The 45,057-nt window shown below is 45.3% G+C and carries 37 protein-coding genes; 24 read left to right on the top strand and 13 right to left on the bottom strand.

Annotated features, from left to right (window positions below):
* Positions 1-708: 708 nt before the first annotated feature.
* The 7 genes from GYMC52_RS18120 to GYMC52_RS18095 all read right to left on the bottom strand — a co-directional run bounded on the left by GYMC52_RS18120 (position 709) and on the right by GYMC52_RS18095 (position 4,618).
* A complete protein-coding gene (locus GYMC52_RS18120) occupies positions 709-1,278 on the bottom strand; it encodes a site-specific integrase (protein ID WP_012820772.1) in 570 nt (189 codons plus the stop codon).
* A 181-nt stretch (positions 1,279-1,459) separates the two neighbouring features.
* Entirely contained in the window at positions 1,460-1,930 is a 471-nt protein-coding gene (locus GYMC52_RS18115; RefSeq protein ID WP_012820773.1) for a M15 family metallopeptidase, read from the bottom strand.
* Between the two features lie 19 nt (positions 1,931-1,949).
* Entirely contained in the window at positions 1,950-2,081 is a 132-nt protein-coding gene (locus GYMC52_RS19090; RefSeq protein ID WP_414629275.1) for a YvrJ family protein, read from the bottom strand.
* Between the two features lie 78 nt (positions 2,082-2,159).
* Positions 2,160-2,372, bottom strand: coding sequence for a DUF2922 domain-containing protein (locus GYMC52_RS18110; protein ID WP_012820775.1), 213 nt, complete (start codon positions 2,370-2,372; stop codon positions 2,160-2,162).
* Between the two features lie 17 nt (positions 2,373-2,389).
* Positions 2,390-2,611, bottom strand: coding sequence for a DUF1659 domain-containing protein (locus tag GYMC52_RS18105; protein WP_012820776.1), 222 nt, complete (start codon positions 2,609-2,611; stop codon positions 2,390-2,392).
* Positions 2,612-2,752: 141 nt separating this feature from the next.
* Positions 2,753-3,283, bottom strand: coding sequence for a competence protein ComK (locus GYMC52_RS18100; RefSeq protein ID WP_012820777.1), 531 nt, complete (start codon positions 3,281-3,283; stop codon positions 2,753-2,755).
* 147 nt (positions 3,284-3,430) lie between these two features.
* A complete protein-coding gene (locus GYMC52_RS18095; protein ID WP_012820647.1) occupies positions 3,431-4,618 on the bottom strand; it encodes an IS701 family transposase in 1,188 nt (395 codons plus the stop codon).
* A gap of 360 nt (positions 4,619-4,978) precedes the next feature.
* Here GYMC52_RS18095 and GYMC52_RS19085 point away from each other — a divergent pair, with 360 nt between their 5' ends.
* From GYMC52_RS19085 to GYMC52_RS20400, 9 genes are all read left to right on the top strand, one after another.
* Complete coding sequence (locus GYMC52_RS19085; protein ID WP_012820778.1) at positions 4,979-5,386, top strand: ribbon-helix-helix domain-containing protein; 408 nt, start codon at positions 4,979-4,981, stop codon at positions 5,384-5,386.
* Between the two features lie 190 nt (positions 5,387-5,576).
* Positions 5,577-7,496, top strand: coding sequence for a sigma-54-dependent Fis family transcriptional regulator (locus GYMC52_RS18085; RefSeq protein ID WP_012820779.1), 1,920 nt, complete (start codon positions 5,577-5,579; stop codon positions 7,494-7,496).
* 314 nt (positions 7,497-7,810) lie between these two features.
* Complete coding sequence (locus GYMC52_RS18080) at positions 7,811-8,689, top strand: IS982 family transposase (protein ID WP_012820780.1); 879 nt, start codon at positions 7,811-7,813, stop codon at positions 8,687-8,689.
* Between the two features lie 196 nt (positions 8,690-8,885).
* Positions 8,886-9,512, top strand: a complete 627-nt coding sequence (locus GYMC52_RS18075; RefSeq protein WP_012820781.1) for an isochorismatase family protein — start codon at positions 8,886-8,888, stop codon at positions 9,510-9,512.
* A 26-nt stretch (positions 9,513-9,538) separates the two neighbouring features.
* Complete coding sequence (locus GYMC52_RS18070) at positions 9,539-11,587, top strand: hydantoinase/oxoprolinase family protein (protein ID WP_012820782.1); 2,049 nt, start codon at positions 9,539-9,541, stop codon at positions 11,585-11,587.
* 2 nt (positions 11,588-11,589) lie between these two features.
* Positions 11,590-13,383, top strand: a complete 1,794-nt coding sequence (locus tag GYMC52_RS18065; RefSeq protein WP_012820783.1) for a hydantoinase B/oxoprolinase family protein — start codon at positions 11,590-11,592, stop codon at positions 13,381-13,383.
* 224 nt (positions 13,384-13,607) lie between these two features.
* The gene (locus tag GYMC52_RS18060) at positions 13,608-14,807 is read left to right on the top strand and encodes a CaiB/BaiF CoA transferase family protein (RefSeq protein WP_012820746.1); all 1,200 of its coding nucleotides are present in this window, start codon (positions 13,608-13,610) and stop codon (positions 14,805-14,807) included.
* Positions 14,808-14,842: 35 nt separating this feature from the next.
* A complete protein-coding gene (locus tag GYMC52_RS18055) occupies positions 14,843-15,721 on the top strand; it encodes a hydroxymethylglutaryl-CoA lyase (protein WP_041469704.1) in 879 nt (292 codons plus the stop codon).
* Between the two features lie 81 nt (positions 15,722-15,802).
* Positions 15,803-16,132 carry an MFS transporter gene (locus GYMC52_RS20400; RefSeq protein ID WP_144319760.1) on the top strand — a complete coding sequence of 110 codons (330 nt, stop codon included), beginning with the start codon at positions 15,803-15,805 and terminating at the stop codon, positions 16,130-16,132.
* Between the two features lie 394 nt (positions 16,133-16,526).
* Here the strand turns inward: GYMC52_RS20400 and GYMC52_RS18045 are convergent, their stop codons facing one another.
* Positions 16,527-17,714: an IS701 family transposase gene (locus GYMC52_RS18045; RefSeq protein WP_012820748.1), complete on the bottom strand. Its 1,188-nt coding sequence runs from the start codon at positions 17,712-17,714 to the stop codon at positions 16,527-16,529.
* 728 nt (positions 17,715-18,442) lie between these two features.
* On the opposite strand from GYMC52_RS18045, the gene leuC reads away from it, so the two are divergent.
* The 6 genes from leuC (at position 18,443) to GYMC52_RS18015 (ending at position 24,947) form a co-directional block, all read left to right on the top strand.
* Entirely contained in the window at positions 18,443-19,876 is a 1,434-nt protein-coding gene (gene leuC, locus GYMC52_RS18040; RefSeq protein ID WP_012820749.1) for a 3-isopropylmalate dehydratase large subunit, read from the top strand.
* Positions 19,873-20,484, top strand: coding sequence for a 3-isopropylmalate dehydratase small subunit (gene leuD / locus GYMC52_RS18035; protein ID WP_012820750.1), 612 nt, complete (start codon positions 19,873-19,875; stop codon positions 20,482-20,484). Before leuC ends, leuD begins: the two co-directional genes overlap by 4 nt.
* Positions 20,485-20,746: 262 nt before the next feature.
* On the top strand, positions 20,747-22,414 hold the full coding sequence (locus GYMC52_RS18030) for an IS1634 family transposase (protein WP_013524889.1): 1,668 nt from the start codon (positions 20,747-20,749) through the stop codon (positions 22,412-22,414).
* A gap of 256 nt (positions 22,415-22,670) precedes the next feature.
* Entirely contained in the window at positions 22,671-23,468 is a 798-nt protein-coding gene (locus GYMC52_RS18025) for a ParA family protein (RefSeq protein WP_012820752.1), read from the top strand.
* Positions 23,452-23,745, top strand: coding sequence for a hypothetical protein (locus tag GYMC52_RS18020; RefSeq protein ID WP_012820753.1), 294 nt, complete (start codon positions 23,452-23,454; stop codon positions 23,743-23,745). Before GYMC52_RS18025 ends, GYMC52_RS18020 begins: the two co-directional genes overlap by 17 nt.
* A gap of 89 nt (positions 23,746-23,834) precedes the next feature.
* A complete protein-coding gene (locus GYMC52_RS18015; RefSeq protein WP_012820754.1) occupies positions 23,835-24,947 on the top strand; it encodes a DNA cytosine methyltransferase in 1,113 nt (370 codons plus the stop codon).
* A gap of 158 nt (positions 24,948-25,105) precedes the next feature.
* Here GYMC52_RS18015 and GYMC52_RS18010 read toward each other — a convergent pair whose 3' ends face one another.
* The 3 genes from GYMC52_RS18010 to GYMC52_RS18000 all read right to left on the bottom strand — a co-directional run bounded on the left by GYMC52_RS18010 (position 25,106) and on the right by GYMC52_RS18000 (position 27,735).
* Positions 25,106-26,737: an AlwI family type II restriction endonuclease gene (locus GYMC52_RS18010; protein ID WP_012820755.1), complete on the bottom strand. Its 1,632-nt coding sequence runs from the start codon at positions 26,735-26,737 to the stop codon at positions 25,106-25,108.
* Positions 26,730-27,134, bottom strand: a complete 405-nt coding sequence (locus tag GYMC52_RS18005; protein WP_012820756.1) for a hypothetical protein — start codon at positions 27,132-27,134, stop codon at positions 26,730-26,732. Before GYMC52_RS18005 ends, GYMC52_RS18010 begins: the two co-directional genes overlap by 8 nt.
* A 184-nt stretch (positions 27,135-27,318) precedes the next feature.
* Positions 27,319-27,735 (bottom strand): very short patch repair endonuclease, encoded by a 417-nt coding sequence (locus GYMC52_RS18000; protein WP_041469699.1) that lies wholly within the window; start codon positions 27,733-27,735, stop codon positions 27,319-27,321.
* Between the two features lie 1,007 nt (positions 27,736-28,742).
* On the opposite strand from GYMC52_RS18000, the gene GYMC52_RS17990 reads away from it, so the two are divergent.
* From GYMC52_RS17990 to GYMC52_RS17950, 9 genes are all read left to right on the top strand, one after another.
* Positions 28,743-30,062, top strand: a complete 1,320-nt coding sequence (locus GYMC52_RS17990; RefSeq protein ID WP_013524888.1) for a hypothetical protein — start codon at positions 28,743-28,745, stop codon at positions 30,060-30,062.
* Positions 30,063-31,092: 1,030 nt separating this feature from the next.
* On the top strand, positions 31,093-31,938 hold the full coding sequence (locus tag GYMC52_RS17985) for a ComEC/Rec2 family competence protein (protein WP_012820760.1): 846 nt from the start codon (positions 31,093-31,095) through the stop codon (positions 31,936-31,938).
* 10 nt (positions 31,939-31,948) lie between these two features.
* Entirely contained in the window at positions 31,949-32,164 is a 216-nt protein-coding gene (locus tag GYMC52_RS17980; protein ID WP_012820761.1) for a DUF3006 domain-containing protein, read from the top strand.
* A gap of 1,458 nt (positions 32,165-33,622) precedes the next feature.
* Positions 33,623-35,026 carry a sigma-54 interaction domain-containing protein gene (locus GYMC52_RS17975; RefSeq protein ID WP_012820763.1) on the top strand — a complete coding sequence of 468 codons (1,404 nt, stop codon included), beginning with the start codon at positions 33,623-33,625 and terminating at the stop codon, positions 35,024-35,026.
* 227 nt (positions 35,027-35,253) lie between these two features.
* Positions 35,254-36,369: a DUF917 domain-containing protein gene (locus GYMC52_RS17970; protein WP_012820764.1), complete on the top strand. Its 1,116-nt coding sequence runs from the start codon at positions 35,254-35,256 to the stop codon at positions 36,367-36,369.
* Between the two features lie 3 nt (positions 36,370-36,372).
* Positions 36,373-37,764, top strand: coding sequence for a hydantoinase/oxoprolinase N-terminal domain-containing protein (locus tag GYMC52_RS17965; protein ID WP_012820765.1), 1,392 nt, complete (start codon positions 36,373-36,375; stop codon positions 37,762-37,764).
* A 75-nt stretch (positions 37,765-37,839) separates the two neighbouring features.
* A complete protein-coding gene (locus GYMC52_RS17960) occupies positions 37,840-39,156 on the top strand; it encodes a purine-cytosine permease family protein (protein WP_012820766.1) in 1,317 nt (438 codons plus the stop codon).
* Positions 39,157-39,172: 16 nt separating this feature from the next.
* Positions 39,173-40,270, top strand: a complete 1,098-nt coding sequence (locus GYMC52_RS17955) for a DUF917 domain-containing protein (RefSeq protein WP_012820767.1) — start codon at positions 39,173-39,175, stop codon at positions 40,268-40,270.
* A complete protein-coding gene (locus GYMC52_RS17950) occupies positions 40,267-41,826 on the top strand; it encodes a hydantoinase/oxoprolinase N-terminal domain-containing protein (RefSeq protein WP_012820768.1) in 1,560 nt (519 codons plus the stop codon). Before GYMC52_RS17955 ends, GYMC52_RS17950 begins: the two co-directional genes overlap by 4 nt.
* Positions 41,827-42,098: 272 nt before the next feature.
* Here the strand turns inward: GYMC52_RS17950 and GYMC52_RS17945 are convergent, their stop codons facing one another.
* Entirely contained in the window at positions 42,099-43,013 is a 915-nt protein-coding gene (locus GYMC52_RS17945) for a tyrosine-type recombinase/integrase (RefSeq protein ID WP_012820769.1), read from the bottom strand.
* 595 nt (positions 43,014-43,608) lie between these two features.
* Positions 43,609-44,760: a replication initiation protein gene (locus tag GYMC52_RS17940; protein WP_012820770.1), complete on the bottom strand. Its 1,152-nt coding sequence runs from the start codon at positions 44,758-44,760 to the stop codon at positions 43,609-43,611.
* Between the last annotated feature and the right edge of the window lie 297 nt (positions 44,761-45,057).

Raw genomic sequence — 45,057 nt, 5'->3', positions numbered from 1 at the left:
GCTGGAAACCTTGATAAATGAGGGATCTTGCTCCCTCCTAAAATATATAAAGATTTAAAAGATATAAATACTATAAAGTATACAAAAGCAACAAAAAGAGAGTCGCTGCCGCTTAACATACATGCATGGTTTAATAAATCTTGCTTTGCTGAAGAACAAAAATAAACAAAGCCTCCTAGGACTCGTACGCCCCGTCTGAGACGCTTTTTTTGCTAGGTTAATAGTTTTATACCTCCAAAGCGCCAAAACGCCAAAATAAGCCGTTTAACGACGTTTTACGGCAAGTTTTGATTTCCCCCCACGGCGGTGCTTTGATCGGCCTCTTGATCTTGCTTCGCACGGCCGCGGGCAACGGAAGGAAGGCGCTGGACCGCGAACAGCTTCTTCGAACGACGCGGAAATGGAAGCTTCTTGTGAACCACGAAACTTTTGTTTGTTGGAAGAAAAGATGAAATAAACGTTTATTTATTGTTTTAATTATTTTAATGTATACTCCATTATTTTTATCATCACTTATTCGTTTGATGATTCGTTGCTTCAAGCAACGGTGCCATGCATTGGCTTCCTCGACCACGCTCCGCACGGTTGCGGATGAATGGGCTCGCAGGCAGCTTCTTCGAACGAACCGAGCGCCGGGCTTCCCCAGGCTCCAGCCGGATGGCCCAAGGCCTGGAGGCGGCCAGCCGGGAAGACCGGCGCGGGCTTCGTTCACAGATCAAGCCCTGCAGTGACTTCATCGATTTGCTCCTGCGTAATGCCGATGTAGCGAAGTGTTTCGGCCTGGCTAGAATGGTTGAGAATTTTTTGGATCATGGCCAAGTCCGTTCCTTGTTTGTATGCGAAATAGCCGAATGTTTTGCGCAGGGAGTGGGTGCCGATGCGATCCACAATCCCAACTGCCTTGGCGGCCCGGTTCAGGATGTAGTGGGCATGCTGGCGGCTGATCGCTCCGCCTCCTTTTTGGCTGCGAAACAGCGGCTCATCGCCGCGGGAATGCGGCCTCTCCTGCGCTAAATACAGTTCGATCAGGCGGCGAGTTTTCCGGTTCAGCGCGACAACCCGAGTCTTTTTCGTCTTCTTTTCCGCGATCTCAATGCGTTCGACAACGCCTTTTTGATTCCTCACATCCCCGACCCTCAGAGCCAAAATATCGCTGATCCGCAATCCCGTATTGATCCCAATCGTAAAAAGGAGTTCGTCCCTCAATGACGAAGCACGCAAAATCTTTTTCATCGCTTCGATTTTTTCCCTATCTTTGATTGGCTGGACGGTATGCAAAATATGACACCCCCTTGTCCATGAGGGAGATGAGTAAGATTTTTGGACAAAAAGTGGGAGAGCAGCAAAGCGGCTTCGTGATGCTTCCTTCAACGTATTTAACATCAGACAAAAATCTGACACAACGTGCTTTTGTCAGATTTAAAAAAATCCCTTCCATTTTCGGAAGGGGCGAGACAGTTTATTTTTTAGCCATGACAGCGGTCGGCGGCCTTTTTCCTGCCCGCAGCTGTGCAAGCGAAAGGCCAAATGTATACTGAAAATGGGGATAATCTTTGAAGCTTTTCCAATCCCCGCCCCATTCAAGGCCAAGCGACTTTCCGATCTGACCGACGCGAAACCACCGGCGATCGAGGCTCCAGCTGGGGATCAATGTTCCCTTGAAAACATTGCAAACACAAATATCAAACGCCAAGCCGAAATTATGATAGCTGTATCCTCCACGGGCGTTCGTGACGATCCGACCAGGTTTCGTGCGACCCAATGCATACAGACGATTCTGTTCCTCGATGGTTCGAAACCCTTGCGTAATGATGATATAAATCCCTTCTTCATAAGCCTTCCGAATCAACGCTCTAGCTTTATCCGCCACCAACGGATGCAGCCCGGACAGCCTTTTCTCTGCCCGGAAAAGCAACTCCACCAGCTCCACTTCAAATTCCCTCCCATCATCAATTTTGCGGACTACGGCTCAATGCGATGGTTAGATCCTGAATGGATTTGGTCAACTGATCCAGCTTTGTCTCCATCCGATGCAGAAGGTATATAGAAACAAGAATCGGAAAGGAAACTTCGCTGATCATCGAAAACAAATCCATTGCTTTCCCCCCTTCAATGCTCAAAAACGGAAGGCGAAAAACCTTCCGTCCACGATAGATAAGCTATGGCAACTGGATGTCTTGCGTCTCGCGGTCAATGATGCGGGCGCTCTTCGGGCTCACCAGCTCCCCATTGCCGCTCATAAAAACATTTGCCGCCACGAGCTGGTTCATGACCGTTTTCACTTGCACCGGATCAACCGGCTCTTTAGGATAGCGGATCAAAATCCGAGCCGGCCCCGCTTGAGCGTTAAACATCAGCTCCAAAGTCTTCATTGCTCATCCTCCTCCCATCATGCATTGATAATATGGCTGGTTAACGTCGTGCGCACGTACCGCAGGCTGCCACTCGACAAGCTGGCGATGGCGGTGGCGGCATCGTACAGAGATTGAACGCTTGAGTCGCTCTTTACTCTGAAGGTTTGCGAGCGAATGATGTCCTTTCCGTCGCTGTCCTTTCCGGCGTAGAAGTCCAAAACAAGAGTGCGGCCCGACACCATTTCGGAAGCGGCCATTTTCTTACCTCCTTTCAATTTGGCAACATCATAGCACCCAAGGACGGCAATAGACAAAATCGCTTTCAAAGCAAAAAAAGAGAAAAGCGGCCTAAAACGATGCCGCTCCCTCGGGATTTTTACGATAAATAGCTCATTCTACTATAAAATAGCTGTTTCGCACACAACACCACCATTAATCCATTGTCTACGGTGCGGTTCATGAATCTCTTCATAGCACATCTCAATCCACCGGGCATTTTTTAGCTGATCCAGGCAAAATTTGCGTGAATGGAATACTGGAACTTGATGCCCAAAGAAGAGATGAACCGTTGTAAGCCTTGGCGACTGTTGCTGGAATTGCTCAATTTCCCTTGAGACGAACCAACCTACGCGGCTTTGGTGGCCGATCGACTCCCGAACATTAAACGGGATGATCGTAAAACCGTAAGACAATACAATCGGAACCAACTGCTTTTTCCCCACCAGCTCCCCATACCGATGGCGATTGATCGACATGCTTGTGCCAAAGAAAGCCAGAAGCCGTTTCAAAAATAAGCTGGACTGCACGTCGAGTAATTTTGTTTCCCCATTCTTAAAAAGTAGCTTAACTGAATCCCCTCTGTTCTGGACGTTGACAGGTAAAAACGCTTGGCCGGCAGTCGCAAATTGTTTTACTTCTTTCCAGTCCAATTCCCCATCCCCTTTTACAAATTTAACTTTGTTTTGGGAAATTGAGCTCTTAGTGCGAATTTTGTCGAAAATGTATTCTTTTTAACTGTAGATGAGCATTTTTCATTACAATAATTTCCATGATTAGAGAGACAAACAGGGTACCCCTTACGCGATACGGAGCTGTTTTTTGATCACATCAATGGGAATATCTTGCTTCGCAGCGTCATAAATGAACTCGACGACGCTGTGGTCTTTCCGCGACCGAAGAAGCTCCAGCCCGGCGGAGAGGTTTTGTCGGGATTCGGCGATGCTATACACGCAGGAGAGCAGCACCACCGCCCAATACCGTTTCACCGCCCGAATGTGGCGAACGCGGTATCCATCAAGCTTCAGTTGATCTTTCGCCTGCCGGAAAAAGCACTCGATCGTCCAACGCTGAGCATAGTAACGCAAGATGTCTTCGTCCCCGAGCTCCCGATCGGTGCTCAAGACGACATGGAGATGTTCCGGCGCCATCGGCTGATCCGCCTTCCAAGCCAGCAGCACCACCGCGTCATCGAGGCCATGGATCGCCCCCTCATAGCGATACACGCGATAACGCTCCTGACCCACCGTGACGAGGCGGGTGTCTTCGGACTCGACATAGCGGGCGAACTGCTTGGCTTGGATGGCGATGCCTTTCGGGTAGAGAATCCGGTTCGTCTTGAGCATGGCGATGACATGGAATCCCTGTTTCAAGCAGGCTTCAATGAGCTTTTTGGACGGATACCACGAATCCATGAGCACATACACCGGCTGAGCCCGCTTCACTTTGAGCGAAGAAAGCATCTCGATGGCCAGGTCGATCTTGCTTTTTCCCGCTTTCTTGTCATACAGGCGGAACGCAAACGGAAACGCTTGTGTCAAGGTGTGCACCATCAGCCAAACGAGCGAATGCCCCCAAACCGATTGATGATCTTTGTGAGAGAAATGCCAACCACACCCTTGAATGGCGTGCGTTGCCCGTGACGAAGGCTTCGTTTTTTGGCAAATCGTATCATCAATCGAGACAAAAAGAGGCTGATTCTTTCGCTCGACCAGGCGCTCGATTCGGCGGAGGATCCACTCTTGAAGCTTCCCAAGCAGCCTTTCCTCATCCCAAGGGCTTTTCGTGAAAAAGTGACTGAGCGTCGTTCGATGATTCGGATGAAAGCTCCAGTGATGAATATCGGTCAATGTTCCCGAGAATCCCTTGGTGGTCAAGGCATCGACGATATGAATGAGATGCTTGATGACCGGTTTGGAAAGCTGCAGCGTCAACCCCAAAGTGAAGAAAAACTTGTGGATTCCTTGGTGATGTGCTAATCTATTCATGAGACATGAACCTCCTTGTGTGAATGGGTTTTGTGCACATCTATTTTACCCAAGGAGTCCGGTTCATGTCTCCTTTTTTGTTTGGTTGTCAATTTATGTTAGTGAATTTGCTCATCTACAGTTTTTAAGTCTAATATACTCCTATATGGTAAAAAAATCAAAATTTTAAAATCTTAATTTTAAACTGTAAAAAGCGGTATTTTTTATCCAGAAAACATAAAATTGACCGGTTTTCAGCTTGATAACCAAAGTTAATGATAGGTAATTAATTATTTTACGTCAGACGAAAAACTTTTAAATAGAACAGGAATATATTACAATAAAATTAAATAGTGTCAGACGAAAAACGAGGTGATTACCATGAGGGAAGGAAGATGCTACAACCAAAAGGATTTTCAAGTCCTCATCCTTCAAGAATTTAGCCGTTGTCGCCCCCAATCCCCAGAGGAAACAGCAAAGCTCCAGAGAGAATATCTAAAGCTTATGGACGATGCCCCTCGTATGTGGGAGGAATTTGTCGAGAAGCACAAAAACATTTACGAGCGGCTTGGTTATCTTGATGTCATTATCCATGATGACTTGCGTGTCGAGCGCAAAAAACTCTCGCGCGGCCGCCCTAAAGAGGAAAAATCGAAATCCCACCGCATTACCATCCGCCTCGATGACGAGCTGTACGAACTCCTCCAAAAATACTGTCGGGCAAAAAATGTGTCGGAATCGGAGGCTATTCGAGAATTGATTATGGAATTGAAGAAACGGAGATATTGATTATCAATATCTGAGTCATTAAGGTGTTTCCAAATTAAGGTGCTGGGGACACCTATTTTACATAATTTTCAAAAAGGGATATAAGAGAAAAAATAGAAGTTGTCTTTGAAGTATAAGCAAAAATTATGCGATCAATTCACTTATTAACCTGACAAGAAAGGAGGAGTAAATTATCAAGGCCAGGATAGCTGTGTTTACATATAGCAAACTCACAAGGATTCTTCAAGAAGTTTTAGCTGAAAAACAATGGCCGGCCGAGTTTATACTTCATGAAGTTTTAATTGAGGAAGCGATAAAAAAAGCACATGAAATCGAAAAAACTAATTCAGCTGATGTAATTGTTGCCTCAGGAGCTAATGCAACCGCGATTGAAGAACAGGGATTAAGTATCCCTGTAGTCCGAATTAAAGTAACAGGTTTTGATCTAGTGAATGCACTATGGCTTGCTAAGCGCATGAATAGACAAGCAGTAGTTATGTCTTATCAGGAACCAATTCCGCAGTTGGAACAGTTTCGTGATTTGTTTCGTGTAGATTTGATGCAGGAGGCTTACGATGGAGTTCACGATGCACAAGAGAAGTTATTACGCATATTAGGAAGTGGGAAATCTGTGATTATTGGTGCAAGCTTAGTTAATGAACTTACGGAGCGAATGGGTGGACATAGTATTTTCATTTACTCTAGATCTTCTATTCGCCTAGCTTTGGAAACAGCTGTAGAGCTTGCAGATCAACGAAGGTCCGAAATTGAAAAAAGACAAAAGATACAAGCTATGATGCGTGCTGTTCATGAAGGGATTTTATATGTGGATACTAACGGACTTCTAATGGAGATTAATCCTGTTGCCGAAAAGTTGCTAGGCGTGTCTGCCCAGGATGTTATCGGGAAATCCATAGACAAAGTTGCTCCTGAGATTAAACTTGATGATGTGTTTAAGAGAGGGAAACCACTGCTCAATGTAGCGCAGAAGACAAAACAAGGTATGCTTTTAGTTAACCGAATTCCTGTAGTCCATCAAGGAGAACTAATTGGAGCTGTGGCAACAATTCAGGATGCGCAAGCCGTACAGAAAGCGGAGAAAGCCATCCGGCATCGGGTATATAGTAAAGGGCTTTTAGCCAAGGCAACATTCGAACATATTATCGGAAAAAACTCTACCTTTATGAAGTTAATCGACAAGGCGCAGCACTATGCCCAAACGGATGCTACAATCTTGATTCGTGGTGAGACTGGAACGGGAAAAGAGTTATTTGCACAGAGTATTCATAACGCAAGCAATAGGAATCGCCATCCTTTTGTAGCAGTGAATTGTGCGGCTCTACCTGAATCAATTTTAGAAAGTGAACTATTTGGATATGAAGAGGGAGCGTTCACAGGAGCACGTAAGGGTGGAAAACAGGGATTGTTTGAGCTAGCTCACAGGGGAACCATTTTTCTGGATGAGATAGGTGAAATGTCCTTACCCTTGCAATCCCGTCTTCTTCGAGTTTTACAGGAAAAAGAGGTAATGCGTCTTGGAAGTGACATGGTAATTCCTATCGATGTAAGAATAATAGCAGCCACCAATCGTGACTTAAAATCGATGGTAAAAGACGGGTTGTTTAGGCAGGATTTGTACTATAGACTTAATGTACTCTCAATTGAGCTACCACCTCTTAGAGAACGATTAGATGATTTACCCGACTTATTTCGTTTCTTTTTAAAGAATTACAAATTAGATAAACAACTGATAGAGAAAGTCTTGTCTATTATGTTACCAGTACTGTGTCACCATAACTGGCCGGGAAATATAAGAGAACTTGAAAATATTGCGGAGCGAGTTTCTGTTCTATTAAAAGCGCATGTCACTATGGACGAGGTATTGGCCGAAGTGAAGAAGGAGCTATTTGGGAGTCATATCGAAATTCTGGATTCAACTGATTTGACTAAAGAAGTTGAAAACTGGGAGCGACAACGTATTTTACAGGTATTAAGAGAAGTGCGAGGAAGCAAAACCAAGGCAGCGGCTCTTCTAGGGATTAGTCGGACCACCTTATGGAGAAAGATTAAGGATTACGGAATTGATAGATATGATGACGAGGAAAAATCTAATAATTTGTTTCAAAAATGAAACACAGGATGTTTCAAAACGTTCCAAAACAAAAACTAGATGATCAGAATATTGAGTTAGAGCAACCCTGTTTGTTGAGTATATTTTCTAAACATTATATAAATTCAAAATGTTATTTTGAGTTGGCATAAATTTTGCATATTTTTAAGTGAGTTAAGTTTAAAAGGGGGAAAAAGGAATCATGGTCAACACTTATAGAAAAAAGAAGTACCCGTGGTGCTAGATAAAACTCAGACAAGCATAAAAATAGCCCTTGCTGGCGGATCTCCAGTAGAATGAAAGTGTCACCCAACATTCGAAAGGAGAGATCCCCCATGCAAGAGCACTTTCATTTTACTACAGATCCAGCCAAACTTCAAAAACAATATGCCGCTATTTTCTGTTTTGTTTCTGCTCAACTGTCGTTGATTCAAATGTATCTTCATCGCCGCAACCGTCACTTGGTCAAGCAAAAAGACGAAGTGGTCATGGCGGTTCACCTTTTGGGGAAGCTGCTGGGCTTTTCTTCTGAACGAGCCTGGCATCGCTTTGTCACGGGAAATTTGTTCACAAACGGCTCGTTTCTTGAACGCTCCCGATACAACCGCCGCTGCCGAGCGCTTGGCTTCGCGGTCAAATGGATTCGTCATGAACTAGCCAAACGTGGCCAACACCATGCTTATGCCGTTGTCGACAGTTTGCCTCTTCCGTTGTGCCATCCCGCGAGAATGCAGCGCGTCAAGCGATTTCGAGGGATCGCGGATATGGGGTATTGTGCTTCCAAAAAGCAATGGTACTACGGTTTCAAGCTGCATCTTCAAGTGACCAATCAAGGGCTGGCCATGGGCTATGTCGTGACGGAAGCGTCCTGCCACGACGTCAAAGCGGCTGAAACGGTGATGACTCAAATCCCTCATCCCTACAACTTTGGAGACAAAGGGTGCATCAGCCGCGCTCTTCGAGAAAAGCTGTATGAAGAACACCAAGCCGCGTTCTGGACACCGTCTCGACACAATCAAAAGCACGGCCCATCCAAGGCATGGGAAGAATGGATCAGGAAAAAACGCAAAGTCATCGAGACGGTGTTTTCGATTCTCGTGGACCAATACCGGATCACCGACATTCGGGCGAATTCCATTGCCGGGTTTGAAGTGGCACTCGATGGCATCTTGGTGGCTTATTCCCTGGTCACACTAGGGCTGGTTGAGCGCTGACGCTCAACTAGCACCACGGGTTATCATGTTTATTGCCTTTCTCTGTACTTTCTTATTCCTAATTTGGCAGGAACGTGTGGAAAAGAAAATAGGGAAATCCAAAAGTGGGGTTTCCTAACTTTTGAGAAGGGGAGTTTAAAGCGGTATGAGAAAAATTAACACAAAGACACTTTTTAGTATGTGAAGGATGGTGTATATGGATCAGGAGCTTGAACGGATATATAAAAATGCTGGCTTCACAGGGACATTATCAATCGGAAAAAAAGTTGGGGTACTGGTGATTGACTTCCAAATTGGTTTTACTGATCCTTCGCAATCCCCCCTAGCAAGTGATTTTTCATCTGAATTAATGAAAACTGTCCATATTTTAAGAAAAGCCAGAGAGAAGAAAGTACCCATTTTCTTTGTAGGTGTTGGTTACAGAAATATTAGGGAGGGGGGGGTTTTTATAAAGAAAGTACCTTCGTTACAACAATTCATGTTAGGGTCTCCATTAGTGGAGTTAGATCCGAGATTAGAAAGAAGGTTAGAGGAACCATTCCTTATAAAAAAATATGCCTCAGCTTTTGCCGGCACTTCGCTTGCTTCACTACTCGTGTCTGAAGGGATAGATACATTATTCATTACAGGGGTAACAACTAGTGGATGTGTACGTGCAAGCGTAGTCGATGCTATTCAACATGGTTTCATACCTTTTGTAGTCAGTGACGCGGTGGGGGACAGAGCTAGAGTACCACATGAAAGTAATCTATTTGATATAGCATCTAAGTATGGGGAGATCACTAATACCGATAATGTTTTATATTATCTATCTAAAATCTAGAACAATTATTAAGGGGGTAATGCAGAATGTATAGGGTAGCGGTCGACGTGGGAGGTACCTTTACTGATGTTGTTTTACAAAACGAAGAGACAGGTGAGATTTTTGTTACAAAGGTTCCTTCTACACCATCTGACCAATCAATCGGATTAATGGATGGAATACTTAAAATCTGTAGAGAAGCAGGTGTTAGTTTATCTGATATTAGGACGATTATACATGGTACAACAGTGGCTACTAATGCAGTTTTAGAAGGAAAAGGTGCAAAGGTTGGATTAATAACAACTCATGGATTTGAACAAATTCTACATGTTGCCCGTTCTTGGACTCCTGCTCCTGTTAGCGCATGGATTGGATTTATTAAGCCTGATCCACTTGCAGATCTGACTAATACCCGTGGAGCATTAGAACGGATTAGTGCACAGGGTGAAATAATACGTGAACTCGATGAAGATCATATTCGGCGTCAAATTCAGGAATTGTATGAAAAAAGTGTTGAAAGCTTAACGATTAGTTTAATTAATTCCTATGCGAACCCAGTACATGAACAACGAATTAGGGAAATTGCGACAGAAATAAACCCAGATATTCCCGTTTCTATATCTTATGAAATCTTACCGGAGTTTAGGGAATATGAAAGAACGCTAACAACCGTTATGAATTCTTATGTTCGACCGCCAATGCAAAAATATTTGAGAAACATTGAAAATAAGTTAAAGGAAAATCATATGCGTAGCCGTGTTGGTATTGTACGTTCAGATGGAGGACTAATGAGCATTTCGGCAGCTGCTACGCGTCCCGTACACACAATGTTATCCGGACCTTCCGGTGGAGTAACTGCATCAGCTATGATCGGTATACAGGCTGGATTTAGAAATGTAATATCTTTCGATATGGGGGGGACATCAACGGATGTAGCGTTGACATATGACGGTAAACCTAGGGTTTCAAGAGAAACCAAGGTTGGAACCTTTCCAGTAAAAGCCCCTTCACTCGAAGTTGTCAGCATCGGGGCTGGGGGGGGATCGATTGCGCATGTTCCCCCAACTGGCGCGTTGCGCGTTGGACCAAAAAGTGCCGGAGCTGATCCCGGGCCCGCTTGTTATGGTCGTGGTGGCGAAGAGCCAACGGTAACGGATGCAAATGTAGTTTTAGGATACCTCCCTTCAAGTTTAGTTGGTGGAGAAATGAAACTTGATGTGGAGGCAGCATTTAAGGCAGTTGGTAAGATTGCAGAACGCCTAGGTATAGATGTGTATCGTGCAGCCAAGGGTATATATGACATTGTTAATGAGAATATGTACGGTGCAATTCGAGTTGTATCAGTTGAAAAAGGTTATGATCCACGTGATTTCGCATTGATTGCACTGGGAGGGGCAGGTCCTTTACATGCGAATGCGTTAGGGCGTTTATCTGGTTCATTCCCTGTTATTATTCCACCAACTCCTGGAGTCTTATCTGCATTAGGTTTCTTACAATCGGATATTCGTAATGAATACTCCAAGACCTTTATTCGTACTTTAAGTCAAATCGATGTGCGCTCACTAATAAGAGAGTTAAACGAACTAGGAAAAGAAGCTGAAGAATGGCTGATTCAAGAGTCAGTACCCAAGGATCAACAGACAGTTTCCTTCGAAGTAGATGTACGTTACTTTCGACAAGGTTATGAAATTTCAATTCAGGTTGATAAACAGACCTTAATACAAAATGGTCTTGGACTGCTGAAGAGTCAATTTGATAAAATTCACGAGAAAATCTACGGCTTTAAGATGGATATTGAACTTGAGATTGTTAACCTGAGAGCAGTTGCTATAGGAAAAGTTACTTCTCCATCGTTGCCTTCCAGTAGCCCTGGTAATGAGGATGCGTCGCACGCCTTAATAGATAAGGAACACAAGGCATTTTTTGATGGCGAATTTTTACCTACACCGTTATATGATCGTGCGCTGTTAAAACCCAATAATAGAATTCCGGGACCAGCGATCGTTATCCAAAAAGATAGTACAACATTAGTTTTGCCGGGTTATGTGGCGGTAGTTGATAACCATATGAACCTTTTGATTAAAGAGGAGGTTTAAAAATGGAGAAAATTGATTCTATCACAGTGGATATTATTGAAAATGCATTAAAAAATATCAAAGAAGAGATGGATGTAACGTTATTTCGGTCAGCCATGTCCCCAGTGATTAGGGAGCAACATGATTGTTTTCCTATGATCACTGATCCAGATGGAAAAATGGTTGTTGGAAATTTTGGTTCCCATGTACCTGAGGTGGTTGCCCAGTTTACTGATGGACTGCATGAGGGAGATGTTATCTTTTTGAGTGATCCTTATAGTTGTGGAGGATCCATTTCGCACATAAATGACTGGATGGTTATTATCCCTATCTTTTACCGTAGTCAATTGGTTGGGTATTCCTCTATGTTTGGGCATGTAATTGATGTTGGAGGACCAGTCCCAGCAAGCATGCCGGTAACAGCAACAACGATTTTTGCGGAAGGTGTACGTTTTCCACCTGTCAAACTGTTTGAAAAAGGGCAACTGAATGAATCCATTATAAAGATTTTGAAGGCAAATACACGGACACCTGTTGAAAACTATAGCGATTTAATGGCTATTGTCGCTGCTTGTAGAACTGCAGAAAAGAGGGTAAAGGAACTTTGTGAGCGTTTTGGTGTAGAAGTATATCTTCAAGGTTTAAGAGCTTTACTCGAACGTACTAATCGCATGATGAGAAATTTGATCCAAAACTTCCTTCCAACTGCACCTGTATCCTTTGAGGATTACATTGATGACGATGGATTAGGCAATGGTCCATTCAAAATGAAGCTTACTATATGGCGTGAGGGGGATCAAGCGTACTTTGATTGGACTGGGACTGATCCACAAGCGCCGGGACCAGTAAATTACTATCTTAGTGACAACATGTTCAAAATGTTCATTGGTGCTTTTCTAATCTCAGTATTCGATCCAGCGATTATGTTTAATGATGGGTTTTACGACTTATTGCATATTAAGACTCCTAAGGGTAGCTTACTTCGCCCCGATTTTCCTGCAGCGCTTGGTTGTCGTACACACGTGTTGAGTCGATTGTTTGACGTTTTAAGTGGCGCGCTATCATTAAATGCTCCACAAAACAGCCCGGCTGCTGGTTATGGAACGAGCCCATATTTCATTTATTCTGGGAAGGATGAGCATAACCGTGAGTTCCATTTAATGGAGGTTATGTACGGTGGTCTTCCAGGTAGACCATTTGCTGATGGATTGGATGGACATTCTTGGTGGCCGGCGTTTGTTAACATTCCTACTGAATATTTAGAAACCTATTACCCCTTAAGAGTAGAATACTATAGAACTGGAATTGACTCTGGAGGTGCGGGAAAATATCGAGGTGGTAACTGTAATGAAAAATTGTATACTTGCCTAGCTAAGGGAACAGTATCTATTCACGATGATCGTGCAAAGCTTCAGCCTTGGGGAATCAATGGAGGCGAACCGGGTTCTAACTCTTATAAGGTATTGATTCGTAAGGATGGTACGCGTATTCCCCTGCAATCAAAGGTTGATAATATATTAGTTGAACCTGGAGATCAAATCCTATTTGTTACTGCTGGTAGTGGTGGTTGGGGAGATCCATTAGAGCGTGATCCAGAAAAAGTACGCTTAGACGTGGTTAGAGGACTTGTAAGTCTAGAAAAAGCAGAGAAATCATACGGGGTTATAATTGATCCAAATACGCTAGAGTTAAATGAAAAAGAAACTGAATTTCTTAGAGAGGAAATGAGGAAGAAAAGAACTAAATTAGAACCCTTTAATTTCGGAAATCGAGAAGATTTTGTGAATAATAAAGACAAGGTAACAAAGGAAAGTTAAAAACACTAAAAATAACGTTACTACTTCTAAAAAACTGGTGAAAAACAATAATTTTCGCTCGATTGGTGTTTTTGGTTGCAAGGGAAGAGCTGATTTTAAAGGGTTCCTCATCTTGAAAAAAGCATGTTTAGGACCGATGTTTCAGTAAACTACCAGTCTTCTAAGAGTGTTTTCTATAAAAAACTACTAAATCATGCTTTAAGACATATATTGGGGGAATAAAAATGACTGAAAATCTACCTTTGAGTGGGGTTCGTGTATTAGAAGTGGGAACATTATTGGCTGGTCCTTTTTCGGGGCGGCTGTTAGGTGATTTTGGAGCGGAAATCATTAAGATAGAACCTCCAGATAAGCCTGATCCAATGCGACAATGGGGGCAACAAAAGGACGGCCATGGATTATGGTGGCCTATTCAATCGAGGAATAAAAAATCTATCACATTGAATTTACGTGAGAAACGTGGTCAAGAAATATTTCTAGAAATGGTAAAGAAATCTGATATTGTAATAGAAAATTTTCGCCCGGGAACGATGGAAAAATGGAATCTGTCGTATGAACGGTTGAGAGAAGCTAATAAACGAATAATTATGGTCCGGACATCTGGATTTGGACAGACAGGACCGTATAAAAAAAGAGCTGGTTTTGGAAGCATTGGTGAAGCCATGGGGGGACTTCGTTATGTTACCGGTTTTCCCGATCGACCACCCACACGTATAGGAATTAGTATTGGTGATACGCTAGCAGCTATGTTTGCAACCATTGGCGCTTTGATTGCCCTGCATGAGAGAGAGAAATCGGGCGAAGGGCAGGTCGTTGATACAGCTCTTTATGAGGCTGTGTTTGCTGTAATGGAAAGTATTGTTCCTGATTATTTGTTAGCAGGATATATACGTGAAAGAATGGGCAATATTTTGCCTAATGTGGCTCCGTCTAATATTTACCTCACAAAGGACAACACTTATGTTGTGATAGGGGCCAATGCGGACAATGTTTTCCGGCGTTTATGTGAAGCCATGGGTCGTGAAGAACTGGCTGATGATCCGAAGTTTAATAATCACCATGCTCGTGCTGAAAATATGCGTGAACTAGATTTTTTGATTGAAGAGTGGACTAAACAACATACAGCTGATGAGTGTCTAAGAATTTTGGAAGAAAAAGGAGTTCCATCTGGGAAAATTTATAGTGCTAAGGAAATTGTTAATGACCCACACTATCTTGCGCGTGAAATGATCGTAAATATCGAACATCCAGTATTTGGTGAATTCCCAATGCCAGGTATCGTCCCGAAGTTGAGTCGAACCCCTGGTAGTATTCGTCAACCTGGTGCGGAGATGATGGGTAAACATAATGAAGAGGTATATGGGAATCTTCTTGGTTACACTAAAGAAACTTTAGAGCTGTTAAGAAAAGAGAATATTATCTAGAAAAATAAAAAAGTTAAGAGGGGAACGGTGTGAAGATGATCCACATATGTGAGGTGGGGCCGCGTGATGGTTTGCAAAATGAAAAACGACATTTATCCGTTCAACAGAGAATAGAGCTAATTGAGAAATTAATGGATAGTGGCATCAAGAAGATCGAGGCGGTTTCTTTTGTTAACCCGAAAGTGGTACCTCAAATGAGTCATCCTGAAGAGGTGCTGGCAGGAATAAGCAGAAAGAAAGGTGTTGTAATTGCAGGTTTAGTGCTTAACTCAAAAGGACTTGAACGAGCATTGGATACAGAGTTAGATGTAATTCATTTTACCCTAGCTGTCTCTGATGCGTTTAATCAGAAAAATGCCAGAAGAACAGTAGAACAGTCAGTGGCAGAAATTGAGGATATGATTCGTACGGTAGCTGTACAAGGGAAGCCGTGTGCAGCTATACTAGGAACTGCATTTGGATGTCCATTTGAGGGATCTATATCGGAAGATAACGTTCTGAAAATTTCGGAAAGGTTTATTGAAGCGGGTTGTAGGAGTATTACGCTAGCTGATACAACGGGCTTAGCAAATCCTCTTCAGGTTAAAAGGTTAGTCAATAGGTTTTTTGAAACATTTGGTGAAACTGTTGAGTTAGGGCTGCACTTTCATAACACTAGAGGTTTAGGAATATCCAATGTTTTCGCAGGCTATGAGGCGGGTGTAAGACATTTTGATTCATCTATAGGAGGTACTGGGGGGTGTCCTTTCGCTCCTAAAGCAGTTGGTAATGTTTGTACGGAAGATATGGTCAATATGTTCCATTCAATGGGAATTGAAACGGGGATTAACTTAGAGCAACTTATTGATACAGCTCTTTGGTTAGAGCGACAACTTGAGCGTAGGTTAGATGGAATGATGATGAAATTAAAATAGCATCATGGGGAAGAAAATGCGGAAATAAAGGTCGGGGAAAAATATAGACAGCGGCCAAGAGTCCCGGCTGTTGCTTGGCGAATGCTAGGATGGCTACTTCTTACACAGATAATGGTGGATTTTGTAGGTCGCAGTTTAGCTCTATTGAGCCCTTTAATAGAGAATGATTTACATCTATCCAAAGTTCAAGTGGGTATGTTGATGTCGGCTCTGTTCCTTGGACAGTCACTAATTAGTCTCCCGAGCGGCTACTGGGTAGATCGGGTAGGATCACGATTTCTTTTGTTTGACATTATGTTTGAGTACCGGATTTGCCATAGCCGCTCTACTAAATTCTTTTTTGTGGTTATTGTTGTTTATCGTGATAGGTGGTCTAGGCTACGGTGCAATGCATCCTACCTCCAATCGTAGTGTTATCTATTGGTTTCTGCTGAAGTATCGTGGGACTGCGATGAAGCAAACGGGTGTGATTATAGGTTCTTCCCTAGCCTCCTTATTTTTGTTGTCCATTGCTTTGCATTGGGGATGGGGCGTCTTGCTTTAATATTGTCTTGCTTTGCATTGATGCTAATAGGTCTAATTGTATGTTGGATGTATCGTGACCCAGTATCAAAAGATATACGAGCTTCTATATATTTCTGTTCTTTTCTAACTTCGCTGTGGAAGATAACACGTAATAGAAAACTCTTATCTGTAAGCTTAGCTGCTTTTGGTTTAAGCGGTGCACAAATGTGTCTTACTACCTGTAGATGAGCATTTTTCATTACAATAATTTCCATGTATTAAGAGACAAACAGGGTACCCCTTAGGCGACATGGAGCTGTTTTTTGACAACATCAATGGGAATATCTTGCTTCGCCGCGTCGTAAATGAACTCAATCAGGCTGTGTCCTTTCCGAGTCCGAAGAAGGTTCAGCCCGGCAGAGATGTCTTGTTGGGATTCCGCTATGCTGTACACGCAAGCCAACAAAACGGTCACCCAATACCGTTTGACCGCCCGAATGTGACGAACACGGTACCCATCGAGCTTCAGCTGGTCTTTTACCTGCCGGAAAAAGCATTCGATCGACCAGCGTTGGGCATAGTAACGCAAGATGTCTTCGTCACTCAGCTCCCGATCGGTGCTCAAGACGCCATGAAGATGTTCGGGTGTCATCGGCTGATCAGCCTTCCAAGTAAGCAGCACCACCGCATCATCGAGACCATTGAGCGCGCCTTCGTAGCGATAGACACGATAGCGCTCGTTCCCCACCGTGACGAGGCGGGTGTCTCGCGGTTCGAGATAGCGGGCGAACTGCTTCGCTTGGACGGCGATGCCTTTCGGGTAGAGAATTCGGTTCGTCTTGAGCATCGCGATGACATGGAATCCCTTTTTCAGGCAGGCTTCGATGAGCTCTTTGGACGGATACCATGAATCCATGAGCACATACACCGGATGATCCGGCTTCACCTTGAGCGAAGAAAGCATCTCCATCGCTAGGTCGACTTTGCTTGTTCCCGCCGTCTTATCATAAAGACGAAACGCGAACGGGAATGCCTGAGTCATGGTGTGCACCATCAGCCAAACGAGCGAATGCCCCCAGACCGATTGATGATCTTTGTGAGAGAAATGCCAATCACACCCTTGAATGGCGTGTGTAGCCCGTGACGAAGGCTTCGTTTTTTGGCAAATGGTATCATCAATCGAAACAAAAAGGGGTTGATTCTCCCGTTTGGCGATTCGCTCGATGCGATGAAGGATCCATTGCTGGAGTTTGCGAAGCAACGTCTCTTCATCCCAAGGGCTTTTCGTGAAAAAATGGCTGAGCGTTGTTCGATGGTTGGGATGAAAACTCCAGTGATGGACATCGGTCAACGTTCCCGAAAATCCCTTGGTAGTCAAGGCATCCACCATATGAACGAGATGCTTGATGACCGGTTTCGAGAAATAAAGCGCCAACCCCAACGCCATGAAAAACTTGTGGATTCCTTGATGATGTGCTAATCTATTCATGAGACATGAACCTCCTTGTGAATGGTTGGTTAGCACATCTATTTTAACCAAGGAGTCGGGTTCATGTCTCCTTTTTTGTTTGGATGTAAATTTATGTTAGTGAATTTGCTCATCTACAGTACTTAATTTAGCTTTTTTTGCCCACGAACAACTAGGTTACAGCATTTATTTAGCGGGGTTACTGCTATTTGTCTCAGAAGTTGGTGGATCAATAGGAAGGGTGCTTTGGGGAATAATTAGTTGATCGTATTTTTAGTGGTAAAAGGTTAATTGTTTTGCTCCTAATTACGTTAATAACAGCAGCATGTAGCATTATTATCTCCGTACTGCCAAAAGGAGTGCCCTTTTTGGAGTTGTTCTTCCGCTGATATCTATTTTCGGATTTAGTGCCGTTGGTTTCAATGGAATATGGATGAATGCCGCTGTCGAAACAGTCCCAAAACAATGGGACGGATTGACAAGCGGATTTAGTATCAGTATTGGTTCTTGGGAAGTTATAATTGGTCCACTGGTTTTTGAGTGGATCGTGGATCAAAGTAAAAGTTATATGAATGCTTGGTTGTTTTTGGCTTTCACAATGATAGCTGTTGTAGGGATTCTTTTTTGGGGTGGATTTAGCCCCAAGTACTCATCAAATAGGCGCAACACCCCTGTTTCTAATCGTCGTGTCTAGATAGATTTGTTCGATAATAAAAACGACTTAAGAAAAATAATCAGGAGGGGAATGTATGCCTAAGACACTGTTTGACAAACTATGGGAACGTCATGTAGTTATCGAAGAGCCTGGTCAACCAGCTCTAATCTATATTGACTTGCATTTGATACACGAGGTAACTTCACCTCAGGCATTCGAGGGCCTTCGTTTATCTGGAAGAAAGGTAAGACGGCCAGATCTTACGTTTGCTACGATGGATCATAATATTCCCACGGTTAACCGTTCTCTATCAAGTATTGATGAAATTGCGGCTAAACAAATTGAAGCACTAATTAAAAACTGTGAGGAATTTGGAATTCACTTATATGACCTGAATGATCCCAATAACGGTATAGTACATGTCATCGGGCCAGAATTAGGCCTTACTACACCTGGAAAAACTATAGTTTGTGGTGACAGCCATACTTCGACGCATGGTGCATTTGGATCCTGGGCTTTTGGTATTGGAACAAGTGAAATTGAGCATGTTTTGGCCACTCAGACGTTGTTACAGAAGAAGCCAAGGACAATGGAAGTCCATCTCCATGGAAAAATTCCTCCCGGTGTAACAGCTAAGGATATTATATTGGGTTTAATACAAAAGATCGGTACGGCCGGTGGAACAGGATATGTAATTGAGTTTACGGGACCTGTAATAAAGGAATTGTCTATGGATGAAAGAATGACTATTTGTAATATGGCGATCGAGGCAGGGGCTAGAGCGGGTATAATAGCGCCTGATGAGACAACATTCTCTTATCTAAAGGGACGCCCCTTCGCGCCTAAGGGAGATGAGTGGGAGACTGCTGTTGCTGACTGGAAAGCGCTATGTAGTGATTCAGGCGCTATCTATGACGAGATTGTTGAGCTCGATGTATCAAATTTAGCTCCGTTTGTAACTTGGGGAACTAATCCGGGAATGGTAGTCCAAGTGAATGAAAAGGTTCCTTCTCCTGATGACTTTACTAATCCAGTAGATCGTAAGGCGGTAGAGAAGGCGTTGGCTTATATGGGATTAAAGCCAGGTACACCTATACAGGATATTACTATTGATCGAGTATTTATTGGATCATGTACTAATTCGCGGATTGAAGACTTACGTCAGGCCGCGGGGATAGTCAAAGCAGTTGGAAAAAAGGTTGCTTCTGGTGTTCGTGCTTTAGTGGTTCCAGGGTCTTATCGTGTTAAACGTCAAGCAGAGGCAGAGGGATTGGATGAGATTTTTAAAGAGGCTGGATTTGAATGGAGAGAACCCGGATGTAGTATGTGTTTAGGAATGAATTCAGATATTCTTGCCTCTGGGGAGCGATGTGCATCGACCTCAAACCGGAATTTTGAAGGGCGTCAAGGAAAAGGGGGGCGTACTCATCTTGTTAGCCCGGCTATGGCTGCTGCCGCTGCACTAGAGGGACGATTTGTAGATATCCGGAAATGGAATCTCAATTTAAGGGAGGTGTTAACCCAATGAAGCCTTTTGTGCGTCACAAGGGATTGGTAGCCCCATTGGATCGACCTAATGTAGATACTGATGCGATTCTTCCAAAGGAATTTTTGAAAAGGGTTGAAAGGACTGGATTTGGCCGTTTCTTATTTCATGATTGGCGCTTTTTAGAAAATGGGAACTTGAACCTTGATTTCATTCTTAATCAACCGATTTACCGGGGGGCTAGTATTCTTTTGACTAGGGAAAATTTTGGCTGTGGCTCTTCTCGTGAGCATGCCCCTTGGGCTTTGTTGGATTATGGATTTCAAGTTATCATCGCCCCTTCGTTTGCAGAGATTTTCTACAACAATTCCTTGAAAAATGGCATTCTACTCGTTACTTTGGGAACTGAGGAGGTTGATGAACTATTTCAACGGTGTCTGACCTATGAAGGCTATCAATTAGAGGTAGACTTGGAGTCATGCACGATTAAAGATGAATATGGTTTAGTTCTTCAGTTTAATATTGATCCATTTCATAAAGAAACATTAATTAAAGGTCTCGATGATATCGGTCGTACACTCCAACATGAAATAGAAATTGCGAAGTACGAGGAAAAAAGGCCAAGTTACCTGAACCCTAAGATATCATAAAGTTATCAGATGTACTTGAAATTACATCGATTAAACCAGCTAGAGGCTGGTTTTTTTGCGGTATTGAAGTTAATTTTTTATGCGAATTGATTTTCCCGAGTTCGACAGTTTTGAGGTCATTTTAGGCAAATGGAAATGACCAAAATGCTGTTATATCAAGGGTTTCGTAATGCGGATCCTAGGAAAAAACGCCGAATTTCATAGGCACACGATTTATTCATTTTTTCTTTTAAAAATAAAGTTTATACGTTATAATATAGGCATGTACATACGACGAGTCACACGCAAAAACAAGGATGGAACAACCGTTGCTTATCTCCAGCTTGCTCACAATGAATGGGATCCAAAGGCCAAATATGCGAAAGCGAAGGTGATTTATTCGTTCGGGCGCGAAGACGAGGTGGATCGCGCCGTCTTGGAACGTCTGGCCAAAAGCATTTCGCGATTCCTTTCTCCTGAGCAGGCTTGGGAAGTCGAAACGTTGACAGGAGAAGCTTCCGATGACTTTCAATTCCAGTCATGCAAACACCTCGGCGGCGTTTGGCTCTTGGATCAGCTCTGGAGACAACTGGGGTTGGGAGAGATTCTCCACTCCTTGTTTACCTCCCGACATCACCAGATTTCGCTGGAACGGCTGATTTTTGCCATGGTGGCCAATCGCGCCCTTCATCCGTCAAGCAAGTTGGCGATGGAGGAGTGGGTGGAGAAAGACGTGTATATCCCTCACCTTCCTCAAGCCGCCAGCCACCAGTTGTACCGGGCGATGGATGAGCTGCTGGCCGTGCAGCCGGAATTGGAACGTCAAGTGTTCCATGCTGTGGCCGATTTATTGAATTTGGAAGTCGACTTGATTTACTTCGATACAACTTCGTCGTACTTCGAAGTGGATCCCTCTGAAACACCGGAAGGAGAATCGCTTCGAAAACAAGGATTCTCGAAAGACAAACGCCCAGACTTGGTTCAAATCGTCATTGGGCTGGCTGTCACCCGGGAAGAAGTCCCGATTCGCGCTTGGGTATGGCCTGGCAATACCATGGACATGACGGTCATCAAACAGGTGAAACAAGACTTGATTGGCTGGAAGCTTGGACGTGTGATCAGCGTCATGGACCGCGGCTTTTCCTCTGAAGAGAATTTGCGAATCTTGCAACAGGCCGGCGGACACTACATTGTCGGCGAAAAAATGCGATCCGGCAAAGCCGCCGTCAAAGAGGCCTTAAGCCGTCGCGGACGTTATCATGAAGTGGACGAGAATTTGCACATCAAAGAAATCATCGTCGGCGACGGAGAAGCGCGTCAGCGCTATGTTCTCGTGTACAATCCCAGCGAAGCCGAACGCCAACGCAAGGAGCGAGAAAAGCTGCTCGAATCGCTGAAAGAGGAGTTAGAAGGGCTTCGCCAACTCCCAAACGAAGCCCATCATAAGGCGACCTGCCGGCTGCGTTCCCATCCGTCCTACGGAAAATACTTGCGCCAGTTGAAGGACGGAACCCTTCGCATCGACAAGCAAGCGGTTCGTGACGCGGAAAAGTACGACGGCAAATATCTCATCCGGACATCCGATGACACCTTGTCTGCCGAAGATGTCGCCATCGGGTATAAGCAGCTGGTGGATATTGAGCAGGCCTTCCGAACATTGAAGTCTACATTGGAATTGCGACCTATGTATCATCGCTTGGAAGACCGCATTCGGGCGCATGTGCTGCTCAGTTGGCTGGCTCTCTTGCTGGTTCGGATCGTGGAGATCCGAACCCATGAATCGTGGCCGAAAGTAAGGGATGAATGTGAGCGTCTTATGCTTGGACATTTTTCTTCCAAAAACGGCGACCTTTATCAACGAACCGAACTGACGGCCAAACAGGCTCAATTCTTTGCGGCTCTAGGGCTGGAGCCTCCTCCGAAGATCCTAGGCATCCATCCTCGCGCCTAGATACACGCCCAAAGTGTGCCCAAATGTCTCTCGTCCCTTTTGCATCAAGGGGCGAGAGGCTTTTTGTTTGCCTAGTGACTGTCGAACTCGGGATTTTGTTGCATAGTGTTTACTGGGATAAGAAAGTATGTATTCTTAAAATTTCGCATCCTGAGGGATTATTTTAAATGAGTTTGAAGGAATTTAGAAATTAAGGTAGAATAAATAATAAAAAGGAAAGAAGAAACAAACCTTGGAAGAAAGGTGGGTGATATAAATGACAATCACCATCACCATGGGCATCCAAAAAGGCGGATGCGGAAAGTCCACGACAACAGGAGTCCTAGCCTATTTGTTGAGCAGGGACGGATACAGAGTTTTGGCCGTTGACATGGATTCACAGGGGAATTTAACCGAACTTCTTTCGCGAAAGCCATCCAACGAATTCACGGAGAAATCCGTTCTCGAGGCGATGCAGGAGAGGAATCCGGAGCCGTACATAGTCAAGGTCAACGACAAGCTGGACTTGCTTCCGGCCAACAACTTCCTGGCCACTTTCCCCCGTTGGATTTACACAGGGGAGACGTACCTTGGAAAATATATCAGGTACAAGGGGAAGCCGACCTTGATACTGGATGACACGTTGGACAAGATCCGTCATCATTACGATTTCATCGTCATTGATACGCCGCCTTCGTTGAGCGAGCAGACGACAAACGCCTTGTGCGCGAGCCAGTATGTCATCATGATGTTTGAATGCTCCAACTGGTGCTATTCCGCAGTCCCGAATTTCATGGAATCTGTAGAAGGGGCACGGATACACGGCAGGCATAATACAAGACTGCTTGGAATTTTGAGGACCATGAACGATGTCCGCCGCAACGACGCGAAGGCGTTCAATGAAATGATCGAGGAAGATTATCCGAACGAGGTGTTCAAAACGATCATCACCCGAAAGGCGCCGATCGGCCGCCTGTCGCTCTACGGCTTCGAGGAAAACAATGAGTTGAACCAAGCGCTTGAGCAGTATGAAAACTTCTACAAGGAGATGATGGAGCGTGTCCAAAGTAGATGACATCAAAAACATGAAGCGCCAGCAAAAAGTCATCACGCCTACGCAAGTGCTGACCGACCCTGTCGGCGAGGAAAACAATACATCTTTAAACGAATATAACAACCAACCAAGAAAGGAAGATAAGAAAGTGGAAAGAAAGCGTGTTTCCTTCGATATTCGGACGGACCTGCACAAAGAGTTGAAGATGCAGTCGATTTTGCAGGAGAAGAATATCTATCTGTTGATTGAGGAAGCTGTTGAGAAATATCTGAATGAGCTCAAGAAGGGAGCCGAGTGAAGGCTTGAACTGAATTGCTGTCGTTTTTTTCAAAAATCCTCTATAATGTACTGACACGCTGATAATTCTTTTGCCACGGAGGTAATACAATGATTTTTCGGAAAGGAGAACTCTTCAGCGGTCCGGGAGGCCTTGCTTTAGGGGCCAAAATGGCGAGGGTGGTTGATGCTGATGGAGAAGAGTTCCGCATTGAGCATGTTTGGGCCAATGACTATAACGAATCGGCATGCAGGACGTATCGCCGGAATATCTGCGGCGATCCAGACGATCCGTCCGTCATTGCATGCGATGTAAGGGAGCTTGACATTGAGCAGCTTCCGAGAATAGACGCATTATCATTCGGTTTTCCATGCAATGACTACAGTGTTGTAGGAGAACGCAAAGGAATGGATGGGGAGTATGGACCCCTATATACATATGGGGTCAAGGTCCTTAACGTTCACGAACCAAAGTTTTTTGTAGCAGAAAACGTGGGAGGGCTTCAAAGCGCCAACGAGGGCCGTGCATTCATGCAGATTCTGAAAGAGTTGTCCGAGGCCGGCAGAGGCTATGACATCGTGCCGCATCTATATAAGTTTGAGGAATACGGCGTTCCTCAGATGAGGCACCGCATCATCATAGTCGGCATCAGAAAGGACCTGAATTTGAAGTTTAAAGTTCCCGCGCCGACTACTCCCGACAAGTATGTAACGGCCAAGGAGGCGATCACCAATCCGCCAATCCCAGAAGATGCCCCTAACCACGAGTTTACGCGCCACAACTCAAAAACAGTGGAAATGCTTAAACACATACCGCCGGGCGAAAACGCATGGTATGAGGGAATACCTGAGGAGCTGCGCTTGAATGTGAAAAAAGCAAGATTGAGCCAAATCTACAGAAGATTGCATCCCGACCAGCCTTCTTACACAGTTACAGGGAGCGGCGGCGGCGGAACGCACGTATATCATTGGGAGGAGCCGCGGGCTCTCACAAACAGGGAAAGGGCAAGGCTTCAGACATTCCCGGATGATTTTGTGTTTGAAGGAACAAAAGAAAATGTCAGACAACAAATCGGCATGGCAGTTCCTCCGAAAGGAGCACAGATCATCTTTGAAGCCATTTTGAAGACGTTTGCCGGCATTCCGTATGAATGTGTTGAACCTAAATGGGATGTTGAGGAATTGTTTGGAACGGAGCAATTGGCCATTCCAGAGCTTGTGTAGAAGGGCGGAGGGGAAAAATCCCCCGCCCTAGGAGTCTGTCCGATGGATTGAAGTCAGCGAATATTTATGAAAAATCTTCCGTTTTATACGATTTGAACATTAGTTTATTTCACTGTTTTGGATAAATATCCGCCAAAATGGTTTCGTCGGACAGACTTCTAGATTGTCTCTTTTAATTCCCGAAGCAAGGCCTCGAGCGATTTGTATCCTTTGTTTTTGACAGCCTTGACAAACAGTTCGGCGCGGTCTTCCAATGGCACATCGTTCTCAATGCAATAATCAAGGAAGCCGAGCAATGTTCTGGCTGTGACTAAAAATCCGCTGATGGGATTTCCGGTGATTCGCTTGGCTTTGTCCGATATCTTTTCTAGATTGCGCTCCCCGCTGAAGTCGTTTGCGGTCACATAGCCGAAAAACGTCAGCTCTTTGCCCTCATATCCCGTGTAATTGGGGATGTATTCGGACGCCATATGCGAAACCAAGGAGGAGGACAACGGGAACTTTCCTGCGTAGTTTTTGGCGTCAATGATGCCGAATTTGCTTCCTCCGTATCTGGCGATGATTTCGATTTCTGTTCTTTCCCCGTTCTTGGCTTTAGGGCGCATTGCAACGTCAAAACCCAGCGCGCTGAATATTTGGCCGGTCTTGTCTTCAAACGCCAGGTTGTCCTTTTCATTCAAGTAGGTCTCTACAAAATCGGAGTTGATCCCTTCAAAATCGTCTTTGTTTTCCACTATCTCATGAATGACCTTTTCAATGTCTCTTGGCGATAAATATTTTTGGAGGGCCCCGGCGATTTCTTCTTTCGACATCGATTCTATGGATGGAAATTGAGCAAGGATTCTCTCTGCTTTCGCCCGAAGCTTGCTGGAGTTTGCAGCTGGTTTTATATTGCCGTATCTGCTGGCCTTGTAGCTGTCGACGTCCAGGCCGCTGTTTTCCGCCATGCGCTCAAGCGATATCATGTATCGCGTGTTGAATGGGTAGCGTTTTTCGATTTCAGCGATTTCCTGCTTAATTTCGTTGATCTTGGAAGAGTCGCCTTTCAAGGCCTTGCCGCGAATGTACTCGACCAATCCTGTGTAATCGCTGATGAGCATAAAAGTGTGGGCCACGTCGGAGTGGGCTTCGTAAAAATCTCTCGCCCCTTTGTCTGATCTTTCCCTATGGTCGAACTTGGCGGCGATGTCTTGTTTCATTTCTTCTCTTTCGCGAGGGCCGGCTTTTCGGAAAGCCAATATTTTATGCACGATTTCATCCAGCTGTGAGTCCTTTTGGGCTGTCATGGCAAAATAAGTGATCTCCTCTTTTGTTACATAAAAGTCCAGCCTTTCGTCATTCGCCAATTTGATCAGAAACAGAACAGGGCGGATCCGAAACCCTTCATCGAATTTTGGGCGGAATCCCGGTTCGAGAAAATAGGCGTTTGGATATTGGAGCGTCAAGACTTGTTTTCTTGTGTTTTCGTACACCTTTTCTCCTTGGATGAGCTTTTCTCCGACCTTTGTAAGGCGAATATATCCGTCATCATCTACATAGCAATAGGAGAAGGTTTTGAGCATGGCCATCCATGTGCGTCCTCCGGAGCCGTCATGGCTTACGTTGTTTCTTTTGATCCCCATATTGGCGAGCTCTTCTTCATACCGTTTATGGACTTCTCTATTTCCCGCCCATTTCAGCCTGAAATCATCCGTCGCCTTCTGCAAAGCCAGCAATGCCTCCTGATGGAAGCGGGGGTCTCTTTCCGGACGCGTAATAAACCATACCTTTCTGGTGTTTTTCTTATTCATGTTCGAGCATCTCCTTTATTTCCGCGTAGATGTTTCTCTCTTCGATTGTAAATGGATCGACTTTTTTGGACTGGGTGGTGGAAAAGTAAAAGTCCAGCGACTTGAAAAACTCCTTGTTTTCCTTGATCAATTCAGTGATGTCGGCATCTGAGATTTGGTTGAGGATGCTTACGGCTTTCTCAATTTCATTGTCGATTAGAATTTTGGAATAAATGGAAATCTTATTTTCCCCGATAATCTGTTCCGCTGCGTGCACATAACGGATTATGGTGGCCACAGACGGGACCGACATTTCGTTGATGATTTTATTGAAGGCGTTGTCGGGAGCGCCAATATATCGGCTGATTTTCCGGTTTGCAATCCGATGCTGGGATAAAAATCTGTTGAAGTTGTCCATCACTTTCCTGCTTATAATTTTGCTTAGTATTTTTTGCAATAAATTTTTGTTCCCCTTGGAATTATCAAGCAAAAAATTCCTCCCCCCTCCAATTAACATCATAATTTTTGTCTTTGTACAATACATAAACCTTATAAGGTTATAATTTTTTACAAAATAAAAAACGCTTGTTGTATCCAAGCGCTTACCCGTCCATGGCTTGATCAATAAAATTCTTTATCTGCTTTATTGTTTGATCAAAATCCTGTTTCAAATCATGCTCCCATATTCTTAAGCAATTCCAGCCGATTTTTCTGTAATAATCATTGACTTCTTGATCCCTCTCTTTGTTTCTCGAGAGCTTTTTTTCCCAATAGTCCCTATTGCTTTCGGGCATATTCCCATGCAGTGGACATCCGTGCCAAAAACATGAATCGATAAAGATGACGACTTTATACTTTTTGATGGAGATATCAGGTTTCCCGAGGAGGGTTTTGTCGTTCTTTCTAAAACGATACCCTTCCCTCCAGAGGGCTTTTGAGACCACATCTTCCAACTGCGAACGCGACTTTATGGCCTTCATGGTCCTGGAACGCTGTTCCTTGGTGAGATTGTCGCTCAAATGGATCACCCCAATCAGCGAAGCCTTTCAAAAGCGTATATTTACTACTGATTATACCAGATAACCGCAGTTCCGCGCCGTCCTGTCCGCAGATGCCGCTTGTAAACAGGATCATCCGCATCCGTGCGTAGCGCGGCCGAATAAGTTAATGGTATTGCACCGCTGCTTGAAGAAATGAAGCATCGAATAAATAAGTGATGATAATAATAATGGAATATACATTGAAATGAGTTAAACAAGAAATAAACGTTTATTTCATCTTTTCTTCAAATAAACAAAAGTTTCATAGTTCTCACGAGGATTCCATTTCCGCGCCGGTCTTCCCGGCTGGCCGCCTCCTGGCCCTTGGCCATCCGGCCGGAGCCTGGGGAAGCCCGGTGCTCGGTCGCTCGAAGAAGCCGATCGCGATCCAGCGCCTTCCGCTGCCTGCGGCCGTGCGAAGCAGGAGCAAGAGGACGATCAAAGCACCGCCGCTGTCGATAATGGTGTTGATTATTTTTTTGTCTAACATTAAATACGAATACATTTTTCGACAAAAAGCGACAGATAGGTGCAGCCGCACCGGCGCTTCCGTTTCCTTTTGGTCCGGGTCCCCGGGGGCGGTGTGATGGTCGGCTGGCAGCCGGAAAGGCTCCCCCACTGCAAGCCAAAGCGCCGAATCCCTCGCCTTCCGGCTCGGTCCAGCCTATCACACCGCCCTTCCCGGCCCAAAAGACTACGGGTCGCCGGTGTTCCGAGAAATGCGGCCAAAAGAGCATTTTTGTTAATCGATTTGATGATTTTTGAAATAAATGGAGGATTTTGAAATAAAGTGTCGAAATCCAAAACCGCCTGAGTCCTCTTTTATTCAAGAGACCTCGATTTATCCTCATAGCATTCTTATTTTCCCTTGTTCTATTTAAACGGTGTGTAAATTTTGAAGGAACGGCCGCTGTCTTTTCTGCATAATGATCGTACTTCGCACCCGCGCGACTATGCGGTTGTTTCCCATGTAGGGAGGGCATTTTGTGGAGAATTTTAAGCTGGAGAATATGGAAATTCCCCCTTTGGACCGTGCAAAGCGCCATGTGATGTTTCAGCACCGCGGCGCCTCAGGATGGATCACGCTGGCGAAGAAGGAACCGGACGGGGGATGGAGGCAGTATCACTATCAACCTGACGAATTGGCTCTAGAACTGCCTAAATGGCTCGGAGAGGACGTTTATTTCAGCCAAAACACCTTTTATAAGCCTCAACGAAGAATCGAGAATATAAGGCAACTGCGAGCCCTCTACGTTGATGTGGATTGTCATGTCCTTGGATATGAGCCGGAGTGGGTGATTGGCAAGTTGGACATCGAGATATTCCACGACAATATCTTGCCCGATCCTAACCTCATCATTTTCTCGGGGCGTGGAATCGTATGTGTTTGGCTGATTGAGCCGGTCCCGTACAAGGCCTTGCCGCTGTGGAAGGCGGTGGAGAACTATTTTTATGAGCAGCTTAGCTATGTGGGGGCGGACAAGAAGTCGCTCGATCCGACCAGGGTGTTCCGGATCGACGGGTCGGTCAACTCCAAGAGCAAAAGGGAAGTCGTCGTCGAGTACCGGCACGGCGACAGGTATGTCCTCCGTGACCTGCAATATGAGTACTTGCCGGAATTGACAAGGACGGGGACAAGGAAGAAAGGAAGGAAAGGGAAGCTTGTCCGGCTGCATAATATCCAAACGCTGCATTATGCCAGGTTGCTGGATTTAATCCGTCTTGCGGAGCTGAGGGATTATGATCTGAAGGGATACAGGGAGCTGTTTTGTTTTTTATATCGATACTGGAGTTGTTGCCTCACTGATGATCCCGATGAGGCGTTGAAACAGATGATAGAGTTGAACGCTGGATTTAAAGAGCCGCTGTCCGAGAAAGAGGTGATACGGGCGACGAAGAGCGCCGAGAAAGCGTGGATGGCTAGAAATGACGCGAAGGCGAATGAGGAGGCGAGAAAAAAAGGATATCCCGGCGCTGGCTATAACCTGAAGAATTTTACGATCATTCGATGGCTGGACATCACGCAAGAGGAACAGCGACACTTGCAGACCATTATTGACGCCCATGAGAAGTGCCGCCGGAAACGGGAACGCGACAGGGCGAGGACAGAGGAGATGCGCCGGGGACAGGGGCCGAGGACAAGGGAGGAATACCTCGAGGAACAACGGGAGCGGACGGAGGACAAGGCATGGCAGTTGCAAAAGGCCATGGAACGACACCCTGACGCGACAAATAAGCAGCTGGCCATGATGCTTCAGATATCGGTGCGGCGTGTGCAACAACTTAAGAAATTGGTCAAGAACTGATGTTCCCGTGAAATGGTTCGTCGCTCTTATATTATGGGCGTCAGCCTGCTTGCTCCCGGCCGTAAGGCAAAGATAACCCAAAATGGTGTTGTTCCAGTACATCATTAGATTGGTGGGGGGGAGTCCCGAGGGTTTTAAACTTGAGATTTTCAATTCGATGAGAGGGGAAATGCAAGTGGATCGTTGTAAAAATGGAGGGTGAAAGGGATTTTAAAGATTGATTTCAGAGACACAGCTGCAAGGTGAAAATGGCAGTTAGGAGTTATTATAAAGGGGATAGGTTTATTGATTAGATTTTTGGTTGGTGATGATATGATTATTTAGAACATAATTCCTAATGAAAATTTATCAACAAGATAAAAATTAGTCTTAGAATCAGAATATCAAATGGAGGTAAGGACACTAGAGTGACACAGAGGGAGCTATGATAAAATATTGCAAATAAAAGACGAGGACAAGAGGCGTGTCCCTGCTCCTCGATTGATCAGAATTCTATACAACTAAGACATGCAACTGTGTCAAGGTGCCGCGACAGATGTCCCAGTGGATTAGCGACCGCTGGAAATGATGAACGTTGAGTCGCGACAGACTGAAATAATAAACATGTCTCCCGTGACAATATGGACAGTGGCTGTCCCCGGTCAGGGGATCCTGAGGACACGGTATGTCATCGTGTTTTGAAAAAACGAACTTAATTTATTTATTTTTTGTCAGACACAAAATCAAACACCTTCATTATCATGATCATCATGTAAAAACGGATACTTCAGCAACATATGTTGAAATGTTCCTTTGTCTTTGAATGGGAGAAATTTACGGGATAGACTTTGATGGTAGCATCTCTGGTGGATGATTGTATTGATTATATCCAAGAACACTTTATCGCTAGGGCGGACAATTTTTGAGCATACCGGACACTTTAGCCTTCCAATAATATCGAACATTTTTTCGCCTCCCGTTTGTTTTCTATACTCCCTCTTAGCTCAAGTGATGGTATAATCTTCTTGAAAAGTAAAAGGGGGAGTTTTCAATGAGGAAAATCAAGGCGCTGATGGTAGCTGTAATTGCATTTATGACAGCAATTTTACCGGAGATTGTAACAGACGCAGCCCCAAAAAACATGTATGTGCACTTCATCAATGTTGGACAAGGTGACAGTATTTACATTAAAGCGCCAAATGGAGAGGACATTCTCATTGATGGAGGAAATAAAGATGGCAGTGATGTCGTCGCCTACCTTAAAAAGCAGAAGGTAAAGGACATCGAGGTCATGATCGCGACTCATCCAGACGCAGACCATATTGGCGGTCTTGATGAGGTTCTCAAGGCTTTTCCTGTAAAAAGCGTATACGCTCCCAGGGTCGGCAGTACAACGCAAGCATATAAGGATTTTTTGACTGCTGTTAAAAATGAAAAGCTTACTATAAAGGTTGCTAAAGCAGACGTTGTCTTGCCAATCAAAGGTGTAACTGCAAAATTTGTCGGTCCTGTTAAGTCATACAGCACCAGCGACACAAATGACTGGAGCGCTGTTTTGAAAGTAACCTACGGCAAAAAGTCGTTCCTGTTTACAGGCGACGCCGAGACTCGAGCAGAAGCGGATATGGTTAAAGCGAAAAAGGATTTACGCGCTGATGTGTTGAAAGTAGGTCATCATGGTGCAAAAACATCGACCAGCGCGACGCTTTTAAAAGCTGCAAAACCAACGTATGCGGTAATCTCAGTTGGCAAGAACGCCTATGGTCATCCGACACCGGAAGTTTTGAATCGTTTGAAAGCTTATAAAGTAAAGGTATTCCGTACAGACAAACAAGGAACGATTATCGCGACAACCAATGGGACGACGCTTACCTTCAACGTAAAACCAATTTATTAGAGGTGGTTAAATGAAATATATCATTGATCGTTTCGAGGGTAAATGGGCAGTTTGTGAGGCGGAGGATGGCAAAATGATCGATATTGAGAAAAGCAAACTGCCAAAAAACGCCCGCGCCGGCGATGTGATTGTACAAAAGAACGGAAAGTTCCGAGTGGATAAAAAAGAAACAGAGAAGCGGTGGAAAGAGATTGAAGAATTAATGAATGAGGTGTTTGAGGAGTAACACCTCATTTTTTATATAAACGATTTTCCCAAAAAAAGGGATCGCTGAGTCGTTCTTTGTCTCCGGCATGGGCACCCCCTGTCTGTTAGAGTCATCTTCTGTCCTCCAGTGAGAGGCGTGTGACGACTAATGATGGGGGGTTGGCGGCTCGTCATTGTAATGATGGAGGAGATCAACCTTCGCGGACTCAATCAAGGTACGAAGCGAGTAGCCGCTATCATGGCGACTCATGGCGACTGCTGGGCGTTTGTTGTCCGTGGCATCCATTCGTCTGATGGCTGAAAGCCGGATCACTGGATAAAAGAAGAACACCGCTAAAAACCGACCTAATGCGCTCATACAGACGTTTTTGGGGAAAGGCTTTGTAGGATTTGAGGCCGGGCAGACTCAATCGAGGGGGCGCGCCGGAGACATAGGATGTCGCGGAAATGCCCCCTTGGCTGTGTGGGCGAGGAAGTGGAAGTGCGCTGCAAACGGTGTGGCGAAGGATACCAAGCCTTCTTCAGCGTCAGCCAGTCAATCGGGTTGTCATCCCCGCCTAGTAGCAAATCTTCCGGTATGGACAGCGGCTCACACAAGACTTCATCGATGCCCTTGGCGGACGACATGTGTCTCGGTTCGGTGAGACGCGATCGAGCGGCAACTGCATCGAATCATCAGATAATGCCAGCGCCCCTTGACGCGACTGTCCGTCTTGTTCCCACAAAACGAGCCAGACAGTAAGCGTCGGGATTAGGGGCGTGATGTCATTGACGTCACGAAACGCCGGATGGGGGGAGAACGAGACACCATGGGTATCCTTCGTGGCGGCGTCTGCCTCCTCCCAAGGACATCCCAGAGTCAATACAGGACATCCACACGACCCCCAGAGTGTGCGGTGACACGGCCAGCCGGGATAAATCGACCTCTGGCTTTTTCGGTGGCGTCGGAGTTAACTGGAGTCGAACCCAAACCGGACAGTCGTTGTCCTTTCGTTGTCTGGTGCAGTACTCCCTCCGCACTTTGATGTCCCCAAACATCTTGAGACAGTGTGGACAGTTGCGATTCTCTGCTCTCCCTCTCTGTCTCGTTCCCGTTCGCATCGTAAATCTTCCTCCCTCCAACCCGCGGCGAATCCCTCCCATTTTATTTTTTACCGCATACCATTTTGAAAGCTAAAAACACAAAAAATCAATCGAGGACGCACACCCCTTTCCCCTCCTACTGCTGATATCCCTCTCCCATCGGATTGGATGAAATCGAATTGACACTCTCCACATGACTTAAACTACTAACCGTGATGCTTTTTCTGGATATTCTATACCCCAACCTCATTTCTGCGGTAACGGAATCCGTATTTGCCATATATACTTTCTTCTTCACATTTTAGAAAAAGTGATATTTTTATTATAAATACAACAATAATGAACTGAAGGTAATGTGCAATACGAAACCTTTATTATCTGAGAGGTGATAAATATGAACGAACGAGATTTAGAAAGAGCAAGACAAGAACGCCTGAAACTGCTCAGGGAAATTGAGGGGCTTTTATCATTTATCACAGACCCTGTTTTGGTTGTTGATGCAAAAGGATATATCGTCCATACGAATTCTTCAGCAGAGCAAATATTCGAACGCTCCCAAATCATCATGATCGGTAAACATGTCACAGAATTTGTCCAATCCGCATCTCTTTTGCAATATATTAAACAAGGAAAGCCGGCAACTAACTTGGCTGTATGCATAATGAGCGCCAAAGGTACCCGTCTGGAGTTTTCTTGCCGTCTGCATCCATTGCTTGTAAATGCACAAGTGGAAGGGGCCATTTTGTTTCTTACCAAGCCGATCCTGCTTCAGGAACAAGAACAATCGTCCCGCTATGGAACACGGTTTTCCTTGGATGACGTAATCGGATCAAGCCCAGCCATTACGGCATTGAAAGAACAGGTGATGAAAATTGCCAAAAGCGAATCAACGGTGCTTATCAGAGGGGAAAGCGGTACGGGAAAGGAAGTGCTGGCGCAATCGATTCATCGCTTAAGCCATAGAAATAAAGGACCATTTGTGGCAATTAATTGCGCCGCCATACCGGAAGCGCTTCTGGAAAGTGAATTGTTCGGATATGAAGAGGGGGCGTTTACCGGAGCCAAAAAAGGCGGGAAGCCAGGGCGTTTTGAATTAGCGAGGGGTGGAACGTTATTTCTTGATGAAATCGGTGACATGCCCTTATATTTGCAGGCAAAATTATTGCGCGTTTTGCAGGAACGGCGCATTGAGAGAGTTGGAGGCACAAAATCGATTGAGGTGGACGTTCGGATTATCGCAGCCACTCATAAAGACTTAGAATCGATGATCGCCAACAACCAATTCCGAGAAGACCTATACTTTCGTCTCAACGTTATTCCACTTTACGTTCCTCCTTTGAGGGAAAGAAAAGAGGATTTATACGAGCTGATCCAATATTACATGTACAAATTTTGCAAGCGGTTGGGCAAAGAACCGAAACGTTTCTCCTCCCAAGCCTTAAAAAAAATATTTGATTACCATTGGCCGGGAAACATCCGGGAATTAGAAAATATGGTGGAATATATCGTCAATTTGGAAATCGGCGATCTCGTCACCATCAGCAGTCTGCCAGCATCCATACGAGAGATGTCCAAAGATCAACGGCACGATATGGAAGAAGAAATGAAAGAGCCCCAAACAGTAAGCCATCTTCCCAAATCACTGTACAAGATCAATGAAGTGGAAGAACAGCTGATCATCCAAGCATTGCAACGGTTTGGCACCAGCACGGAAGGAAAACGGAAAGCGGCGGAAGCGCTTGGGATCAGCTTAGCCACCCTTTACCGAAAATTAGAAAAAATGAAACGCCGGCGTTAATTCTCAAAATGAGAATTATAAGAAAATATGAGAAAAAAAGAGAATTAAAGAGAAATATATAGATAAAGATCGATTTAACATCAGCGGAGATAGCTGATTAATTTTATATATATTCAAATTATTACAATTTATTCCGTTCATAAATGTTCATAAATCATAAAACTTATGATTTTTTCTTTTAAATTCTTGGCACGGTATTTGCATCTCAACTTATGCAGGAGGAAACAATGAAACGATATATGGATGAACAGACGGTTGTTGCCCTTTCGCGTGGAGCGATGTATTTAGGTTCAGGCGGTGGGGGAGATGTCAAGCTAACAGAATTGATGGCCAAACGGGCCATAAGGGAAAACGGACCTGTCCCTCTCCTGTCTCCGTTCCATGTTCCGGATGAAGCATGGGTGATACCGGTCGGCATCATGGGTTCACCGACGATTTTCAGCGAACATCTTCCATCGGGTAGCGAGCTGAAAAAAGTCGTAGAAACGATTGAAAACGAAAAACACATCGCAGCATCAGCGGTTACAGGCCTTGAAATCGGTGGAATGAATGCCCTTACTCCGGTCATTGCCGCTGCGTTAACCAACCTTCCGCTACTCGATGCCGATGGCATGGGACGGGCATTTCCAGAGTTGCAAATGACAACCTATCATGGTTTTGGTGTGAAAGCAAGCCCGGCCGTGATTGCCAACCGTCCCAGTAAAACACATCTCCTTTTATCGGACGAAAATACGGACATCGAAAAGCAAGCAAGGACTCTTGTCACCAACTTAGGAGGGTGGGCGGCGATCGCTTGTTATCCAATGCAAGGATGTCAAATCAGAGAATCGGGCATCCTCCAAACGTACACGTTGACGATACGGCTTGGCGAAGCTCTATCCGTTGCTATGGATGCTCAAGATGTAATGGAAAAAATGCAACAAGTTTTTCAGAAATCCATATATGGAAAACCAGTCAAGCTACTCGAAGGCAAAATCGTAGATTTGCAAAGGAACATTATCGAAGGAACGTTGCAAGGGTCACTCGTCGTGGAAGGAAGCGGAGCATATATTGGCGAATACTTGTCAGTTTTCTTTCACAACGAATATTTATTGGTGCAAAAACATAACGTCACTTTAGTGACGGTACCGGATTTAATTTGCGTGCTCGATGAAGAAACAGGCTATCCGTTGTCCGTCGAAGAATTGGAAAACAACGGGAAAGTATGGGTAATTGCAATCCCGAGCCCATTCTTGTTGCAAACCACTAGGATGCTTGATGTAGTGGGGCCTATACAATTTGGCATAGCAGAGCCGTTTATTCCTATGGAAGAAAGAATAAAAACAAACAACAACGAGGGATAAGCAATGTACCGGTTAGGGATCGATGTGGGCGAAACGAATACTGACGCTGTTTTGCTTGACAGCTATTCACGAATTGTGCAAACAGTGAAAAAACCTACTTCTCCCGATATTGCGTCCGGCATCTGCGCTGTTTTGAAAGAAATCATTGAGCACAATCAAACTGATCCGAAGGATATTGCCGCCGTCATGATTGGGACAACCCATTGTTTGCAAGCCCTGAGAAAAAAGGAAAATCTTTCCTCGGTTTTCATACTCCGCATCGGAAGCGGAAAAAACGCAATACCTCCGCTTTTTGAAGGAAATGATTCTCTAAGACGCTATGTGATACCTGATTATTTAGACATAGACGGAGGACACGAAGTAACAGGAAAACCTTTAGGAATAATGAATTGTTCGCACATCGATCAGTTTTTTTCCCGTTGGCGCGGCAAAGAAACCATCGAGGCGATCGTGATCACAGGAACGTTTTCATCGATGAATCCAGAACATGAAACCATGGTCGCAAACCATATTCGCAACATCGTCGGAACAGATATACCGATCACTTTGTCTCATGAAATAGGCAGCATCGGGTTTATCGAACGAGAGAACGCGTCGATCATCAACGCGTTATTATCCAAAGTGATGGATCGCGCGTTGCGTGGATTGCAGTTCATGTTTCAACATTTTGGAATCCATTGTGATATTTACTTTACGCAAAATGACGGATCACTTATGTCTTATGAATATGCGCTACGCTACCCGATACGAACGTTATGGTCAGGAGTCACCAACAGTCTGCTTGGCTCCTCCTTCCTGACCGGAATAAAAAACGGAGTCGTTGTGGACGTCGGAGGCTCTTCTGTTCATGTCGCATTACTGGAAAACGGATTCCCGAAAGAAAAAAGGCGGAACCAGCTCATCGATGGCGTGCGTGTCAACGTCCCAATGCCCGATATTGTTTCGCTCCCTTTTCAGCAAGAACAACTTGACAACGAGGAATTTCTCGAAAAATTGTATCAAGCTGTTCAGCGGTTCCAGCCACGGTATGAGCCGCTTCCCGTCATTTTTGTTGGAGGCGGTGGGCAACAGTTGGCCGAACGCTTTCATTATCCATGGGCGGATGTCATTGTCCCCAACTACCATCAATATGCGAATGCCATCGGGGCTTGTATTGCCCCGGTGAGCGGATATATCGACCGGATGGTGTGGATGGATCCTTTTAATCCAAATGAAGCTCTACACTCGGCAATCAATGAAGCAACACATATGGCGATAAGCTCCGGGGCGAATCCTAAAACAGTTGCCGTCCAAGAGGCGAAAACCATTCCTTTGGCTTATGTCCCAAGCAAAGCGTTAAGATTGAGAATTAAGGTCACCGGCGTATTATCGCTCTCTTCGAAAGGGGGGATGTAAGCTACAATAACGTGAGATTTATTCTCAGTCAGCAACAAACCCAAACACTTTTTCCAAGTGAAGGAGGTAGGATCAATGGCAGGGAAAATGTCAACAGATGATTTTTCGCTTTCCCGGGTTCCGGCGGAAGCACGCCTGCCAATGTGGGAAGTGCTTTTAGTAAGAATCGGAGCGCTAACAGCACTATCCCAATTTATGCTTGGAGCCGCATTAGGCTACGGAATGACATTTTGGGAAGCTTTTTGGGCGACAATGCTCGGGAGCGTGGTGCTGGAGATTGTCAGTTTATTGATGGGAATCGCAGGAGCAAGAGAAGGGTTGTCCACGAGTTTATTGGCCCGTTGGACAGGCTTTGGCAGGTACGGATCCAGCATTATCGGCGCTGTCATTTCGATTGGACTAATTGGATGGTTCGGCATCCAAAACGCTGTGTTTGCCAAAGGTATCGATGAAGCACTAAACGGAGCGCTTGGATTTCCTTTAGCAGCCACATTAACCGGATTGTTTGTCACAGCGATCGTCATTTTCGGGTTTAAATGGCTCAGCTGGACGGCAAAAATTGCAGTTCCTGGCTTTCTGGCAGTCATCGGATACGGGATCTATCAAGTATTGCGCGATCATTCGGTAACCGAATTAATCCATTCTCCCCATCCGGGTCCAGATCTTTCCCTTGGTGTCGCCGCTACGATGGTAGCCGGAGGGTTTATGATCGGAGCAGTCATCACACCTGATATGAGCCGGTATTGCCGAAACGGAAAAGATGTGTTTTGGATGACGTTAATTGGCACGTTTGTTGGAGAGCTAGGAGTTAACATGATTGCCGTGTTGATGGCGCACGCGGTAGGAACCGACGATGTTGTCACCATTGTGTTGCAAACCTCAGGCTGGCTTGGCGCAGCAATTGTTATTTTTGCGACAGTAAAGATCAATGATTTGAACCTTTATTCCGCATCTTTAGGCTTATCCAACTTGATTGATTCTGTCTTTAGCAAAAAAATCAACAGGGGATGGATAACGTTTGTCATCGGGGTTGTCGGAACGGTGCTTTCCGTTTTGGGGATTCTGGAAAAATTTCAAAACTTCCTCGTTTTCTTGGGAGTTTGGATTCCTCCAATCGCTGGGATCATGGTGGTAGACTATTTTATTTTGAAAAGGGGAAGAAAATTTCTGGATGAAAGCAGATTGCAAGGCCAATTGCCTAAAAATGCCGAGCCTATTAATCCAATCACTTTGATCGCGTGGGCGTTAGGCTTTTTCGCCGGATACTTCATCCAGTTTGGCATCCCTTCGCTAAACTCTTTACTGGTCAGTGCCATTATGTATTGGATTGGGATGAAAATGATCAACATGTCGAAGCAACGTAACTTGGAAACAAACGAAAATATTCAATAAAGAGAGGGGAGAAGCAGTGAGGCTTTTAGGAAAACAAGAAATAGAGGACATTGCGGTAGGCGCAGCATTATTGGGGACAGGAGGCGGAGGGGATCCTTATGTTGGTAAATTGATGGCCCTACAAGCTATTGAAGAATTCGGCCCAATTCCTTTGCTGTCCGTAGACGAAGTTCCTGAAGACGCTTTAGTGGTATCGTCAGGTATGATGGGAGCGCCAACCGTATTGGTAGAGAAAATTCCGAGCGGCCATGAAGCGAAAGTGGCGTTTCAAACGTTGGAAAAATACTTAGGAAAAAAAGTTTTTGCTACTTTCCCGATTGAAGCTGGCGGGGTTAACTCCATGCTGCCTTTGGCACTGGCGGCGCAACTCGGATTACCGGTAGTCGATGTCGATGGCATGGGAAGAGCGTTTCCGGAATTGCAAATGGTGACATTTTATCTAGACGGTATTTCTGCCACACCGATGGTGATTGCGGATGAAAAAGGAAACGTGACGTTACTGAATACGATTGATAATTTATGGGCTGAGAGAATTGCAAGAAGTGCCACTGTCCAAAAAGGTGGATCAGTGATGTTCGCAATCTACCCAATGGCCGGTAAGAACCTAAAAGAGAGCGGCATCCATGATATTTTGCGATTGGAAGAGGAAATTGGGCGCTCGATACGCCTAGCGAAAGAAAATAACCGTGATCCTATCGGTGAAATTATTAAATTGACAAATGGATTTGAGTTATTCCGTGGCAAAGTGGTAGACGTGAATCGGAAGACAGAAACTGGATTCGCCAGAGGAACCGCGAAAATCGAGGGATTGGAAAAATACAAAGGGGAGACGTTGGAGCTTCGCTTCCAAAACGAACATTTGCTTGCAAAAACGGAAGATCGCTTGCTTTGCGTCACTCCTGACTTAATCGCGGTGCTAGACAGCGAAACAGGTCTCCCGATCACAACGGAAGGTTTGCGGTACGGAGCGCGCACGGTTGTCATTGGAATTCCATGCCATCCGAAATGGCGCACGCCAAAAGGAATCGAAACTTGCGGTCCTGCTTATTTCGGCTATGATGTCGAATACACACCTGTAGAAGAGCTTGTCAACAAAGGAGTGACGATGAAATGAGCTACAGAATCGGCATCGATGTTGGTGGTACACATACAGACGCGGTGCTTTTAGACGAGAAATACCAGGTCATTTCCGAAACAAAAACGCCTACCACAGCCGATGTCAGTACAGGGATCTATCAAGCGATGCGGGAAGTAATCAGAAAAGCAGGTGTTCCACGCGAAAAAATCCGTTATGCGATGTTGGGAACGACTCATTGCACAAATGCGATCGTGGAACGGAAGCGGCTAAACAAGGTCGCTGTTATTCGCATTGGTGCCCCCGCCACTTTGGCGGTGAAGCCTTTAGTCGGAATTCCGGAGGATTTGCGTGTCCAGCTCGAAAAATATGTTTATATCGTGCGAGGCGGCCATGAATTTGACGGAAGAGAAATCACACCGCTGGATGTTGAACATTTGTACCGCGTTGCCAACGAAATAAAAGGGAAGGTCGATTCCGTCGCCATCACTTCCGTTTTCGCGCCGGTATCAAAAAATCATGAGCAAAAAGCCGCCGAAATCATCAGGGAAGTGCTGGGAAGCGGCATTGCGGTTTCGCTTTCTCATGAAATCGGCAGCGTTGGTTTATTGGAACGCGAGAACGCCACAATTTTAAACGCGGCGGTGGTCAATGTCGCCAAAACAGCCGCTGAAGGGTTTATTAATGCATTAAAAGCGGAAGGCATTAACGCGAAAGTATTTTTTGGCCAAAATGACGGAACATTGATGAACGTAGAATACGCAATGAAGTATCCGATTCTGACGATTTCATGCGGTCCAACAAACAGCATCCGTGGGGCATCCTATCTTGCAAAATTATCGGATGCGCTTGTTGTGGACGTCGGAGGAACGACGACAGACATCGGCGTCTTGATTCATTCCTTCCCAAGAGAATCGTCCTTAGCTGTGGAGATCGGCGGCGTGCGTACGAATTTCCGTATGCCTGATTTAGTCTCTATCGGATTAGGCGGGGGAACCATTATCCGCGTTCAGAAAGATGGAAGTTTCACGATTGGTCCAGATAGCGTAGGATACGAACTCCCAGAAAAAGGGATGGTGTTTGGGGGCGACACTTTAACAGCCACGGACGTTGCGGTGGCGTTAGGAAAGGCCAATATTGGCGATCCGCAAAAAGTCGCCCATTTAGATAAAGGGTTGCTTAAGCAGATTTATCAGAAAATGGTAGAGATGGTCGAAGAAGCGATTGATAAAATGAAAACAAGCGCAGACCCTGTTCCAGTGATTCTTGTCGGGGGAGGAAGCGTGCTTTTGCCGGATCAGCTGAAAGGCGCTTCCAAAGTGATCCGTCCAGACCATTTTGGGGTTGCCAACGCGATCGGGGCTGCAATCGCCCAAGTGAGCGGCCAAGTGGAAAGGGTTTTCACCCTAGACGAACTAGGGAGGGAAAAAACGCTGGAATTAGCGAAAAAAATGGCGATCGACGAGGCCGTCAAAGCAGGGGCAAAACCAGAAACTATCGAAATCGTCGATATGGAAGACGTTCCTTTAGCTTATTTGCCAGGCAATGCGGCTCGCGTCCGTGTGAAAGCCGCGGGTGTTTTATCAGCAAGCTAAAAGAAACATCACACAAGGGGGTGTCCCAAACGTTAACGGGACACCCTTTCTAATCACTGTATATGCGAGCGAAACACTTTCGTCAAACGACTGTGAAGAAAAACGGTCTTTTGATTTAGCCTCTTTTTTCACTGAAAAAATGGTTTGCAGAGAAAAGCTGGCCCCTCTGAATCGTGGATGCAAAGAATCCATAAGGCTCCTCACTTTACAATAAACCAGCGACGTCGCCCTCATATATTGTTGCTTTTCTCCCCTCACAACATACAACAAGATTAAAACTTCGGCAACGCCTCCACCGCGTCCGCCAAATCGCTGTAGCTATCCTTTAAGTACCTTGACGTCGTCGCGATGTGACTATGGCCGGCCAACCGACGCACTTTTTCAATATCGTTGTTCGTCGCCTTTAGCATCCATTTGCAAAACGTATGACGAAACATGTGCGGTGTCAGCTTCTTGCCCGGCAGGCTGTAGCCCTCGACCATCCGCTGAATGCCCCGTACCGAAAATTTCGGCGAGCGTTGGCTGTAAAAGACATACGGGGAGGCTGCCACATGCGGTTTCTTTTTCGACATCTCGGCGCGAAACGCCAACCAGTCCTGAAGCTCCGCCAATAAGATGTTTGAAATCGGCACCGTCCGCACCTTCATTCCTTTCCCAACGATCCGCAGACGCTTCATCTCGAGGTCGATGTCCGTGAGCTTCAAGTTCGAGAGTTCCTCCACCCGCAGGCCGGCGTAGACAAACAAGTACACAATCGCTCGGTCTCGGCGATATTTTTCCTCTGGATCGACGCCTCGACTGTGAGCCAGCATTTTCCTCATCCGATGCAGCAGGTCTTCAAACTCCTCTTCGGTCAGCCACATGATGGTCTCTTGATCCTCATCCGCCGTTTTTAAATCCGCAATGCCGTTCATTGGGTTCTGCTCGACATACCCCTGCTCGACTGCCCAGCCGTAAAAATTGCGAAGCGCGTTCAGCCGACGGTTGATCGTCGAGACCGCAAACGGCTTCCCTTCGTCCGGATGAAGCATCTGCTGGATCCATTTGCGGATGTCCGCCGAGGTCACGTAGTCGTCTGGGCGCAGATTTAGATCTTTCAAAAATTGATTTACATCGTTCAAATAGGAGAGCACCGTATTTGGAGAGTAGCCCTTCCCTCGAAGATAGTCCTCATATTCACGCAACATTTGTTCCACCTCTATATTATATGACGAGTTTATTTTATGACGCTTCAATCCAAACCACCTGAAAAATATATCTTATACGGCGAGTATACCATAGAAAAAACGATGTTTGTAGACATATAATTTTAATTATATGTCTAGTTTAAATAACCCAAAAGATACAAAAAGGCGTTATAAACCGTACACCGGCGACCCGTAGTCTTTTGGGCCGGGAAGGGCGGTTTGATAGGCTGGACCGAGCCGGAAGGCAAGGGCTTCGGCGCTTGGGCTTGCACTTGGGAGCCTTTCCGGCTGCCAGCCGACCATCACACCGCCCCGGGGACCCGGACCAAAAGGAAACGGAAGCGCCGGTGCGCCTGTGCCTGTTGTCTGTAATTGTCGAAGTATGCTTTTTATGTCTGACAAAAATTAAATAAAACCAGCCTCGGGGGTGTTTTGGTTTACTTCTTGTCCTGGCTTCGTACGGCCGCGGGCAGCGGCAGGAAACTGGATGCGAGCGGCTTCTTCGAGCGGCCGAGCGCCGGTCTTCTCCAGGCTCCGGCCGGACTGCCGTAGGCAGGGAGGCGGCCAGCCGGGAAGACCGGCGCGGCTTGAATTCTTAGTCTTTATATTTCTTTAACCGCTCCTCAAGCTCACGTCGCATCTGTTCGATATCTTCATCAACCTCTTTGCTTTTGGCGCTTTCGGCAACAAGCTGCTCCTCGTAGTCCCGAAGCCAATCCGGCACGATCTCACGGCGGACGAATCTAGCGCCGCCATGGCTGTGAATGGTCACCTCATTTGGGTCGATTCCGGCCTGAATCCGCTGCACTTTTTCATTCAAGAAATAGGTCAGAAAAGCAATTGGTTCCCGTATATCATTGCGTTGCATAATGCGCCTTGCCGTTTGAATGAGCTCATCCATCCAGTTTCCTCCGAAAGCTTTTTGCGCCAAAATCGCTATCTTCGCGAATTGTTGTTCTGTTATGTACCGGTCATAAGCCTGCACTACAGCCAAAAACTGCAAATACCGATCATCCGCTTGGGCTTCCTTTTTCCCTTCGAGGGCAACGACAACCGGCTCAACGACTTTCTCTTTGATTTGAAAGCGGATCGCTGCAACTTTTCGTTTTTCCCTTATTTCCTCGTATGTGAACATGATATCCGTCTTCTCCGAAATCTCTTTCTTGGCAGGATTAAGCACTCGTTTTTTGAAATTGTGGTATTCCGAATACTTGTCCCCTGCTCCAACCATCATCCGCAGATCATCCAAGCGAATCACGACCTCGCCCATATACTGCCAACGTTTTAAAAGCTCGTACATGCGGATGGAGTAAGAGCTTTTCAGTTCCATCACATTCTTCAGGCGATAGGTCGTGAATTCCCTTTTAAGCTGCAGGAGATAGGGCTTCAAGCGGGGATCAAAGGCCAAGCTGACATAGCCGGAATGCTCGTCGTACTCCACATATGAAACCCAGCTCAGCTGTTTGAGCTTCTGGCCTTCTCTGATCTCAAGCACCTTGCGCATCAAATTTTTCGTGATCTCCCGCAGCTCCGTGTATTTAGGGCTTCCCCGATATCCGAGCAATTCAGAGAACTCCTGTATCGGCAACTTATACATTTTAAAATCGGCGTCATCTTTGCGAATTTGGCTTATGATATACAAGATGATTTTTTGTTCGATAGTAGACAGCTTGTAGTTCGCCTCAATCAGCGCATTGGACTTCGTCACGGCGCTGTTGTACTGCGGCTGGACAGCCGGAGTCTGCATCCTCTCATCCTCCACCTACTAAATTAGGAAAATAACTCCTTGACCCTATTTTACAAGAAAACGCTTCTGCTAAAAAGTACATTTTTTTATCCATGTACGCTTTATTTATTAAAGCGTACACAAAAAATTATATGTACGAGATAAACACCAAAAATGTACGCTGGACACCAAAAATGTACGCCGAAACAACCAAAAATGTACGAGATAAACACCAAAAATGTACGCTGGACACCAAAAATGTACGCCGAAACAACCAAAAATGTACGAGATAAACACCAAAAATGTACTGTTCAAATC

It is taken from the genome of Geobacillus sp. Y412MC52, assembly GCF_000174795.2.
GTDB classification, from domain to species: domain Bacteria; phylum Bacillota; class Bacilli; order Bacillales; family Anoxybacillaceae; genus Geobacillus; species Geobacillus thermoleovorans.
The sequence above is the reverse complement of the archived record's forward strand: the minus strand, read 5'-3'. Positions and strand labels throughout refer to the sequence as shown.

Bases quoted from the DNA above. Each gene is read 5' to 3' on its own strand.
- GYMC52_RS18025 (WP_012820752.1), top strand. From the start codon at position 22,671: ATGACAATCACCATCACCATGGGCATCCAAAAAGGCGGATGCGGAAAG.
- GYMC52_RS18075 (WP_012820781.1), top strand. From the start codon at position 8,886: ATGGATCAGGAGCTTGAACGGATATATAAAAATGCTGGCTTCACAGGG.
- GYMC52_RS17960 (WP_012820766.1), top strand. From the start codon at position 37,840: ATGGCAGGGAAAATGTCAACAGATGATTTTTCGCTTTCCCGGGTTCCG.
- GYMC52_RS17940 (WP_012820770.1), bottom strand. From the start codon at position 44,760: ATGCAGACTCCGGCTGTCCAGCCGCAGTACAACAGCGCCGTGACGAAG.
- GYMC52_RS19090 (WP_414629275.1), bottom strand. From the start codon at position 2,081: ATGATCAGCGAAGTTTCCTTTCCGATTCTTGTTTCTATATACCTTCTG.
- GYMC52_RS17945 (WP_012820769.1), bottom strand. From the start codon at position 43,013: ATGTTGCGTGAATATGAGGACTATCTTCGAGGGAAGGGCTACTCTCCA.
- GYMC52_RS17985 (WP_012820760.1), top strand. From the start codon at position 31,093: ATGAGGAAAATCAAGGCGCTGATGGTAGCTGTAATTGCATTTATGACA.
- GYMC52_RS18065 (WP_012820783.1), top strand. From the start codon at position 11,590: ATGGAGAAAATTGATTCTATCACAGTGGATATTATTGAAAATGCATTA.
- GYMC52_RS18005 (WP_012820756.1), bottom strand. From the start codon at position 27,134: ATGGACAACTTCAACAGATTTTTATCCCAGCATCGGATTGCAAACCGG.
- GYMC52_RS17965 (WP_012820765.1), top strand. From the start codon at position 36,373: ATGTACCGGTTAGGGATCGATGTGGGCGAAACGAATACTGACGCTGTT.
- leuC (WP_012820749.1), top strand. From the start codon at position 18,443: ATGCCTAAGACACTGTTTGACAAACTATGGGAACGTCATGTAGTTATC.
- GYMC52_RS18070 (WP_012820782.1), top strand. From the start codon at position 9,539: ATGTATAGGGTAGCGGTCGACGTGGGAGGTACCTTTACTGATGTTGTT.
- GYMC52_RS17970 (WP_012820764.1), top strand. From the start codon at position 35,254: ATGAAACGATATATGGATGAACAGACGGTTGTTGCCCTTTCGCGTGGA.
- GYMC52_RS18010 (WP_012820755.1), bottom strand. From the start codon at position 26,737: ATGAATAAGAAAAACACCAGAAAGGTATGGTTTATTACGCGTCCGGAA.
- GYMC52_RS20400 (WP_144319760.1), top strand. From the start codon at position 15,803: ATGCTAGGATGGCTACTTCTTACACAGATAATGGTGGATTTTGTAGGT.
- GYMC52_RS18045 (WP_012820748.1), bottom strand. From the start codon at position 17,714: ATGAATAGATTAGCACATCATCAAGGAATCCACAAGTTTTTCATGGCG.
- GYMC52_RS17980 (WP_012820761.1), top strand. From the start codon at position 31,949: ATGAAATATATCATTGATCGTTTCGAGGGTAAATGGGCAGTTTGTGAG.
- GYMC52_RS17950 (WP_012820768.1), top strand. From the start codon at position 40,267: ATGAGCTACAGAATCGGCATCGATGTTGGTGGTACACATACAGACGCG.
- GYMC52_RS18015 (WP_012820754.1), top strand. From the start codon at position 23,835: ATGATTTTTCGGAAAGGAGAACTCTTCAGCGGTCCGGGAGGCCTTGCT.
- GYMC52_RS19085 (WP_012820778.1), top strand. From the start codon at position 4,979: ATGAGGGAAGGAAGATGCTACAACCAAAAGGATTTTCAAGTCCTCATC.
- leuD (WP_012820750.1), top strand. From the start codon at position 19,873: ATGAAGCCTTTTGTGCGTCACAAGGGATTGGTAGCCCCATTGGATCGA.
- GYMC52_RS18080 (WP_012820780.1), top strand. From the start codon at position 7,811: ATGCAAGAGCACTTTCATTTTACTACAGATCCAGCCAAACTTCAAAAA.
- GYMC52_RS18055 (WP_041469704.1), top strand. From the start codon at position 14,843: ATGATCCACATATGTGAGGTGGGGCCGCGTGATGGTTTGCAAAATGAA.
- GYMC52_RS18110 (WP_012820775.1), bottom strand. From the start codon at position 2,372: ATGAAGACTTTGGAGCTGATGTTTAACGCTCAAGCGGGGCCGGCTCGG.
- GYMC52_RS18105 (WP_012820776.1), bottom strand. From the start codon at position 2,611: ATGGCCGCTTCCGAAATGGTGTCGGGCCGCACTCTTGTTTTGGACTTC.
- GYMC52_RS17975 (WP_012820763.1), top strand. From the start codon at position 33,623: ATGAACGAACGAGATTTAGAAAGAGCAAGACAAGAACGCCTGAAACTG.
- GYMC52_RS18060 (WP_012820746.1), top strand. From the start codon at position 13,608: ATGACTGAAAATCTACCTTTGAGTGGGGTTCGTGTATTAGAAGTGGGA.
- GYMC52_RS18030 (WP_013524889.1), top strand. From the start codon at position 20,747: ATGTACATACGACGAGTCACACGCAAAAACAAGGATGGAACAACCGTT.
- GYMC52_RS18095 (WP_012820647.1), bottom strand. From the start codon at position 4,618: ATGAATAGATTAGCACATCACCAAGGAATCCACAAGTTTTTCTTCACT.